This is a genomic window from Flavobacterium sp. GSP6 (assembly GCF_003984855.1).
Lineage (GTDB): Bacteria > Bacteroidota > Bacteroidia > Flavobacteriales > Flavobacteriaceae > Flavobacterium.
In genome coordinates this window covers 346029-403699 of sequence record NZ_RYDO01000002.1, presented here as the reverse complement: position 1 = coordinate 403699, position 57671 = coordinate 346029, and the positions used below count along the sequence as shown (strand labels likewise).

Here is a 57671-nt window from a genome sequence, read left to right as displayed (position 1 = left end):
CTCGTGATAAAAAAGTCGCTGAAATAGAAAAAAGAGTTCGGGACAAAGAATCTCAAATTTCAAATGAATTATCAAAAGCTAAAAAAGTAAATGATGATTTTGAAGCAAAAACGGTAGAATACAACTCTAAAATAGATATTTTAGACAAAAGACAGGCTGAAGTGGACAAACTTCATAAGAGTCAATTGCAACAATTGGAAGTAATCTCCGGCTTATCCGCAGAGGAAGCAAAAAATCAATTGATTGAAGGACTTAAAGCCGAGGCTAAAAGCAAAGCAATGTCTCACATACAAGACACGATTGAAGAGGCGAAACTTACAGCACAACAAGAGGCTAAGAAAATAATCATCAACACCATTCAAAGAGTTGGAACCGAAGAAGCAGTAGAAAATTGCGTTTCAGTATTCAACATTGAATCTGATGATGTAAAAGGACGAATCATAGGCCGTGAAGGTAGAAATATCCGTGCACTGGAAGCAGCTACAGGAGTAGAAATCATTGTAGATGACACCCCGGAGGCGATTATCCTTTCCTGTTTTGATCCGGTTCGAAGAGAAATTGCACGTTTGGCATTACATAAATTAGTGACTGACGGAAGAATTCACCCGGCTCGTATTGAAGAAGTAGTAGCAAAAACTGCCAAACAAATTGACGATGAAATTATAGAAGTGGGTAAACGTACCGTTATAGACTTAGGAATTCACGGATTACACCCTGAATTGATTAAAGTAGTAGGACGCATGAAATACCGTTCTTCTTACGGACAAAATTTATTGCAACACTCCCGGGAAGTTTCTAAACTATGTGGAATCATGGCAGCTGAACTTGGCTTAAACGTAAAACTGGCTAAAAGAGCTGGTTTATTGCACGATATTGGTAAAGTTCCAGATGCTGAAAGTGATTTACCACACGCGTTGTTAGGAATGCAATGGGCTGAAAAATACGGTGAAAAAGAAGAGGTTTGTAATGCGATTGGTGCTCACCACGACGAGATAGAGATGAAATCATTACTATCCCCGATCATTCAGGTTTGTGATGCTATTTCAGGCGCAAGACCAGGAGCAAGAAGACAAGTCTTGGATTCTTATATACAACGTCTAAAAGATCTTGAGGAAGTAGCGTACGGCTTCAGCGGTGTGAAAAATGCTTATGCCATTCAAGCTGGTAGAGAACTTCGGGTTATCGTAGAGAGCGAAAAGGTTTCGGATGAAAATGCGGCTACCTTATCTTTTGATATTTCACAAAAAATTCAAACAGAAATGACATATCCGGGCCAAGTTAAAGTAACCGTAATACGGGAAACAAGAGCTGTGAATATTGCTAAATAATTTATTCAATTATAAGAAACAAAAAAACTTCTCCATACTGAGAAGTTTTTTTTTGCACTGAAAATACGGTTTTTAAAAATTATTTATCTCTTGGTAATTTTCGTTTTAGGGAACATCAAAATCATAATTACTTTTTTATATCATTTAAATGCGATTATAATTTAGATTTTATTTTTATTCAAACATAGAAAAAGTATCAATTTTATAAAATTTCAACTAAACTAACCCATTGGGTACAATTGTTCAAAACGTCAGTTCGAGTGTTTTTGTAGAGTAAAACGGAACAAAACTTCTCGATACGCTTCGCACTCGAAGTGACGTGTATCGAGAATCGTTATTAATACTAATTTTTTAGTTCTCGATATAATCCCGCCTAAAAGCGGGATCACTCGAACTGACGAAAATTTCCATCAAAAACTAATTACACTCAACAGGTTAAACTAATAAAAATATTACTTTCTTGGGTGAAAAGTATTAAGAACCTGAGTAAGAAATGTTCTGTCAAGGTGTACGTATATTTCCGTTGTGGTGATTGATTCATGACCAAGCATCAATTGTATTGCACGCAAATCAGCCCCGTTTTCTAAAAGGTGAGTGGCAAAAGAATGCCGCAGGGTATGTGGACTAATTGTTTTGTGCAACGCTATGACTGACGCCAAATTTTTGATTATCGTAAAAATCATGGCTCTTGTCAATTGGCTTCCCCTTCTATTTAAAAACAAGGTGTCTTCAAAACCTTTTTTTATATTCAGTTGATTTCGTTTTGTATCCCTGTAGATAATGATGAATTTTTGAGTATAATCCCCTACAGGTACAAAGCGCTGTTTGTTTCCTTTTCCGGTAACTTTTATAAAACCCTCTTCAAAAAACAAGTCGGACATTTTTAATGCCACTAATTCCGAAACCCGAAGCCCGCAACCATAAAGGGTTTCCATCATAGCGCGATTGCGTTCCCCTTCATTAGAGGTCAAATCAATGGCTGCAATAAGAGTATCGATCTCATCAACAGATAAAATATCTGGAAGTTTCCTGCCCGTTTTGGGTGTTTCTATAAGTTCTAATGGATTATCTGTTCGATAGTCCTCAAACATTAAATAACCAAAAAAACTTTTAAGACCCGAGATAATTCGGGCTTGTGATCGGGGATTCACTTCTTTTGAAACACTGTAAATAAACTGTTGAAGTATTTCTTCATCAATTTGAATGGGTGAAACTTCCATTTTATTTTCAGTCAAAAAAAGACACAATCGTTGTACATCAAACGAATAATTTTCTATTGTGTTGTGAGACAAACCGCGCTCAATTTTTAAGTACGATTGATACCTTTTTATGTAAGCAGTCCAATTCATAAACACAAAGTAACACTTTTATTCATTAAAAAACCTTCCAAATTGAGAGGCTTTTGAATGTAACTATGCAAACTTTAGAAATGCAATGCAAAACCCATATTAAATTGAAAATTTGAATCATAAAACGATTTGTTAACCGCATTATTGTAGCGAATACCTGGTTCCATACTTACATTTTTGCCAAGAAAAAAAGCGTATCCTGCTTGAAAACCAATGTAGGCAGGATTTGCATCTGTATCGCCAAAGCCTACACCATTATAGGAAATCTCGACCGGAATTTTACTTTTAAAATAATACTTCAATCCTAATTTATACGCAATTGGGTCCGTGAGAGTACTGACACCATCGTCGCCATAGCCTAATCCCACTTTAATTGCTAAGTTATCTTTAATAAAATAACCCCCTTCAAGCCCTATATTATAGGCGGTAACACCATCAGATGTTTTAAAGTACAAAGAAGTATTGCCTACATTTTGCCCAAAACCTGTATTTGCTTCAATCAATCATTTTCCGTTAGAACCTTGATTTCCTTGCATTTGCAATTCATTTTCTTGAGCTTGAGCAACTAAAAAAGCAAAAAAGGCAATACCGGACAGCATAATTTTTTTCATATTGATTTGTTTTTATTGGAACGAAAGTAGATAATGCTAAATATTTTGTACGATTTTTATGAAAAAAAATAACTTTTAAAATTCACAGTATTTTTCTTCATATAAAAAATACAATTATAAATTTATAAACACACAACACACTCAATTGTAATGTTTTAAGCCAAACCAACTAAGAATAATAATTTAAAAAAACAACTATTATTCCTGTTAACAAAATGTGGACTAGTTTTTGATTAGAGAGAAGACAACAATAATAATCAAACAAAACAGTTTGTAATAAATGTACTCATTAAATTAATTTAAAAAAAAAATTATGAAAAAAATAATTCTTGTTACAGTAGTTCTTCTTGCCGCGTCAGTAGACATGCAAGCACAATTGATAAAGTTTGGGTTTAAAGGGGGTTTAAATTACGCCAATCAATCAGGAACTGATATCACCATCAACAGCGGTAATTATGATAAAGAAGCTATAACGAGTTATCATGCGGGTCTAGTAGCTGAACTGAAATTGACAGATGGTTTTTCGATACAACCCGAATTATTGTATTCCACTCAGGGAGCATCATATAAATATGCGGCTACAGAATTCAAAAAAGAGTTAGGATATTTATCTATTCCAGTGATGGCTAAATTTCATTTCAACAAAACAGTCAGTTTAGATCTTGGCCCTCAGGCCTCATTCCTATTGAGTGAAAGAAGAGAATTTGATGTAAAAAATGCAGAAACTTTTGAATTTGGAGTAGCCGGTGGTTTAACTCTAAATGTAACTAAACACATTTTCCTTCAAGGTCGTTATGTGTTAGGATTAACTGAAGCTTCAAAACAAGCAGAAGTTAAGAACTCTGTTCTTCAAATTTCAGCAGGATTTACATTCTAAAAAAATAAAAAATTAAATTTATTAAAACCGTTCTATAAAGTGGAACGGTTTTTTTATTTTTACAGAAGCAGGAATTATAAAATGAGCGTATCGGAAATGTAATGAAAACCAGATAAGCCACATGGGAATTCGATATTCAAATAAAAAACAAATAGCAACTACTTATGAAAATTAGTATCATCAATGGACCGAACCTCAATCTTCTGGGTCAACGCGAGCCTTCAGTTTACGGAAATCAAACTTTTGAAGAATATTTCACTACTTTACAAATTAAATACCCAGCAATAGCATTTACTTATTTCCAAAGTAACATTGAAGGGGAATTAATTGATAAAATTCAGGAATTTGGTTTTTCATTTGATGGCATAATCCTAAATGCCGGAGCGTATACACATACTTCTATAGGAATTGGCGACGCTGTAAAAGCCGTTACCACTCCAGTGGTTGAAGTTCATATTTCGAATACGTTTTCCCGTGAAAGTTTTAGACATCAATCCTATATTTCTGGAAATGCCAAAGGTGTTATTCTGGGTTTTGGTTTAAAGAGTTATGAGCTGGCAATTCAGTCATTTTTGTAGTATCAAAATAAAATAAGCCATTAGATAAATCTTTAACAAATAATTAATACGCTCTTTTGTAACTTCTTCTATTTTTGTGAAAGAAAAAACCTTCATGAAAAAATACTACTTTCTACTGCTTTTATTAGTTTCATTTGTCAGTACTGCTCAAATTAAAGGAACCGTTTCGGACGAAAAAGGAAATCCCTTGCCTTTTGTGACTATTTTTCAGGAGGACACCTATAATGGAACCACTTCAAACGAGCAAGGAAACTATGAATTCAACTTAAAGAAAAAGGAAAAACAAACAGTTGTCTTTCAATTTTTAGGTTTTAAAACCCAGAAAGTAGTTATACAAACAGACAAACTCCCTTATTCGTTGCACATCAAAATGATCGAAGAAAGTTTCTCGCTGAACGAAGTAATCATCAACAAAAAAAACAATCCGGCTTTAGCGATAATAAAAAGTGCCATTGCCAGCAGAAAACAAAACACCAAAAAAACAAATCGATTCAACGCTAACTTTTATTCCCGCGGTATTTTTAAACTAAAAAATGCCCCAAAAAAAATATTAGGCCAAAAAATTGGTGATCTTGATGGCGCACTGGATTCTACCGGAACCGGAATTATTTCCTTATCTGAAACGTTTTCAAAAATAGCATTTGAGAAACCCAATAACTTAAAAGAAGTAGTTACTGCCTCAAAAGTAAGTGGCAGAGACAATGGCTACAGCTACAATACGGCTACATCTTCATTCTACGATTTTTATGACAACACCATCGATTTTAGTGTCCAAATGATTTCTCCAATAGCGAACAACGCGTTCAACTACTATAATTACACCTTAGAAAGCACTTTTTTTGACGAGAATACAAACATGATCAACAAAATAAAAGTGATTGCAAAGCGCGACAGTGAACCCGTTTTTGAAGGGTACATTTATATAGTGGAAGACTCCTGGGCGATTTACGCCGTTGATCTGGATATAAAAGGCTACCGAATAAAAGAAGAATTTCTGGATGTGATGACCTTAAAACAAAATTTCAGTTACAACAACAGCAATAAAATCTGGGCCAAAAATACCCAAAGTCTCGAAATCACAGCAGGTGCTTTTGGGATAAAATTTACCGGAAAATACAATTACGTGTATAGCAATTATGAATTCATAAATGCTTTTGCACCCAAAACATTTACAAATGAAATTACGAGAATCGAAATAAATGCCAATAAAAAAGACAGCTTATTCTGGACTACCAACAGACCCATTCCGTTAACAAATGAAGAAAGCACAGATTATATTAGAAAAGACAGCATTTACAAGGTCCGAAATTCCGAAAAATACCTGGATTCAGTAGACACAAAAGAGAACAAGTTCAAAATCTTGAAGCTACTGAGCGGCTACACCTATAAAAACAGTAGCAAAAAACACAGTTTTAGTTATGAAGGATTATTAAATCTTGGTTCATTGAGTTTCAATACGGTGCAAGGATATAATTTTGACTCGGGATTTAAATACACCAACTGGAAAAATCAGGAAAGTAAAGGAATCTACACTTCCATAAGTACAAAACTCAATTACGGTTTTGCCGAAGATCGTTTGCGTGTCACTGGACAATTTATCCACCGGTTCAACAATCAGAATTATGCCACTTTATATATGACAGGAGGCAGTTCTGTAAAGCAATTTAATCCGAATGAACCCATCAGTAAAGTAATAAACACGATCAGTTCCCTAGCATTCAAGAACAATTTTATGAAGTTGTATAATCTGGAATCAGCGGCAATTGGCTACAGCCAAGATGTTGCAAATGGCGTGAATCTCAATGGAAAGATAGAATACCAGCAACGCAAACCAGTATTCAACAATACGGATTTTTCTTTTTTTAACAAAGACGAATTATACACTTCAAATAATCCGTTGGCACCAAATGATTTCACCACTCCCGGTTTTGAAAAACACCATTTGACGAAAATTAATGTGCTAGCAAAAATCAATTTTGGAAACAAATATTCCTCCCGTCCCGATGGAAAATTTAACATTCGAAATGAAAAATATCCAACTCTTTATTTAGGCTATGAAAAAGCAATTGCAGCTAATGAAAAGAAGTATGAGTTTGACCTTTTCAATAGCCGATTAACGTATGATTTGACATTGAAAAATAAAGGTGTTTTAGGGTTGAATCTAAAAGCGGGGAAGTTTCTGAATGCAGATAACGTTGCTTTTATAGATTACAAGCATTTTAATGGCAATCAAACCCACATTGGGCAGTCAGCGCGCTATTTGAATGTGTTTAATTTACTTCCATATTATTCTAACAGTACGAATGACAGCTATTTTGAAGCCCATTCGGAATACAACGACAAAGGCTATATCATGAATAAAATACCTTTATTGAACAAACTAAAATCAACTTTGACACTGGGTGCTCACGCGCTGTCTACGCCAAACAACAAACCTTATACTGAAATTACAGTTGGGTTAGACAATTTAGGTTTTGGTAAATTTAAAATGCTCCGTATCGATTATGTTCGTTCGTACCAAAATGGATTTCAAGGAGACGGCGTAGTATTTGGGCTCAAATTTATGAATATATTGGAGTAAAAAAGAATCTATTTGTCAGTTGCAGTACAGTCGGAAAATATAACGGCATCTCGACTGCGCTCGATGTGACAAAAACATAACGAATTAAAAAAAGGCACTCGAAAATAGTTTTGGTGCCTTTTTTAGTTTTATCATACCCCACAATATTAATCATTTGGTTCCACATGAATCAACACCTGTCCCAATTCCGGAATTTCCTCTAGCAAAGTATCCTTTAGTTTATGAGCCAGATCGTGTCCTTCTTTCACGGTAATATTTGAATCGACCGTAGCATGTAAATCTACATGATATTGCATGCCGGCTTTTCGAATAAAACATTTCTCGGTATCGATAATTCCGTCAACCTGAATGGAAACCATTCGGATTTGAGCTATTAAATCGTCGTATAAATGTTCGTCCATTATTTCGCCCAAAGCGGGTCTAAAAATAAGGTAACTGTTATAAAGTATGAATCCCGAAGCAAAAAGTGCAGCCCAATCATCCGCAGATTCGTAACCATCCCCTAAAATCAAGGCAATCGAAATTCCAACAAATGCCGCCACAGAAGTTATGGCATCACTGCGATGGTGCCAAGCATCAGCTCGTAGTGAGGAACTATTGGTTTGAATGCTTCTTTTCATCACCAGTCGAAACGAATATTCTTTCCAAATAATAATTGCAGCCAGAACGAGTAATGTCCATGGTTTTGGTAATTGATGTGGCGTTCCAATATTTACAATACTTTCATAGGCAATAATTGTGGCCGAAGTAATCAAAAAACCTACCACCAGAAAAGTAATCAAAGGTTCTGCTCTACCATGTCCGTACGGATGATTTTTATCCGCTGGCCTGTTGGAATATTTAATTCCGAACAAAACCAAAAAAGAAGCAAAAATATCAGTCGTTGATTCAATTGCGTCTGCAATTAGTGCATACGAATTTCCGAAAAAACCGGCCAACCCTTTAATAATAGCCAGGCAAGTATTCCCTATAATGCTAAAATAAGTCGCCTTGATCGCTGTTTGTTCGCTTGACATGCGCTTTGTTTAAAGATGAAATAAAAGTAAAATCGTTTAAGTAAACCGAATTGAATTTTAGATTTAAATTCTTTCTGGCTTACTTAAACGAAAATTTTTATGATTTATGTTATTTATGCACGTACAATATTTGCACCAATAGCTCTCAATCGTTCGTCAATACGTTCGTATCCTCTGTCGATTTGTTCAATGTTTTGAATTGTACTCGTTCCTTTTGCGGAAAGCGCAGCAATCAATAATGAAATTCCCGCACGAATATCCGGTGATGACATTGTGGTGGCTTTGAGCTGCGATTTGAAATCATGCCCCATCACAACTGCTCTATGCGGATCGCACAACATAATTTTTGCTCCCATATCAATCAGTTTATCCACAAAGAACAATCTGCTTTCAAACATTTTTTGGTGAATCAAAACATCACCTCTTGCCTGAGTGGCAACTACAAGCACAATACTCAATAAATCCGGAGTAAATCCAGGCCAAGGTGCATCAGCAATTGTCAAAATAGAACCGTCAATATCTGTTTTTACTTCATATCCATCTACGTGAGCAGGAATGTATATATCATCGCCACGACGTTCCAGCGTAATTCCAAGTTTTCTAAAGGTCGTAGGAATAACACCAAGGTTGTCCCAGCTGACATTTTTTATTGTAATCTCTGATTTTGTCATTGCAGCCAGGCCAATCCAGCTCCCAATTTCAATCATATCTGGAAGAATTCTATGCTCGCAACCACCTAAACTTTCAACTCCTTCAATAGTCAATAAGTTAGACCCAACTCCAGTTATTTTAGCTCCCATAGAGTTCAACATCTTACACAATTGTTGCAAGTAAGGTTCACAAGCTGCATTATACACTGTTGTTTTTCCTTTGGCCAAAACGGCAGCCATAACAATATTTGCGGTTCCGGTTACGGAGGCTTCGTCTAATAACATATCGGCCCCTTTTAATCCTTTTGGTGCTTCAACGCCATAAAAATGATCTTCTCTGTTGTAACGAAATTTAGCGCCCAGATTGATGAATCCTTCAAAATGCGTATCCAATCTTCGACGGCCTATTTTATCACCACCTGGTTTTGGGATATATCCTTTTCCAAATCGTGCCAAAAGTGGTCCAACAATCATGATAGAACCTCTTAAAGAACCGCCTTCTTTCTTGAATGCTTCGGTTTCCAGATACTCTATATTCACTTCATCAGCTTGAAAAGTATACGAGCCTGATCCATTTTTTTGAATTTTTACTCCTAAATTTCCTAGAAGCGTAATTAGTTTATTGATGTCAATAATATCAGGAATATTATTGATAATTACTTTTTCAGGTGTTAAAAGAACGGCACATAAAATTTGCAACGCTTCATTTTTTGCCCCTTGTGGCGTGATTTCTCCTTTTAGACTGATGCCACCTTCTATTTTGAAAATTCCCATTTTTTACAGTTATGAGTTATAAATTATTAGTTATGAGTTAAAAAGTTACGAGCTAAAAGTAATAGAACAAAATTCAAAACTTATAACTCCAATTTATAACTGACTTACAAAGGTTTCCTATTTTGGTTCTTGTGAATCGGATTTGGTTTTCCTGTTTTTGTATTCTTATTGCTAAGAATTTTGGGTTGTCCTACCGGCAATATTTTATTCGAAACCCGCTTATTGGTTCGTAATAAATCAGTGGTATTTAATAATTCCTCTGAACTTTGAATCAAATTCAACTTGCCATCGGAGAGTTCAAATAAATGTTCAAAAATGACATCATCTTTTACTGTGTCTTTGTTCCAACTCAAATATGATTTTTTCATGTGATTGGCAATTACTTTCACCAAGGCACTTTTCATATCGCCATCTTCCCATTTATTGGCCACGTCAATCATGTATTTTATGTTGTTGCCGTAATACCTGTATTTAGGAAAATTCTGAGGATAACTCAACACATCCGGTTTCAGCTGCAAGACTTCGCGAGATGGAGTTGGGTAGGGCGAATCCGCCACTAGTTTAAAATCAGACATTATGAAAATTTGATCCCATAATTTGTGCTGAAAATCAGGAACATCACGCAAATGCGGATTCAAGCTGCCCATGACCTGAATAATGTATTTTGCCGCTTTATTGCGTTCTACATCATCTTCAATTTTAGTTGCCTGATCAATTAATTTTTGCAAATGACGCCCGTACTCCGGAATAATCAAATGCGATCGTTCTGCATTGTATTCCAAATGATGCACTACATCGTTCGCATTTTCTTTACTATATTTTGAATTCATATTTGAATGTATATTTTTTTGATTTACGTGTTTTCTTTTTCGAATAGTGGAATCATTCGAACACCCATCCCAATTTTTTTATATCTAAAGAGAAACAATGCCTTTTATTGTAGAGACTTCTAGGTATTTATCTACTATTTCTTGTGCATCTTTCACAGTCACATCAACAGATATACTGGTAAATTTGCCTGTTTTGGATTTTGTGGTTTTGATAACCGCTCCCATACAATCAAAAGCCAACTCAACGCGTTCTACATTATCACTTTCTGTTGGCACAATAAATTTAAATAAATATTCTGCTGGCCATGTATTGCTCATATCCAACTCTACTTTTAATCTATCGTAAAATTCTTCCGTCTTCTTATCCATTTTTTATTTAAAAATAAAGGCAAATATACGGTTTCAAACGTGAATTATGAATTTTGAAATATGATTTTTTGTCTAATCGCACTTTAACCGCAATGATTTTTTCAAATCCCAATAAGTTTAAGTAAATTTGCCCCTTATTTTTTAAAAGTGCAGAAAGAAATTATAGTTATCATTGGCGGTCCAGGAACCGGTAAAACTACTATCATCGATGGATTGATAGCTCAGGGACATTGTTGTTATCCCGAAATTTCCCGGGAAGTAACATTGGAAGCAAAAAAACAAGGAATCGAGCAATTATTCCTAGAAAAACCACTGTTATTCAGCGAATTGCTTCTTGAAGGAAGAAAAAAACAATTTCAAAATGCTTCTAAAGAAATCCACGATATTGTATTTATAGACAGAGGAATTCCGGATGTTTTGGCCTATATGCATTACATAGGCGATAGTTATCCTGCTACTTTTGATACGGCTTGCCGCGAACACACCTACTCAAAAATATTCATACTCCCACCTTGGGAAGAAATTTATATCAGCGACCACGAACGTTATGAAAACTTCGAACAAGCGAAACTCATCTACAATCATCTCACTGAAACCTATGAAAATTATGGGTACAAACTCATAGAAGTTCCAAAAGATACGATGGATAACCGAATTCTTTTTATCTTAGATGAAATTTCCAGATAGTCTGCAGGTTTAGGATCTATGCTTTGGACTGTTTTTCAATGAAATGAAATCTATACTCTATGCAAGAAGCAGAAGCTATTCTTCAAAAATATTGGAAGCACAACAAATTCAGGTCACTGCAAAAGGAAATCATCGATTCCGTTTTAAGTGGTCAAGATACTTTTGCATTGATGCCAACCGGCGGTGGAAAATCAATTTGTTTCCAGATTCCGGCAATGATGAAAGAAGGCATTTGCCTGGTTATCTCGCCATTGGTAGCGCTCATGAAAGATCAAGTCGCCAATTTGCAACAGCGAAACATCAAAGCCATAGCGCTGACAGGCGGAATTCGATCCGAAGAAATGATTGATTTATTGGACAATTGCCAATTCGGAAATTACAAATTCCTTTATTTATCGCCAGAGCGTCTTCAATCCGATTGGATTTTAGAACGAATAAAAAATCTTCCCATCCATTTAATCACAATCGATGAAGCGCATTGCGTTTCCCAATGGGGACATGATTTTCGACCAGCTTATTTAAAAATTTCAGAACTAAAAAAGCATTTTCCAACAGTACCATTTTTAGCCTTGACCGCTACTGCAACGCCAAGAGTCAAAGAAGATATCATCGCAGAACTGGGACTACATAAACCACAGATTTTTGAAAAATCATTTGCCAGAGAAAATATTGCTTATATGATTTTTGAGGTCGAGGATAAACTGTTCCGAATCGAACAAATCCTGAAGAAAAATCCACAACCTTCCATAATATATGTACGAAACAGGAAATCGTGTCTGGATATTTCCTCTCAATTGAATTCATTAGGATTTAAAGCTACGTATTATCACGGCGGACTTTCGTCCAAAGAAAAAGATAAAAACATGGAGTCCTGGATGAATGAGGATGTACAGGTTATTGTGGCAACCAATGCTTTTGGAATGGGAATTGACAAAGCCAATGTAAAAACGGTCATTCACATTCAGCTTCCGGAAAATATGGAAAATTATTATCAGGAAGCCGGACGTGCGGGTAGAAACGGAGAAAGAGCTTTTGCGGTTTTATTAACCAGTCCCTCTGACATCATTCAGGCTCAAAGCCAATTTATCACTATTCTTCCTGATAAAAAGTTTTTAAATCTCATGTATGTCAAGCTTTGCAACTATTTTCAAATCGCTTACGGAGAAGGAATCAATGAACAGTTTACCTTCAATTTGCATCATTTTTGTTTAAAATATGAATTCCCAACCTTAAAAACGTACCATGCAATGCAATTCCTGGACCGACAAGGAATTATTAGCCTGTCTCAAGAATTTTCAGAAAAAATCACCCTGCAGTTTCTTATTCCCTCCAAAGAAGTGATTCGGTATATGAGTTTAAATCCAAATGACGAGGAAATTATTTTAGCCATTTTGCGCACGTATCCGGGAATTTACGAAATGCAAACGGCATTCAACCTGCAACTGATTGCTAAAAAATTAAACCATAAGGAAACTGAAATTCAGGCTGTTTTACATAAATTAAAAGAAAAGAAAATTATAGAGTACCATTCGAAAAATAATGACGCCACATTAATTTTCAATGAAGTTCGGGAAGATGACAGAACCATCAATCGAGTTTCGAAGCATTTAGAAAATCAAAATCAGTTAAAAAAAGAACAGCTTCAATCCGTAATTCAGTATATAAGTGAGAAAAAAGTATGCAAAAATAAGTTGATTCTAAATTATTTTGGCGAAAAAACAACCGTTGATTGCGGTGTTTGCTCCTTTTGCATTACTAAAAAAATAAAGAAAAAAGAGGTATCGGTACTTTCCAAAGAAATAATTGCGTTATTACAAGCAGAAGATTTAAACTCAAGAGACATTCAAAATAAAACTAAAAATAGTCCAGACGAAGTTATCTTTGTACTTCAGGATTTACTAGAAAACAACACAATTTTGGTTAAACCAAATAATAAATATACTTTACGATCATAATGAAAAAATTACGAATAGTTTTTATGGGTACGCCCGAATTTGCCGTGGGAATATTAGACACGATACTTAAAAACAACTACGAAGTCGTAGGTGTCATTACTGCTGCAGACAAACCTGCAGGTCGCGGACAAAAATTAAAATACTCAGCAGTAAAGGAATACGCACTAGCCAATAATCTAACTTTATTGCAGCCTTTAAACTTAAAAGACGAAACTTTTTTAGCTGAATTAAAAGCGTTGAATGCTAATTTGCAAACTGTAGTTGCGTTTAGAATGCTGCCAAAAGTAGTTTGGGAAATGCCCTCTTCAGGCACTTTTAATCTTCATGCTTCGCTCCTACCGAATTATCGCGGTGCGGCACCCATAAACTGGGCAATCATTAATGGAGAAACTAAAACTGGTGTGACCACTTTTTTTATCGATGATAAAATTGATACGGGCGCAATGATTTTAAGTTCGGAAATTCCAATTGATGAAACCGAAAATGCGGGACATTTGCATGACCGATTAATGGAATTAGGAAGCAAGGCCGTTATTGACACTTTGGCACTGATCGAAAAAGGAAGTGTATCGACAGTGATTCAAAAAGACACCAACGATATCAAAACAGCCTACAAACTCAACAAAGAGAATTGCAAAATAGACTGGACAAAATCAGCGCAGGAAATAAACAATCTGATCCGAGGTTTGAGTCCGTACCCAGCGGCTTGGAGTTACTTTGGCGACAATAATGAAGAGTGGAATGTAAAGCTATACGAAGCCAAAATAATCACTGAGGAACATAATTATGCTGTCGGGAGTTTAATTTGTACCAAAAAAGAAATGAAGGTAGCGGTAAAAAAAGGATTTATCCAAATACTTACTCTACAGTTTCCAGGCAAAAAGAAAATGAATACTTCTGAATTTCTGAACGGGATTGTATTTTCTGTTGACGTAAAAGTCTATTAACACCAACAAAAAGGGCACTTCATACACTTTAACAAGAAACAATCTTTACTTTATCAACAAAAAAAATAAGTTATCAACAAAATACTCTAAATTAACACAAAACGCTTGCAAGGAACGTATTTCCTACTAAATTTGTGTATTAACAATTTTTTTTAACCAACAATTAATAACTAATTATTATGAACAAATCAGAATTAATCGATGCTATCGCTGCTGATGCAGGAATTACAAAAGCTGCAGCAAAATTAGCTTTAGAGTCATTTTTAGGTAACGTAGGCGGAACTTTGAAAAAAGGTGGAAGAGTATCTTTAGTAGGTTTCGGATCATGGTCAGTATCTGCCAGAGCTGCAAGAGACGGTAGAAATCCTCAAACAGGAAAAACTATTCAAATCGCTGCTAAGAATGTAGTGAAATTTAAAGCTGGAGCAGAATTAGAAGGTGCAGTAAACTAATTTTTATCCTTCCTAAATATAATAAAACCTTCCATCTGGAAGGTTTTTTTATACGTTTCACCGATTTTATATGGCGCCCTTAAAATAAAAAACCTAAATTTAATGAAAAATCTAATCCGATGATAACAGATAAGATAAAAAAAGGATATTTGCTTATAGCAGAGCCTAAGATAATTGGGGATTTATCATTCAATAGATCGGTAATTTTATTAGCTGATTATAATGAAGAAGGATCCGTAGGGTTCATAATTAATAAACCTTTAAAGTACACTATCCACGATTTAATTCCGGAGATAGCGGCACGATTTAAGATTTATAATGGTGGTCCAGTAGAACAAGACAACTTGTATTTCATTCATAATATCCCTGAATTAATTCCAAATAGCATTGAAATATCTAATGGAATATATTGGGGTGGTGACTTTGAAGCAACTAAAGAGCTAATCAATAAAGGAGAGATAAGCAAAGACAATATCCGATTCTTTTTAGGATATACCGGCTGGCATGAAAACCAACTAGAGAGCGAAATGGAAAGTCGCTCGTGGATTATAACGGCAAACAGCTATGAAAACAAAATAATTGGAACATCAGCCACTCATTTCTGGAAAGAACAGATTATGGAATTAGGCGGCGAATACCTCATCTGGTCTAATGCTCCGGAAAATCCATACCTAAATTAAGCATTTCGGACTATTTCGTTGAGTTTTTCTAATAATTGAGTCGATACGTGAGTTGTAAATATTTTTTTGCGGTATCGCGTTACGGGTTGAATCCCTTTTATTACGTTTGTTATAAATAATTCATCCGCTTTTTGCAGGTCAAACGGAGAGATCACTTCCTCGACAACCTCTAAAGTTTCTATTTTTTTAGCCAAACTTAAAATCTGTTTTCTCATAACGCCGTTTAAACACCCCTCAGAAACCGGCGGCGTAATCAATTTATCACCCATTAGCATAAAGATATTCCCCTGCAATGCTTCTACTACATTCTTGCTATCATTAAGTACTAAGCAATTGTCCAAGCCATTTTCATTAGCGAAAATACTTCCTGTTATATTGATAATTTTATTAGTCGTTTTGATCGACGATAGCAATTGTTTTGTGATATAGAAGTCTTTGTATAAATCTACTTCATATTCTTTCTTTTCAATTGAATACAAAGTGTTCTCAAGCGCTATTGAATGAATCAAAAAAGAAACCGTATTATTTTGCGGCAAATAATACCCGCCATCGTTTCTATATACTGTAATTCTGGCTCGGGAGGAAAGAGAGAGACCCGTTTTTTTTACTAAAGAGAGAATTTGTTCCTCCAGGTATTCCATGGTGAAATTCATTGGGATTTCCATACGCACCACCCGCATAGAAGACATTAACCTGAAATAATGATCTTCTAGAAAAAGAATTGTATTATTTACTATTTTAACTGTTTCAAAAACACCGTCACCATATAGAAAAGCACGGTTTTGAAACAATACATTGGTGTCCTGTGACACAATAGTTCCATTAAAATTAATCATAAAAAAGCCCTAAATTTTATTCAGGGCAAATATAAGTCATAAAATATGATTTTACTATACAGATCCAATTAGATGTTTAAGATCCGATATTTGATTTTCCCACAGTAATGTGGCCTCGTCTACCTCGTCTTTTTCAGCAAAATCTACTACCATTAAAGAAACATCTTTAGTGAGTTCATCTACTAAAATATGCAATTCAAAAAAGTACTCCGTGTCTTTACTATTCTCGTCGACCCACTTGAATTTTACTTTTTCACCTGCTTTCTTAGAGGCAAGCCTTGCTTTTTCTTCGGAATCCTTCCAAATAAAAGTAAAAAATTCACCACGAGAGTTTACATTATCTGCAAACCATTCAGACAAACCTGATGGAGTAGAGATATACTGATACAATAATTGTGGAGAAGAATTTATGGGAAACTCGATTTCGTAACGTACTTTTTGATCCATGACCTACATTTAATTTTTCGGAAATATATAGAATATAACTACATAAAAAAAGTGTTTTTAAAAATATATTTTTTTATTAAAAATATAGTTGCATCCAATATTTTTATTTTTATATTTGCACCCGCATTCAGGGAAGGTTTTTCCCTAATTATGGCGAGATAGCTCAGTCGGTTAGAGCGCAGGATTCATAACCCTGAGGTCCCGAGTTCAAATCTCGGTCTCGCTACCAAAGCAAAAACCCTAACATCAATATGTTAGGGTTTTTTATTGGAAATAATTCAAAAAACATCGCCCTCTGATTACTCCAGTGAGCACCGAAGTGACGAATTTTATGAATTGAGCTGATAATTCTTTAAGTATGATACAGACACGGCAAACATGCAATGTAGTTTTCATGTGTACCTTTTCTGTTTAGTCAAATATCTTAATTTCCAAAGTCCCTTTTGCGATCACAGATGAAAGGTTTCGCAATATTATTATTCATTGTTATTATGCGTTATTAATATGCCATACGGATATTACAGTTCGTGCGTTTTTGCTGCAATAGTTGGTTTTGCCTATTTAGCTTTTTCTACCAATGAAAAAGCAACAAGAACGAAGTATTAACCTATATCGTATTAGTCTTTTTATTTTATTTCAGTTCTTTTTCAAAATAGCTTTGGGCAGAACAATTTGGAATATTGTGGGTTTTATTGTTACCTTAGGGTTACTAATTTCACAACTATTCAGGTTGATACATAGCAATAGTTAAAAAAACAAGTGAAACATTTTATCAGTTTTTAATAAAAGTATCCATTACCGAACGAATGACTACAAAGTATTGCGCCAAATTTTCATTTTTGAATTGTCCGGATACTTTTGTTTTACTTTCACATTTCGGATAACTCTTTCGTAAGCATTCTTGTCTGGAGGCACTCCTTCATGGAATAAAAAAGTAAGGATGTTTTCCTTGTATTAATGTATTCGCTTATGGAAAGCACAAAGATTTTTCCTGTTTTTGGAAGCAGAAGTTAGTAAGTATTCCAGTGAAACTGTACCACCTATTCCGGTATAAAGTGTACCATTTAAATGAATGCGATGATAAATTTTTAATATTTCCAGCAGTTGAAGCTAGTTTAATTGCATTTTGTATTTCTGAATATTTATAATTGAGTTCGTTTAATCGTTTTCGTTTAAGATGCATCCTTTAACAAGATAATCTTTTAAACGTTGGGTTATCCAAATACGAAATTGGATTCCTTGCAACAATTTCACACGGTAACCAACTGATATGATAATATCAAGGTTGTAATGTTTGACGCTGTTTTCTTGTGTTTTCCTTCAATAGCACCATGTAAAATGGTTAGTCGGAAATTCCGACATACCACTTTTTCGCCTAGTTCCCCTTCTTTAAAAACAAATAAAAAACAAAAACTTTTTTGGACGCTAACCAAAGCAACATCCGGAATTACACGCTATAAACTACTGATTTTTACATTGGAGTACCTGAATTTATAAAACCCGTTCACTTGAATGTTTATAATTATTACCGTTCCAACTGTTATTTTATGTTTCTTTCCAAAAATAAACGGTACTTTAGGGTCACTTTTCTAAGCGTATACACCCAACAATAAAGTCACATCTATAAAGAAAGATATCATTTAGCACTAATAAACATGAATAAAATACAATTAGGATGGATAGGCCTTGGCAACATGGGAAATCCAATGGTTATGAACCTACTCAAAGCCGGTTTTGAAGTATCCGTTTTCAATCGTACCAAAGAGAAAGAAGCACCGTTACTGGCCTCAGGAGCAAAATCAGCAAGCAGTTTGCACGAACTACTGCAAACATGCGACGTAGTTTTGACAATGCTGTCCAACGACGCGGCGGTAAAAGAAGTTTTTGAAGGACCAACAGGTTTATTATCTAAAGCACATCCTGGCAAAACCATCATCAATATGAGTACGGTTGCCCCAGAAACCTCGCGTTATTTGAACACCATTTGCAACCAACATCAGGTACATTTTATAGATGCTCCCGTTTCTGGCAGTGTGAAACCAGCACAAGACGGAACGTTAGTCATTCTTGTTGGGGCTTCGGCTGAAGATTTCGAAATAGCCAAACCCATATTTGAGGTTTTGGGTAAAATTGCGATTCACGTAGGGGAACCTGGCGTAGCAAGTTCTGCTAAATTAGCCATCAATTACCTATTAGGATTAAATCTTCAAGGAGTAGCCGAAACGGTTTTATTTGCCGAGAAAAACGGCGTAAGCAAAGAAGACATGCTCAACATCATCAATCAAGGTGCTTGCGGCAACGGAATTACGAATATTAAAACACCTTCCATTCTGAACGATTCCTATCCTGCTGCATTTGCGTTGAAACATCTGGTCAAAGATTTAAGACTTGCCAAAGAAGCCGGACTCGATTCTCCGTTGATTCATCCTTTGTACGACAGTTATGCCGCCGCAGAGCAAGAAGGATTAGGTGATTTAGATGTGATGGCAATTATCAGTAGTTTAAAAAGTAAATCATTTTAAAACAGTAGTAAACTCAGCGAATAAATCATTGTGTATAATTCGTTTAAATAAAACCAAAAAAAGCTACACCCATAAGATGTAGCTTTTATTATTTAATTGTAAAAATGATATTACTTAATCTTCACCGGAGGCAAGTCGAATGCAGCTGATTCATGTTCAAAACCATTGCGGTGAGAACCATCACAAAAAGGCTTGTTTACCGATAGTCCGCAACGGCAAAGACCCAACGCCGTTCTTCCTTCTAATCCGTATGTTTTTCCTTCGCAGTCTGTTATTTCAAAATCGCCTTCTATTTTTATAGAACCATTGCGATTGATTGTTAATTTTGTCTTGCTCATAATGCAGTTTGATTTTTTTTGAGGCCAAAGATTGCAAAATATATGCTAACGGAGTACAAATTATCTCTCTTTTCTCAACCAAAAGACTAATTTACATTAGTTCTATATTATAAAAATCTAAGGTCCAATACGTGCCAAGTGAAAGGTATGAAAATCGTTTTACTGCTACACAAACAGCATTTGCTTAATATAACCCGCTCTCTGTCCATACCAATTCAATATTGAATTATACCTATCCTGTTATAATTAGCATCATGCCGGGATTTACACTGCTTTCATACATCATACAACAGACTTTAAGGCAACTATAGTGTTGATTTCCTTTTTGTTAACACACTAAAAAACAATACCGTCAAAGCAATTGAGAATAAAATTCCTACTGTGTTAGAAATACTGATATCTAATCCAAAACCTATAGTAGGATCATAACAAAGGTAAGAACCAATGACAGAGCTGATGAAAAAAGCAGGCACTAGAGCTACCATATAGTTAGTTTTTCTTTGGTACAAATACACCGCACCAATCCATAGAGCAATCCCTGCAGTTACTTGATTGGCCCAAGAAAAATACCTCCACAACAATTCAAAATCAATTTTGGTTAAAATAAAGGAGATCACAAAAAGTGGAGTAGCAACCATAAAACGGTTTTTCAACAGCTTTTGATCAATTTTGAAATAATCAGCAATAATCATTCTTGCGGCTCTAAACGATGTATCACCGGAAGTAATTGGTAAAACAATCACCCCTAAAACTGCGATTGTCCCAGCAATAGTCCCTAAGAACGTTACCGAAATTTTATTTACAACAGCAGCTGGACCACCGTTTTCAAGCAACAAACTAAGATCGTTTCCATGAAACAAACTCATTGCAGCTGCTGCCCAAATCATTGCAATAACCGCCTCAACAATCATCATTCCGTAGAAAATTTTTCTACCGTCTTTTTCGTTGTTTATCGTTCTAGAAATTATAGGGGACTGCGTGGCATGAAATCCGGATAAAGCACCACAGGATATAGTCAAAAATATTACCGGATAGTAGGGAATTCCTTTTGGATGCAGATTTTCTAAGGTTAGTTCAGGGATTGGATTCCCAAACATAAACATCCCGATACAAATACCCAAGGCGCTTATCAATAACAAAAAACCTAAAACCGGATATATCTTACCGATCACTTTATCAATAGGCAAAACGGTCGCAATAATATAGTACAGGAAGATTAAGAACACAATAATTAGATAAATGTCTGCATCATTTCCCACTAATTCATTAATCATTTTGGCAGGTGCCGAAACAAATACGGTACCGACTAAAACCAGTAAAAGAAGTGCAAAAAAGTTAACAACGTGACTAAAATACTTGCCCAAAAACCGAGACGCTAATTCCGGTAAATGTGCACCACCGTACCGCATAGAAATCATTCCCGTCAAGTAATCATGCACACCCCCTGCAAAAATGGATCCTAAAACGATCCAGATAAAAGCTGATGGTCCATATAGAGCTCCTAAAATAGGCCCAAAAATAGGCCCCACTCCCGCAATATTTAATATTTGTATGAATGAGTTTTTGTTACTACTCATGGGAACAAAATCGACCCCATCAGTAAGTGCATTTGCCGGCGTCGTTTTGTTCTCGTCGATCTTGAAATTTCTCTCTACAAATTTACCGTAGATGATGTAACCAAAAATCAATAAAAAAATTGCAATAATAAAGGTAATCATAGTTTAAATAGTTTAGATCTTTTAAATATATGACATCAAACTTGGTATCCAAGGTAACGCACCAATAATTTAGATTTTTTTAACTAAAACAAACCTCTTTATATACTTATTCAGCTTTTTTTACGAAAAATGCAATTATAACGGCTCTTATTACGCTTTTTTAAGAATAGCTCAATTATTTTTATTCAAAAGAGAAATAAGGCCTTTCTATATCCTACATATATCCCTACCATTTCACAAAATTAAAATCCACTTGCCCCTCTTTGTACGAATTGATGTGCTGTGCCAATTTATAAAATACCGAGGTGATACTTATTGTTCTATTTTTACAACAATCTTCATTACAACAGAACCCCGACAAAAATCGTGTGTAATATAGTTTAGCTGGCAGACTTTGGCCAATCTGTATTTCTGCTGGAACCCATATATAAAAATACTTTTGAATTCAAAACTCATTTGAGTACCGCTTCACACATACACTTGGCTCATAGCTCATAAATTCACTGAACCAATCTATTATAATAAAGACTAGAAACAGCATTGTTTCGATCTAAATTGTACATTTGTTGCGTACCGAGTACCTTTTGAGGTGTTCCGATTGTTTACATTCCGGAACCGTACTATGCACCACTTGATTCCTTTGATAAATAATAGTAAAGTTCAATTCTAAATTCTATTTTAAACGCATGAGTATCTTAAAAAAAATAAATGTATTCCGAAGAATTGCAACACAAGGCCTAACTAAAAATATTGGTAATTCACAAAAGAATCAAAAAATTGATTGGACTCAAAAAGTAGAGATCAAAAGAGTTTTAATTTCCAGACCCAACCACAGATTGGGAAATCTGTTGCTCATTACCCCACTTGTTGAAGATGTAATAGCTACTTTTCCGGACTGCAAGATTGATTTGTTTGTAAAAGGTGGTTTAGCACCAATTGTATTTGAAAAATATACCAATATCGATACCGTAATTGAACTTCCCAAAAAACCATTCAAAAATCTTGTTGAATATTTTAAGGTTTGGATACGAATTAAAAAACAAAAATATGACATTGTCATCAATGTGGATAAAAACTCCTCTTCTGGACGATTATCCGCTCAATTTGCAGATGCCAAATATAAATTTTTTGGAGCGCTTGATAAAGACATATCGTTAAATCATCCCGATTACAAGCATATTGCAAAATACCCGGTATATGAATTCAGAAACTTTTTGACCACTCTGGGATTCCCGGAAAACAAAAATCCAGTACCACCGCTAGATCTTAAATTGAGTCTTGCTGAGCATGCTGAAGGTCAAAAAATAGTCCAAGAACTAGTCAAAAATGACAAAGAGACGATTTGCATCTTTACCTATGCAACAGATGACAAATGCTATTCAGAAACCTGGTGGGAAGAATGCTATAAAAGGTTAAAAACAGAATACCAAGAGTATAACATCATTGAGGTTTTACCCGTTGAGAATATTTCCCAAATAGGTTTTAAAGCAACTACATTTTACAGTAAACACATTCGAGAAATTGCCTCCGTAATTGCAAATACTAAACTTTTTATTGGAGCTGATAGTGGGATCATGCATTTAGCCAGTTCAGCCCTAACACCAACAATTGGACTTTTTTCACGAGAAAATCAAAACATATATGCGCCTTATGGCACTAACAGTAGTGCAGTAAATACGAATACCAGCAGCACGCAGGAATTAATCAACGTGATAAATAGTATCTTGCTTAAACCAAATTATTCCACAAAATCAAAATTATAAAACAATTGCTTCAAGATACATCAATTGAATATAAAACGGCCTGATTCCCTTTTTTGAAGCCATTGCAGGCAGTAAACTTAGTCTACTTTGTGGACAGTCACCTAAAACTAAAACCGCTTAATTCTATTTAACACTATGAAAACCACATTTTTAGCCACACTATTATTCACTTTTGCCTGTACATCAAGTATTTATGCGCAAAACACTAATTCCTTTTCCCTGAAATTAGATCATATTGCCCTTTCCGTAAAAGACCTAGACCGATCGGTTGATTTCTACAAGAATATTTTACATCTTTCAGAAATCACAAACCTTACAAAAAAAGAAGGCATTCGTTGGGTTTCTTTAGGTGACGGAAAAGAATTACATCTCGTATCTACGATTAAAGAACCTGTAAAAATCAATAAAGCAGTCCACTTAGCCTTTAAATCTGCCAACTTTGACGCATTGATTTCGGCATTAAAAACCCTAAACATTACCTATTCAGATTGGCCGGGCACACTTGATAAAATTACTGTTCGAGCTGATGGTATCAGACAAATCTACATTCAGGATCCTGATGGATATTGGATTGAAATAAATAGTGAAGCACTTCCTAAATAATTAAGCCCTAAAAACACCAAAGCCTTTTCAGTTACCTGAAAAAGCTTTGGTATTTTATAATTTTTTTAAAAAGCGCTTTACTGCAACACTCGATTTATTTGAGTAAAGTTTTTTTCATAATATTTTTCTTTTGTAGAGGAAATGATAACACCACTGCTCACTGAGGCGTGAATGAATTTTATCTCTCCTTCACAAACTTCTACAACCATCCCTACATGATTAATTTGGCGCCTTCCATTTGTCTTAAAGAAAATCAAATCCCCTTTTTTAGCTTCTTCCGTATTAATCTTTGTTCCAAAACTGGATTGAGCTATTGATGTTCTTGGCAACTTAATATCAAATGCCTCAAAAGTAGTACACATCAAGCCAGAACAGTCAAACCCAGATTTTGTGGTTCCGCCCATCCGGTATCTGGTTCCTATATTTTCGGAGGCATGCTCAATCAATTGATCTAGAAAATCATGATTAAAAACAGGCTTGGTAAACGGGTGTAATTCCGGTTTAGTTTGCGCAATAATACCATTACCCTCAGCATTATTATTCTCAAATAGTACACGAGGAGACTGAATCATTAACTTGTACCCTATGGGAAGTTTTCTTTTCACATCTGGATTTTGTTTCTCTAATTCCTTAACCGTAATCCCATACTGTTTTGCAATGGAATACTTAGTCTCTTTAGGCATTACTTCCCGCACAATACGTTGAAAATCTTCCTTCTCTTCGCCCTCCGTTGATAGTACGGGTACATCATTTTTTGACTGTAAAACTACGGTTGTTGTGATTTCCGGCCCAACAGGATCAACAGATAAACTGGCTTTAGGTGCTGCTGTTTGTACCTTAATCTCTTCCTGCAATACTACAGCTGTTTGAGTAACGGGTAACTGAGTCCCGGGAATATTGATTTTTTGTCCTACCCGAAGTGGTTTAACGCCTATTGCAGGATTGGCTTTGTCTAATTCACCAATGGTGATTCCGTACTGTTTTGCAATGGAATATTTGGTTTCTTTTGATAAAACTTCCCGTATCAAAATTTCAGAAATTTGTTTATTAGTTGCTTCAGTGTCTAGGACTATTTCTGGTGTAAAAGTTGCTTTTTTAGATGGAGAAACAACCACTTTTGAGGTTGTAACTGCGGTTCCCGGAATGGTGATTTTTTGTCCTATTTGGAGTCCTTTAGCTTCTAGTTCAGGATTGGATTGGTTTAATTCTGCCAGAGATATTCCGTATTCCTTTGCAATTCCGTACGGAGTCTGTTTAGCGAGTACTTCGTGCTCTTTAGTAGCATATTTTAAGGGAGTATTCGTTTTTGTAGTGGTTTTTTTCAGATCTATAATTGGAATTAACAATACTGAATTAAGCTTTAAAAGATTTTTGGCTTTAGGATTTAGTTTGTAAATGGCGTTTTGTTTCACTTCATAGCGCTCAGCAATACTCGATATTGTTTCCCCTTTTACGATGGTATGTTTTATAATTTTTTCCTGTGAAAAAAGAACTATACTATTAAATAAAAAAAACGCTACAATTACTCTTACACTCATACTCTTCTCTTTCAAATTACTTATCCTATGTATTCCTCAAAAGCGATTTCGGGATATAATTATTAAATTTCGCTTTGGTTTATTTGCTTATATTTTTTCTATTTATAAAAAAAGGGTGGAAAAACACCTTTTTTATAAAAAAAACCTGATTCTGTGTTTGTAAAATTTTGAATGATCTTATTCTAATTCATCGCAAGAACTCAAAAAGGAATCTTACAATACTATGGTACTACTGATCTAAAAAACAAGCCACTTAATGGAGTGCGAATCAGTATTACTAGCCGAAAAAAATCGATGAATTTTATTTTACAAAAAAGCTAATATAAGTCTTATAACTTAAGGACTTCTCTTTTTTTTAACTTTTAACGTCCAAAAAGAACATTTCATACCTTTTTTGTAATTTTTTAATATTTTTTTGAGTAAAATCTATTCTTTATTCAAAATAATAACACTGTTAGTTTGTCATAGCCCTGATGGAAGTGGAAAGCCTTTTGAAGTGAAATTACATTTTTTTTAGATAAAAAGAGCGACCAAAGGAAGCTCCTTTTTATCGTTAAAAAAAAGAAATTTCACGAAAAAGCTTGAAACGGAGAGCAGGAAATAGCTCCAAAAAAAAACTCCCAAGTTTCCTTGAGAGTTTTGAAATAAATTATTTGAATGCTTATGCTTTTCCGGCAGCAGCAATCAAGTTTAAGGCTGAACCTGCAATGAACCAACCAATTTGTCCTGCGTTGTACGTGTGGTTTGCCAAGATAATATCTTTAGTTCCATCAGCGTGAACAAATTCTAATGTTAATGGTTTTCCCGGAGCAAAATCAATTAAGTCTGTGAAGTTGATGGTGTCATCTTCCTGGATTTTATCGTAATCCGCTTCAGTAGCAAATGTCAATCCTAAAAGGCCTTGTTTTTTAAGGTTTGTTTCATGAATACGAGCAAATGATTTTACCAATACAGCTTTCACACCTAAGAAACGCGGCTCCATTGCTGCATGTTCACGAGAAGATCCTTCCCCATAGTTGTGATCGCCCACAACAATCGAAGGAACACCTGCCGCTTTGTAAGCACGCGCTACAGCCGGAACTGCATCGTAAGTACCAGTCAACTGATTTTTAACGGTATTGGGTTTTTGGTTGAATGCATTGATGGCACCAATCAACATATTATTAGAGATGTTATCTAAATGCCCACGGAAACGCAACCATGGCCCAGCCATAGAAATGTGATCTGTAGTACATTTTCCAAAAGCTTTGATCAATAATTTAGCCCCTGTAATATTTTTTCCATCCCAAGGCAAAAACGGAGCTAACAATTGCAAGCGCTCTGAAGTTTCACTAACAGAAACCTGAACTCCTGAACCATCAACAGCTGGCGCTTGAAAACCTGGATCTTCGGCATCAAACCCTTTTGGAGGTAATTCATTTCCTGTTGGCGCATCCAGCATTACTTCTTCCCCATTTTCATTAATTAAGGTATCCGTCAATGGGTTGAAACCCAGATCTCCGGCAATAGCCAATGCGGTTACCAATTCAGGAGAGCCTACAAATGCCAAAGTGTTTGGATTTCCATCGGCACGTTTGGAGAAGTTACGATTGAAAGAGTGAACGATAGTGTTGCGCTCTTCTTTTTCAGCCCCTTCTCTATCCCACATTCCGATACACGGTCCGCAAGCGTTCGCAAAAACTGTTGCTCCCATTTTATCGAAAATATCGATAAATCCGTCACGTTCTATGGTATAACGAACTACTTCAGATCCTGGAGTAATGGTAAATTCAGATTTTATTTTTAAATTTTTATCTGTAACTTGTTTTGCCAATGAAGCAGCACGAGCGATATCTTCGTAGGAAGAGTTGGTACAAGAACCTATCAAACCTACTTCAATTTTCAAAGGCCAGTTATTTTTGATTGCTTCTTCTTTCATTTTAGAAATTGGAGTAGCTAAATCAGGGGTATAAGGACCGTTTAAATGGGGTTCTAATTCGTCTAAGTTGATTTCGATTACTTGGTCAAAATACAATTCTGGATTTGCATAAACTTCAGCATCACCTGTTAAGTACGGTGCAATTTTATCCGCTGCATCTGCTACATCAGCTCTATTAGTAGAACGCAAATAACGCCCCATGGAAGCGTCATAACCAAATGTAGAAGTAGTAGCACCAATTTCGGCACCCATATTACAGATCGTTCCTTTTCCAGTACAAGACATGGAAGTTGCTCCTTCGCCAAAATACTCCACGATAGCACCTGTCCCACCTTTTACAGTAAGAATACCGGCTACTTTAAGGATTACGTCTTTTGGCGCTGTCCAACCGGAAAGTTTTCCAGTTAATTTTACTCCAATTAATTTAGGAAATTTTAATTCCCAAGCCATTCCTGACATCACATCAACCGCATCAGCACCACCAACACCAATTGCTACCATTCCTAAACCTCCTGCATTAACAGTATGAGAATCAGTACCGATCATCATTCCGCCTGGAAATGCATAATTTTCAAGCACTACCTGGTGAATAATTCCGGCTCCTGGTTTCCAGAAACCAATTCCGTATTTATTAGATACTGAAGAAAGGAATTCAAACACTTCATTACTTTGTGTTTTTGCTCTGGCCAAATCAGTTACTGCATCCACTTTTGCCTGGATCAAGTGATCACAATGCACTGTTGTAGGAACCGCTACTTTAGTTTTACCGGCATGCATGAACTGCAATAATGCCATTTGAGCGGTTGCATCCTGACAAGCCACTCTGTCTGGAGCAAAATCAACATAATCAGCTCCTCGGGTAAAAGCTTGTGAAGGCATTCCATCCCAAAGGTGATTGTACAATATTTTCTCCGTTAATGTAAGCGGATGGCCAACTATTTCGCGTGCTTTATCAACACGAGTAGTCATGTTGTCATACACTTTTTTAATCATTTCAATATCAAAAGCCATATCTAATTATTTTCTGTTATTATATTTTAGAACCACAAGGTACAAAAAAAATGAAGACCTATTAAAATAAAAAAAGCCTGAGTCTGTCGAAAGACCCAAGCTTTTTAATAGTATTAACAAAAATTAATTATTACCTAACCAATAACTTATGAGATGGTGCAAACTGCGTTAGATTTATACCTTTTACTGCAGCTTTGTATTCCTCAAGAGTTGGGGTTCTGCCTAAAATTGTAGACAACACAACAACCGGTGTTGATGAAAGTAACGATTCTCCTTTTTTACCTTCCGTATCTTCAACAACTCTTCCTTGGAAAAGGCGAGTAGATGTTGCCATTACAGTATCTCCTTTTGCTGCTTTTTCTTGGTTACCCATACATAAATTACAGCCTGGACGCTCTAGGTATAGAATATTTTCATATCCTGTACGTGCCTCGCCTTTAGGAGCATTATCATCAAATTCAAAACCAGAATACTTTTGTAAAACTTCCCAGTCTCCTTCAGCTTTAAGTTCATCTACAATATTATAAGTAGGAGGCGCAACAACAAGCGGTGCTTTAAACTCTACTTTACCGTGTTGCTCATCTATATTTTTTAGCATTTGAGAAAGAATCTTCAAATCACCTTTGTGTACCATACAAGATCCTACAAAACCAAGATCTACTTTTTTTACACCACCGTAAAAAGAAAGTGGTCTAATGGTATCGTGCGTATAACGCTTAGAAACATCCGCGTTATTTACGTCTGGATCTGCAATCATAGGCTCAGCAACGATATCTAAATCGATTACAACTTCAGCAAAATATTTTGCATTAGCATCCGGTATCAAAGCTGGTTTATCACCTGATCTGATGGCTGCGATTCTATTATTAGCGATAGCAATTAATCCTTTAAGAACTTGGTTCTCGTTATCCATTCCTTTGTCAATCATGATCTGGATTCTGCCTTTGGCAATCTCTAATGATTCGATCAAAGTATCATCCTCAGAAATACAAATAGAAGCTTTCGCCTTCATTTCTGCAGTCCAATCTGTAAAAGTAAAGGCCTGATCAGCAGTGAGTGTTCCTAAATGAACCTCAATAATTCGTCCTTGAAATACATTCTCTCCACCAAATTGCTTCAGCATTTGAGATTGGGTAGCATGAACAACATCACGGAAATCCATATATTCTTTCATATCCCCTTTGAAGGTAACTTTTACTGATTCCGGAATTGGCATTGAAGCTTCACCCGTAGCTAGTGCAAGTGCAACTGTCCCCGAATCAGCCCCAAAGGCAACCCCTTTAGACATTCTGGTATGAGAGTCACCGCCAATAATAATCGCCCACTCATCAACAGTAATATCATTAAGAACTTTGTGAATCACATCAGTCATTGCGTGATAGTTCCCTTTAGGGTCACGAGCTGTAATCAAACCAAAGTCATTCATAAACTTCATCAATCTTGGAATGTTTGCTTTGGATTTATTATCCCAAACTGATGCTGTATGACAACCTGATTGGTATGCACCATCAACAATTGGAGAAATCACAGTAGCAGCCATAGACTCTAATTCCTGAGAAGTCATTAAGCCTGTAGTATCTTGCGAACCTACTATGTTTACTGTAACGCGCACATCAGAACCTGCATGTAAAACTTTACCTGGTGTTGAACCAACTGCATTTTTATTAAATATTTTTTCTACTGCGGTAAGACCTTGTCCTTCAATAGAAATTTCTTTTGACGGAGCAAATACCGATACGATATCAATTCCTAAAGTCTTTGATGCAAAAGTTTGTAGTTTTTTTCCAAATACAATAGCGTAAGATCCACCCGCTTTAATAAATTCCATTTTCTGAGGCGTAAATGCCTTAGAAATATCAATTAATTCTTTATCGCCGTTATAGAGCTTCTTAGTTTTTGTATTTATGGTCAGCACTGTTCCTGTTGCAATAGAATAAACTTCTTCCAGAATAGGCTCACCATTTTCATTGCGGACTACCGTTCCATTTGCATCTGTTTTCTTAACCCAGTTTTGAAGATCCAGACCAATACCACCCGTCACATCAACAGTAGTAAGGAAAATTGGGGAAATACCGTTAGTTCCAGCAACAATTGGAGCTATGTTTATGAATGGGACATAAGGACTTGCTTTTTTACCTGTCCAAAGAGCCACATTATTCACTCCTGACATCCTTGAAGAGCCTACACCCATAGTTCCTTTTTCGGCAATCAACATAACACTTTTGTCTGGGTGTTGCGCTTGAAGCGCTTTAATTTCATCTTGAGCTTCAGGCGAAATCAAACATTTTCCGTGTAGCTCACGATCAGAGCGTGAATGCGCTTGGTTACCCGGAGAAAGTAAATCTGTCGAAATATCTCCTTCACCAGCAACATAGGTAACAACCTGAATTTCCTCAACTACCTCTGGCAGCTTCGTAAAGAATTCCGCCTTAGCGTAACTCACTAAAATTTCCTTTGCAAACGCACTACCGTTTTTAAATGCCGCCTCTAAGCGATCGGTATCAGCCTCATAAAGAAATACTTGTGTCTTTAGAACTTCTGCCGCCACTTTTGCAATTGTGATTTCATTTCCTAAAGCTAAGTCAAGCAAAACTTTGATTGAAGGACCACCTTTCATCTGTGATAATAACTCTAATGCAAAAGCTGGTGTTATTTCATTCACTACTGATTCACCAAGAACAATCTCCTTCAAAAAAGACGCTTTTACGCCAGCTGCAGGTGTTGTCCCAGGAACAGTATTATAAATAAAAAACGAAATTGAATCCTTGCGATTTGCGTTATTTGAATCTTTAATTTGCAAAATGATTTCGCTTACTAAATCAGCGCTATCAATTGGCTTTGGATTAAGTCCCTGAGTTTTTCTGTCTTCGATTTCTTTCAGATAATCGTTATAAATGTTCATAGTAAATTGTTTTCAATGTTAAAAGCTATTTATTTTAATGTACTCAAAATTAAAAGCCATGATGCGTAGTTTTTATTCACGTCGCAAATTTAGCTCTTTAAGATGATATTTAAAAAAAATTAATAGATGTGGTTTTTTCAAATGATATTATTACTAAATACTGATTTTTACCCTTTATAATTAAATAATTTTAAAAAATTTAACTATAAACTGATTAATCCCTAAAGAATTAATTACATTCTAACTAGTATCAGATCATAAAAACCATTATAACTAAGAAAACGTTGTAGTTCCTGTCTAAAAATAAGAACCGAGTACCAAAAAAAAGTCAAACCAACTTAGCAATTATCATTTCTTCGGTAATTCCTTCGGCATCTGCTTTGTAATTTTTAATAATTCGATGGCGTAAAATCCCGGTGGCTACCGCTTTCACATCTTCAATATCCGGCGAAAATTTTCCATTGAAAGCAGCGTTGGCTTTGGCTGCCAAAATCAAATTTTGAGATGCTCGGGGCCCCGCTCCCCAATCGAGATAGTTTTTTACAAACTCATTTGATAATGGATTTTCAGGACGAGTTTTACTCACTAATGTCACGGCATATTCAATTACATTATCAGCCACGGGAATTCTGCGAATCAAATGTTGAAAATCAATAATTTCTTGTGCAGTAAATAATGGATTGATCGTGTTTTTCATGTCTGATGTCGTGCGTTTTACTACTTGAACTTCCTCTGCAAAAGAAGGATATTCCAGCTTTATAGCAAACATAAACCGATCCAATTGAGCTTCAGGCAAAGGATATGTTCCTTCTTGTTCTATTGGGTTTTGCGTGGCCAAAACAAAATAAGGCAAGGCTAACTTGTAATTCTCCCCAGCAATAGTAACAGCGCGCTCCTGCATGGCTTCCAGCAAGGCTGCCTGCGTTTTGGGTGGTGTTCGGTTTATCTCATCTGCCAGAACAATATTAGAAAAAATAGGCCCTTTTATAAATTTAAATTGACGGTTCTCCTCTAATATTTCACTGCCCAAAATATCAGAGGGCATCAAATCCGGTGTAAACTGAATTCTTTTAAAATCAAGACCTAATGCTTGTGCCAGCGTATTTACCATTAATGTTTTAGCTAATCCAGGCACTCCTACTAACAAAGCATGTCCCCCAGAAAAAATACAAAGCAAAATTTGATCTACTACAGCATCCTGTCCCACTATGATTTTTGCGATTTCCTTTTTCAGCTCATTCCTTTTTTGAACTAGGTTGTGTATTGCTGCTACGTCTGACATTTATAAAAATTTAAAATTAAAAAAGAGTTAGCGTTATGAAATCATAAAACTAACTCTTTTTATTTATTTTATTGAAAAAAAATATTTGCGATTCCTCTCACATAAGTAAGTCGAAAGTTTAAAAGTCGTAAAGTCAAAAGAATTAACTTTAAGTAAAACAGCTTTAAATCAGATTTTTACATGATTTTATCCTGATTTTAAAATACGACATTATACCATGGTTATTACTTAATGTGTTCTTGTGGTAAATTATTTCTTTATCCAGTTGTTTGTAAAAGCACAATCTCTGTATTCTCCAATGATTTTGATATACGTTTCTTTAATTTTATCTCCAAACCATTTCCCAATAGCTGTAATTTGCTTGTCTTTCAAAGCTAAATCTTTAATTTTGATGTAATCATTTGCGTAATCAGCAGTATGCTCTTCTATTCTATTGGTCACGGTAATCAATTTGAATTTCTTTTTACCTTCTTCACCTTGGTCTAAAATGGGAAGTGAAATCTCGCCTTCTTTCAAATTTGACACTTGACTGTAAAAAGCGGGGTCCATTTTCGTCAATTCAAAACGGGTATCTTGCGTTTTTGGATTAATCAATGCGCCTCCATTGGCTCTTGTTTCTTTCTCGTCAGATAAAGTTCTTGCTGCTTCCTCAAAAGTAATTTCTTTATCTTCGATTCTTTTTCTGATCAAAGTAATTTTTTCTTTAGCTTCATTCAAAGCTTCCTCTGTTACAGTTGGACTCAATAATATGTGACGCAATTCTACTTCTTGTCCTTTTATCTTTTCTATGTAAATAATGTGAAACCCAAAATCAGTTTCAAAAGGAGCGGATATCTCTCCCTCAGCCAGACTGAAAGCTACTTCTTTAAACTCTTTTACAAAAGGGGTCTTCCTATTCATTTTATAATAGCCTCCATTTGCTCTTGAACCGGGATCTTGAGAATACAATACGGCTTTAGTTGAAAAGCTAGATCCTTCTAATATTTCTTTTTTAAACAAATTCAATCGATCAATTACCTTTTGTTTATCGGCAGCTGAAACTTTGGGAGTAATTATAATTTGTGACACTTCCATTTCTGCTCCAAAAAAAGGAAGATCAGCGGCAGGTATCTTTTTAAAGAAATTACGAACTTCTTCCGGTGTAATTTCTACTGCTTCAATAATTTTCTTCTGCATTTCTGACGTGAGCTTATTCTCTTTTAGAATATCTGAGAAATAGGTTCTGAATTCTTCTTCCGAATCTTTTTTATAATACTCCACCACTTTTTCCAGCGACCCGATTTGCTCTGTCATATAGCTCAATCGTTCTTCCATCATACCTTTTACTTCGGCATCAGTCACTACGATACTATCCTGAATGGCTTGGTGCGCATACAATTTATCTTCTAATAACTTCCCTAACATTTGGCATCTTGTAATGTCTTTTACAGAACCTCCCTGACTAGAAATTTCAAGATATGACTTGTCAATATCCGAATCTAATATAATATAATCTCCTACGGTACCAATAACCCCATCAATTTTTTGCTTCCCAGTAGATTGCGTTTTTTTAATAGGAACGATTACAGTATCCTTAATGATTTCTTGTGCCTGTAAAAGGCCACTGGAAAATAGCAAAAGAAAAAAAGGAAGAACAATTTTATTAATAAATTTCATTTGTATGTGTTTTATTGGCATTTTTCTAGTTTATTTTTATAATGAAGGATTTATATTCCCGACTTTAAAGTATGGCTTGTAAAAGCAATATTAATTTTTGCCAAATATACACTTTTAAGCTTCAGGAAATGAATTGCATTTGCATTCCAAATTACTTCCTTTTTTTTAAATTTAAAAGAGACAAAAATAACAATTCAATTATATAATACAAGTTTCCGTACTACTATTAACAAAAATTTATACACCCAATTATTCCCTGTTTGTTTCCGCTTCTAAATCCTAAAAAAGAGACTTTTAAAGACCTAAATAAAGGACTCCCTATTCCTTACATTTATGCTATCGAAACGGCAATCAATTATTTTCTTCTTTTTCCCAGCTCTTACTAATTATGAAACCTCTTTACTCGCGCATCTGCTGTTCCGTTCAAACAATCTAAAAGATAAAACTTTAACCTTTTTACTTCAAAAACAAAAATCCAGCTTTAAAAACCTCATTATAAGGATCCTTATTTAAAAAGTTCTCAACACTACAACGTTATCGCTACAAATTAAAAGCACTGCTTTACGAGTCCTTTGATAATTTTTATAAATTAGCTAAAAATGATATTTATTTAAAAAATAAACTTAAAAAATATATTATCACTATTATTTAATGCTTTTTGTTTTGATTTAAATAAAATTATGATTTAAATCGCAATCTATTCTTTCATAATGAATCTTATAGACTTAATACGCATCCTAATCGATTTTAATTAAAATGTCCCAAATTTATTAACTACCTTAATTTATCGTTTTATGAAAAAACCAAATTTCAAAATTTATTTATTGACCGCTTTACTTGCTGGCTTGTACTCCTGTAATTCAAATGATGATCTGGCAGACAATCCAACTGAAACGGCAACACAATTCAAAGTGGTTAATGTCACTAATCACGACGGACGGCCATTCAGCACTGGAGCATCAACTAATATACCAACTGGAAGATATGTTGCAAATCCCGGAGGTGGTGTAATGATACAAGCTTTCTACTGGGATGTACCTGCCGGTGGAAACTGGTGGAATACTGTAAATACAAAAATAACAGATTGGTCAAATGCCGGCATTGGCTCTATCTGGCTTCCTCCGGTATCAAAAGCTCAAAACGGACCGTTTTCTATGGGCTACGATCCTACTGACTATTTTGATTTTGGGAATTTCAATCAAAATGGTACGGTAGAAACCAGATTTGGTTCCCGTGCTGAATTAGAAAGCCTGATTACAAAAGTACATTCTGAAAACATGCAGGTTTATGCGGATATGGTACTGAATCACAACAGTGGCGGACAATTAGAAAACAACCCTTTTACAGGAACACAAACCTACACAAACTTTACCGGTGTTGCTTCTGGAAAATTTCCAAGAACCAGTGCTGATTTCTATAAAAATGCGTACGGTAATAATGACGAAGGTTCCTTTGGGGGATTTCCAGATTTAGCCCATGTAGTACCAAATGTACAAGACTGGCTTTGGAAAAGAGCAGACGGAGTAGGGAAATACTATAAAAACACAATGAAATTTGATGGATGGAGATTTGATTACGTAAAAGGTTTTGCTCCGTGGGTCATAAAAGATTGGAATGCAAACGTTGGTGGTTTCTCCGTTGGTGAATTATGGGATTCTAACGTAAACATACTGAATGATTGGGCGAATAATGCCAACAGTTCCGTTTTTGATTTTGCGTGCTATTATAAAATGAACGATGCTTTCGACGGAAACAACCTAAATATTTTGAATGACGACATGATGTGGAAAAGAAACCCGCACAAAGCGGTTACTTTTGTCACCAACCATGACACTGATGAAATTTGGAAAAAAGAGCTAGCGTATGCCTACATCTTAACGCATGAAGGATACCCAACTATTTTTTACCGAGATTACGAAGAATGGCTTAATAAAACGAAAATGAATAACTTAATTTGGATTCATAACAATAAAGCTACTGGCAACACCTCTATTTTATATACTGATACTGATGAATACATCGCCCGTAGAAACGGATATAACGGCAATCCCGGATTAGTGGTTTACATCAATAATTCATCCACTTGGCAAGAACGATGGATTCAGACCAACTGGACTAATGCTCAAATCAAAGATTTTACAGGTAATTCAACTTGGCAGCCGACTACTCAAGCAGACAAATGGGTCAAAATACAGTGTCCCCCAAATGGATATTCCATCTGGTCGACAAACATGTAACCCAAACTATTTTAAAGGCTGTCTATTTTGACAGCCTTTTTTATACCTAATAGCGTCATAAGCTATCTAATAAAATTTAAAAAAATCGACTGAAATCCATTTTCAAAACCCACATCATTAATTAAGAGGATACATTTTTTTAATTGGCATTTATAAATAGTACTTTTGCACACTATTGATATAAATATGGGCTTTTTAGAAGAAATACAACGCAGAAGAACTTTTGGGATTATCTCACATCCTGATGCCGGAAAAACAACACTTACAGAAAAACTCCTCCTTTTTGGTGGTGCGATTCAAGAGGCTGGTGCTGTAAAAAACAATAAAATCAAAAAAGGAGCTACCAGTGACTTTATGGAAATTGAACGCCAGAGAGGAATTTCGGTTTCTACTTCGGTTTTGGCTTTCAATTATAAAGACAAAAAGATAAACATTCTCGATACGCCAGGTCACAAGGATTTTGCGGAGGACACTTTTAGAACCTTAACAGCTGTTGACAGCGTTATTGTTGTAATTGATGTTGCCAAAGGTGTTGAAGAACAAACAGAGAAATTAGTGGCCGTTTGTAGAATGCGAAAAATTCCAATTATCGTATTCATCAATAAATTAGACCGAGAAGGAAAAGACGCTTTTGACTTGATGGATGAAGTGGAACAAAAGCTAGGTTTAACAGTTACGCCATTAAGTTTCCCAATAGGAATGGGCTATGATTTTCAAGGAATCTACAACCTTTGGGAACAAAACATCAACTTATTTAGCGGTGACAGCCGTAAAAATATTGAAGAAACAATTGCTTTTTCCGATGTTAAAAATCCGGAATTAGAGAAAATTATCGGTCAAAAACCAGCTGACAGCTTGCGGGAAGAACTAGAGTTGATTGATGAAGTTTATCCTAAATTTGATCGTCAGGATTATTTAGACGGAAAACTACAACCTGTATTTTTTGGTTCGGCATTGAATAATTTTGGAGTTAGAGAATTATTGGACTGTTTTGTTCAAATTGCCCCATCACCAAGACCAAAAGATTCGGAAACCCGATTAGTAGATCCCAAAGAGGAAAAAATGACAGGATTTGTGTTTAAAATCCATGCCAATATGGATCCAAAACACAGAGATCGTCTGGCCTTTATAAAAATAGTATCCGGAACTTTCGAAAGAAACAAACCGTATTACCACGTGCGTCAGAAGAAAAACTTAAAATTTTCGAGTCCAAATGCTTTTTTTGCCGAAAAGAAAGAAATTGTAGACATTTCCTATCCAGGTGATATTGTTGGCTTACATGATACAGGAAATTTCAAAATTGGAGATACATTGACCGAAGGAGAAATTATGAGTTTCAAAGGAATACCGAGTTTCTCCCCGGAACATTTCCGATATATTAATAATGCTGATCCTATGAAAGCCAAACAACTGGACAAAGGAATCGATCAGTTAATGGATGAAGGTGTGGCGCAGTTATTTACTTTGGAAATGAACAACAGAAAAATCATTGGAACGGTTGGAGCCCTACAATACGAGGTGATCCAATACCGTTTAGAACACGAATATGGAGCAAAATGTACCTATGAAAATTTCCCCGTACACAAAGCATGTTGGGTAAAACCAAACGATCCAAAAAGCGAAGAGTTCAAAGAATTCAGAAGAATCAAACAAAAATTCTTGGCACATGATAAATACGGACAATTAGTATTTCTGGCTGATTCTGATTTCACAATTCAAATGACACAAAATAAATATCCAAATGTTAAGTTATTCTTTACTTCTGAATTTGAGTAATTCTTAATATAAAGTAAACACCTGCCTACTGGAATTAAATGGTGGTCTTGAATAGCACAGACATAAAAAATAAAGGCATAAAAAAACGCTAATTTTAGAAATTAGCGTTTTTTTTATGTTTTAAAATCGCATTATACTCAAGCAATCATGTTTTCTAAATTTACCACTTTTTTCAAGAAAGCCTTGATTAGCAGCCTATTTGGAGCAACTCCTGATGTGATTATTTGTTTTTTAGCGTTTATTCCTTCTATAGAAATTGTGCTATTAGGATCTTGTTTTGAACCCATAAACCACAATATAAAATGCATACTGTTAGAATTTGAAGCAGAAACTGTTGAAACATTCTCTTGTTTTGTAGTTGTACCAACTACTACTGTATTCACATCAACTAAATTTTTCTCAGTTTGTGCAAAAACAGAAATATTTGTTACTAGAATAAAAACAAGTAAAAGGAAACGATTACTTCCTGCATTTTTAGTTGTTTTTAAAGATAAATAGTTCATATCTCTTACAATTTTACAATAGACAGAATGTGTTTTTTCCATCTCGAACACGAAAGTATATCATTTATAAATGAGTCGGAAATATTTTCGATGAAGTGCCATTATACCCGTTCAAAGTACAAATAGGTTCTGTATAACAAAGATTTGATGGTTGGATATACTAATTTATTCATAAAACCTACATACAAAAACAGCTAATTAACACCACGAATCAGAAATGAAATCAATAATTCTAGACTGAGAAAATAGCCTTAAATAAAAAAGGCTCCATTTCTGGAGCCTTTAAAGATATTATGCTTGTCCCGCAGGACCAAAATTAAGCGGAATCGGGGCTTGTTCAGTATCTTTTATTTCGCCATGAGCGACTTCAAAACGATGAATGTTTTCTCCGATTGCTTTCAACAATCTTTTAGCATGCTGTGGTGTCAAGACAATTCTTGCTTTTACCTTAGCCTTAGGTATGCCGGGCATGATGCTTACAAAATCTAAAACAAATTCAGAAGACGAATGATTGATTATAGCCAAATTGGAATAAATTCCTTCGGCAATTTTCTCATCCAACTCAATGTTGATTTGTTCTTGTTGTTGATTTGAATTACTCATACTTAATAAATATATTCTTCTTTATTAGCCATCATATCGTTGTAATCTTCTTTTGAACCTACAATTGTATTGTCATATTCTCTCATACCCGTTCCGGCAGGGATTCTATGTCCAACAATTACATTTTCTTTCAATCCTTCTAAGTAATCGATTTTACCTGCAACAGCAGCTTCGTTCAATACTTTAGTCGTTTCTTGGAAAGAAGCCGCTGATATAAATGATTTGGTTTGAAGAGAGGCTCTTGTAATACCTTGTAAGACTGGTGTTGCAGTTGCAGTAACGACATCACGAGCCACAACAAGATTTTTATCGGTACGTTTCAAAAGAGAATTTTCATCGCGCAACTCACGAGGCGTAATAATTTGTCCTTCTTTCAAAGCGCCAGAATCGCCAGCATCTTCCACGACTTTCATACCATATAATTTATCATTTTGAAAGATAAAGTCTTTTGTATGAATTAATTGATCTTCTAAGAACAACGTGTCACCTGGATCTTGCACTCTTACCTTACGCATCATCTGACGTATTACTACTTCAAAGTGCTTGTCGTTAATTTTCACCCCTTGCAAACGGTATACTTCTTGAATTTCGTTAACCAAATACTGTTGAACAGCGGCTGGCCCTTGGATTCTTAAAATATCATCCGGAGTAATAGCACCATCTGACAACGGTACACCTGCTCTTACAAAGTCATTTTCCTGAACTAGAATTTGGCTTGATAATTTAACCAAGTATTTTCTAATGTCACCAAATTTAGATTCGATAACTACCTCACGGTTTCCTCTTTTGATTTTTCCAAAAGAAACAACACCATCAATTTCAGAAACAACTGCTGGGTTTGAAGGATTACGAGCTTCTAACAACTCAGTAATTCTAGGCAAACCTCCTGTAATATCTCCTGATTTAGAAGAACGACGCGGAATTTTCACCAACACTTTACCGGCTTTAATTTTTTCACCATTTTCAACCATCAAGTGGGCTCCAACAGGTAAGTTATACGAACGAATCAATTCATTGTCTTTACCGTAAACCAATAAAGTAGGAATTAATTTTTTAGCTCTGGATTCAGAAATTACCTTTTCTTGGAAACCAGTTTGCTCATCAATTTCAACCATGAATGATTGACCTTGCTCTAATTCTTCATAAGCAATCTTACCGGTAAACTCAGATACGATAACCCCATTATAAGGATCCCATTTACAGATCACATCTCCTTTAACAACAGACTGGCCGTCTTTAACGAAAATACTTGAACCGTAAGGAATATTATTTGTACTTAATAAAATACCTGTTCTTTCATCGATTAATTTCAATTCAGAAGAACGAGATACTACAATATCCACTGCATTACCTTCACTATCTTCTCCTTTAACAGTTTTTAAATCTTCAATTTCCAGTTTACCGTTAAATTTAGTAACGATACTAGACTCTTCAGAAATACCACCCGCAACCCCTCCAACGTGGAAAGTACGTAATGTTAACTGTGTTCCAGGTTCTCCAATAGATTGTGCTGCAATTACACCAACAGCTTCCCCTCTTTGTGTCATTTTTCCGGTAGCAAGATTTCTACCGTAACATTTGGCACAAATACCTTTTAGTGCTTCACAAGTTAACGGAGAACGCACTTCTACTTTCTCGATAGGAGAAGCATCAATTGCTTTCATGATAACCTCTGTGATTTGCTCCCCAGAATGAACTAAAATCTCACTGGTCAAAGGGTTGATTAAGTCTTGTAAAGCGACACGCCCTAAAATTCTTTCTCCAAGTGATTCTACAATTTCTTCATTTTTCTTCAATGCTGAAACTTCAACACCTCTTAATGTACCACAGTCTTCGATGTTTACAATAACATCTTGGGATACATCATGCAATCTTCTTGTTAAATATCCTGCATCGGCTGTTTTCAAAGCCGTATCCGCAAGACCTTTACGCGCACCGTGAGTAGAAATAAAATACTCAAGGATAGAAAGACCTTCTTTAAAGTTAGAAAGAATAGGGTTTTCAATAATTTCACCACCACCAGCAGTAGATTTTTTTGGCTTAGCCATCAAACCACGCATACCGGTTAACTGACGAATTTGTTCTTTGGAACCCCTTGCTCCAGAATCAAGCATCATATACACCGAGTTGAAACCTTGTTGGTCTTCTCTAATGTTTTTCATTGCAAGCTCTGTCAATTGTGCATTCGCAGAAGTCCATACATCAATAACTTGGTTGTACCGTTCGTTATTAGTAATCAAACCCATATTATAATTAGCAGAAATACCTTGAACTTGTTCTCTGGCATCTGCAATTAATTTAGGTTTTTGATCCGGAATTCTAATATCACCAAGAGAGAATGACAAACCACCTTTGAAGGCAAATTTGTATCCCATGTCTTTCATATTATCTAAGAAGACCGCAGTTGTAGGTACATCGGTAGCGCTTAAAACGTGTCCGATAATATCTCTAAGGTTTTTCTTAGTCAATACATCATTGATATATCCTGCAGCTTCTGGTACTACTTCATTAAATAATACACGGCCTGCAGTAGTTTTAATAATTTGGAAAACTAATTCTCCTGCTTCATTAAAATGTTTTGCTCTAATTTTCACTGAAGCATTCAATTCTAATCTGCCTTCATTCAAAGCAATATTTACTTCTTCCGCAGAATAAAAAGTGATCCCTTCACCTAAAATTTTAAGCTCAGGAGTAGATAAACGTTCTTTGGTCATATAATACAGACCCAAAACCATATCCTGAGAAGGTACCGTAATTGGAGCACCATTTGCAGGATTCAAGATATTGTGAGAACCCAACATTAATAGTTGCGCTTCCAAAATAGCTTCAGGTCCTAATGGCAAGTGAACTGCCATTTGATCCCCATCAAAATCCGCATTAAATGCAGTACATACTAAAGGGTGCAATTGGATTGCTTTTCCTTCAATTAATTTTGGTTGGAATGCTTGGATACCTAAACGGTGCAAAGTAGGAGCACGATTCAGTAATATTGGGTGCCCTTTGATCACATTTTCAAGGATATCCCAAACTACAGGCTCTTTCTTATCTATTATTTTCTTAGCTGATTTAACCGTTTTTACAATTCCTCTTTCTATCAATTTACGGATAACGAAAGGTTTGTATAATTCAGCTGCCATATCTTTAGGGATACCACATTCAGACAATTTCAATTCTGGTCCAACAACAATTACCGAACGAGCAGAATAATCCACACGTTTACCTAGTAAGTTTTGACGGAAACGACCTTGTTTTCCTTTTAGGGAATCCGAAAGTGATTTCAATGGACGGTTTGATTCTGTTTTTACTGCAGATGCTTTACGCGTATTGTCAAAAAGTGAATCTACCGATTCCTGCAACATACGTTTCTCGTTTCTTAAAATAACTTCTGGAGCTTTAATCTCCATTAATCTTTTCAAACGGTTGTTACGTATAATTACACGACGGTATAAATCATTCAAATCTGAAGTTGCAAAACGACCTCCATCAAGTGGCACAAGCGGACGTAATTCTGGTGGAATAACGGGTACCACTTTCATAATCATCCATTCCGGACGGTTCTCACGGTTCAAGTTAGACTCACGGAAAGATTCCACAACTTGTAATCTTTTTAATGCTTCCGTTTTACGTTGTTTAGACGTTTCATTGTTAGCATTGTGTCTTAATTGGTAAGACAATTGATCTAAATCAATTCTTGCCAATAAGTCCATAATACATTCTGCTCCCATTTTGGCAACAAATTTATTAGGATCAAAATCATCAAGATATTGGTTGTCAGCAGGAAGCGTATCTAAAATATTTAAATATTCTTCTTCTGTCAAAAAGTCTAATCTTTGTACTGATTCACCTTCTGCATTTTTAGCGATACCTGCTTGGATTACTACGTATCTTTCGTAGTAAATAATCATATCTAATTTCTTAGATGGAAGTCCAAGGATATAACCAATTTTGTTTGGAAGAGAACGGAAATACCAGATATGAGCAATAGGCACAACCAGATTGATGTGACCTACTCTGTCTCTACGTACTTTTTTCTCCGTTACTTCTACACCACAACGGTCACAGATGATTCCTTTGTAGCGAATTCTTTTATACTTACCACAAGCACATTCAAAATCTTTTACTGGTCCAAAAATACGTTCACAGAAAAGACCATCACGCTCCGGTTTGTGCGTTCTATAATTGATAGTTTCAGGTTTCAATACTTCACCTCTTGATTCTTTCAAGATCGATTCAGGAGAAGCAAGTCCTATGGAGATTTTATTAAACCTTTTTACAGGGTTTTTATCTTTATTGTTATTATTTCTATTATTCATCATAGTTTTTACTATTGATTTATTTGCAATTAAAAAATTAATTTTATTTCAGTCTTAAAGTCAAATGTCATAAAGTTTTTAAAGCCACGGATGACTTTAGACTTTAGACTTTCAAACTTTAGACTTAAACATTACCTCGAATTACTTCTCTAAACTTCAAATAAAAATTTTGAAGTGCTATTTATAAAACCAATTGGGTTTAAATAAAAAATCGGAACGGGTTACGGGTATAAATCCTAAAAACTCTTTTAAAAAAGTGTTCAGTATTCAGAATTTAGCGTTCAGTTTATCACTGATTACTAAATACTGAACACTGAATACTAAACTTCTATTCTTCTAGACGAATGTCAAGTCCAAGACCTTTCAATTCATGCATCAATACATTGAATGATTCCGGTAATCCTGGTTCTGGCATAGATTCACCTTTTACGATTGCTTCATACGTTTTTGCTCTACCGATAACATCATCAGACTTCACAGTCAAGATTTCTCTAAGTGTACTTGATGCTCCATAAGCCTCAAGTGCCCAAACTTCCATCTCTCCAAAACGCTGTCCTCCAAATTGAGCTTTACCTCCAAGTGGTTGTTGCGTAATCAATGAGTACGGACCTATAGAACGTGCGTGCATTTTATCGTCAACCATGTGTCCAAGTTTCAACATGTAGATAACTCCTACTGTTGCAGCTTGATGGAAACGTTCTCCTGTACCACCATCATATAAATATGTATGTCCAAAACGTGGTATTCCAGCTTCATCAGTCAATTCATTGATTTGATCAAGGGTTGCTCCGTCAAAAATTGGTGTAGCAAATTTTCTACCCAAGTTTTGTCCCGCCCAACCAAGAACTGTTTCATAAATTTGACCAATGTTCATACGTGAAGGTACACCAAGTGGGTTCAACACGATATCAACAGGCGTTCCGTCTTCAAGGAAAGGCATATCTTCATGACGAACGATACGAGCAACAATACCTTTGTTACCGTGACGTCCCGCCATTTTATCCCCAACTTTCAACTTACGTTTTTTGGCAATATATACTTTTGCTAGTTTCAAGATTCCTGCTGGCAATTCATCTCCAACAGTGATAGTGAATTTCTCTCTACGCAAAGCCCCTTGTAAATCGTTCAATTTAATTTTATAGTTATGAATTAAATCATTTACCATTTTATTAGTTGCATCATCAGCAACCCATTGACCTTTACTTAAGTGAGCAAAATCTTCAACAGCATAAAGCATTTTTTGAGTGTATTTTTTACCTTTTGGTAAAACTTCTTCACCCAAATCATTCATTACCCCTTGAGATGTTTTTCCGTTTACGATCAAGAAAAGTTTTTCCACTAATTTGTCTTTTAATTCAACAAATTTAACTTCAAACTCCATTTCAAGTGCTCCTAAAGCATCTTTATCTTGCGTACGTTTACGTTTATCTTTTACTGCTCTTGCAAACAGTTTTTTGTCTAAAACAACACCATGTAAAGAAGGAGAGGCTTTTAATGAAGCATCTTTTACATCCCCTGCTTTATCCCCAAAGATTGCACGAAGCAATTTCTCTTCCGGAGTAGGATCTGATTCTCCTTTTGGAGTAATTTTTCCGATAAGAATGTCACCAGGTTTAACCTCGGCTCCAATTCTGATCATACCATTTTCATCTAAATCTTTAGTAGCTTCTTCAGAAACGTTCGGTATATCGTTCGTCAATTCTTCGTTACCTAATTTAGTATCTCTAACTTCTAATGAATAATCATCCACGTGAATAGAGGTAAAAATATCGTCACGAACTACTTTTTCAGAAATTACAATCGCATCCTCAAAGTTGTACCCTTTCCATGGCATAAACGCTACTTTTAGGTTACGACCTAAAGCAAGTTCTCCATTTTGAGTGGCATAACCTTCTGACAATACTTGACCAAGAACAACTCTGTCGCCCCTTCTTACGATAGGTTTCAAGTTGATACTAGTACCTTGATTGGTTTTTCTAAATTTAATTAGATTGTATGTTTTCTCATCTGACTCAAAACTCACCATTCTTTCTTCTTCAGAACGATCGTATTTGATTGTGATAATATTAGCATCCACATATTCAACAGTTCCATCTCCTTCAGCGTTAATTAAAACTCTGGAATCCGAAGCAACCTGACGCTCTAAACCAGTTCCAACAATAGGAGCTTCAGGACGAATTAATGGTACGGCCTGACGCATCATGTTAGATCCCATCAAGGCTCTATTCGCATCATCATGTTCTAAGAAAGGAATCAAAGAGGCTGAAATAGAAGCAATTTGATTTGGAGCAACATCCGTATAATCCACTTTTGAAGGCTCAATTACTGGAAAATCACCTTCCTGACGGGCAATTACATTTTCAGCGATAATCTTACCTACTGCATCCATTTCTATGTTTGCCTGAGCAATCATCATTCCTTCTTCTTCTTCTGCACTCAAGTAAACAGGAGTAGACACTAGATCTACGACTCCGTTAGTTACTTTACGGTATGGAGTCTCAATGAAACCCATTCCGTTTACTTTAGCATAAACACCAAGAGAAGATATCAAACCAATGTTTGGTCCCTCAGGAGTTTCAATTGGACATAAACGTCCGTAATGCGTATAGTGAACATCACGTACCTCAAATCCGGCTCTTTCTCTCGAAAGTCCACCTGGTCCAAGTGCAGATAATCTTCTTTTGTGCGTAATCTCGGCTAATGGATTCGTTTGATCCATAAACTGAGACAACTGGTTTGTACCAAAGAAAGAGTTGATAACAGAGGATAATGTTTTAGCATTAATCAAATCTATCGGTGTAAACACCTCGTTATCCCTAACGTTCATTCGCTCTCTAATGGTTCTGGCCATACGCGCCAAACCAACACCAAACTGTTGTGACATTTGTTCTCCAACTGTTCGTACACGACGGTTTGATAAGTGATCAATATCATCAATCTCTGCTTTAGAGTTAATTAATTCAATCAAATATTTAACAATCGTTATGATATCTTCTTTGGTCAAGACTTGCTTTTCCATTGGAGTATCCAACCCTAATTTTTTATTTATTCTATAACGACCTACTTCACCTAAGTTGTACCGTTGATCAGAAAAGAATAATTTATCGATAATACCACGAGCCGTTTCTTCATCAGGCGGTTCAGCATTACGCAATTGTCTATAGATATGCTCAACAGCCTCTTTTTCAGAGTTTGTTGGATCTTTTTGCAACGTGTTATGAATAATCGCATAATCTCCTTGATTAGCATCTTCTTTGTGAAGCAAAATAGATTTAACGTTAGAATCAATGATTTCTTCCACATTATCTTTGTCGATAATAGTGTCTCTATCAAGAATTATTTCGTTACGTTCGATAGAAACTACTTCACCAGTATCCTCATCTACAAAATCTTCATGCCATGTATTCAATACACGAGCAGCTAATTTTCTGCCGATATATTTTTTAAGTCCTGTTTTAGAAACTTTAATTTCCTCAGCAAGATCGAAAATCTCTAGGATATCCTTATCTCTTTCGAATCCAATTGCACGGAATAAAGTCGTAACAGGTAATTTTTTCTTTCTGTCAATATAAGCATACATTACGCTGTTTATATCTGTAGAAAATTCTATCCAAGAACCCTTAAAAGGAATTACTCTGGCAGAGTACAATTTTGTTCCATTTGCATGAAATGACTGCCCGAAGAAAACACCAGGAGAACGGTGTAATTGAGAAACAACTACACGCTCAGCACCATTAATAACAAAAGTACCGCTTGGCGTCATATATGGAATTGTCCCAAGATAAACATCCTGAACAATAGTCTCAAAATCTTCATGTTCTGGATCTGTACAATATAGTTTTAACCTAGCTTTTAGGGGTACACTATGCGTAAGACCTCTTTCTATACATTCTTGAATTGTGTAACGTGGCGGATCTACAAAATAATCAAGGAATTCTAATACAAAGTTATTTCTTGTATCAGTAATTGGGAAGTTTTCCATGAAGGTATTGTAAAGCCCTTCGTCGCCTCTTTCGTCAGATTTAGTTTCTAATTGAAAAAAATCCTTAAACGATTTAACCTGAACATCTAGAAAATCTGGATAATCAGGAATATTTTTTGTAGAGGCAAAATTCAATCTTTCAGTTTGATTTGTTATCATCAATGGACAAAATTTTGATTAGAAAAGTAATTTTTTTGTATAAATAGTAATTTATTTATACCTTTTTTTTTAAACCATTACATCTTTAAAAACCAATTTAAGATAACTACTTTCTTATTATCTGTTAATTTTTTTTCCTCGTAATGGATAAAATGAATCTATTTTAAAAGACTAGTATGTACTAATACAACGTAGCCTTTTGTTATACGAAAAATGGTTTAGGTCTTTGGATGACTCCAAGACCTAAACCTTATTTTCAAAACTAGAGTGAACTATTTAAGTTCAACCTCAGCTCCAGCTTCTTCCAAAGATTTTTTAAGCGCTTCTGCTTCATCTTTAGTCACACCTTCTTTAACATTGCTTGGTGCGCTGTCTACTACATCTTTAGCTTCTTTCAAACCTAAACCAGTAAGTTCTTTAACTAATTTTACAACTGCTAATTTAGAAGCACCTGCTGCTTTCAAAACCACTGTAAATTCTGTTTGAACATCTTCAGCAGCAGCTTCGCCACCACCTGAAACTACTACAGCTGCAGCAGCTGGTTCGATTCCGTACTCATCTTTTAATATTGTTGCTAATTCGTTAACTTCTTTTACCGTTAGGTTAACCAATTGTTCTGCGAATTGTTTCAAATCTGCCATTTTTTCTATCGTTTTAAAATGATTTGTAAAAAATATAATTTATTTATTGTGCGCGTTTTATGTAATAAAATTAGAGTAAAACTCTTCTTTCATTATGCCTCCACTTCCTCTGTTGCCTCTTCGCTTTTGGCAAATTGGTTTTGAAGAGCAGAAATAACTCTTTGTGCTGGTGACTGCAATAATCCAATAAGTTCGCCGATAAGCTCTTCTTTAGATTTAATAGTTGCTAATGCATCTAATTGATCGTCTCCAATATAAATTTCAGAGTTGATATAAGCTCCCTTTAATACCGGTTTAGCTGATTTTTTTCTGAAATCTTTTATTATCTTACCCGGAGCGTTTGCTATCTCAGAAATGAATATAGCACTATTACCAGTCAAAACTGAAGGTAAATCTCCATAATCATTAGCTGATGCTTCCATTGCTTTTGCAAGCAATGTATTTTTAACTACTTCTAATTTTATACCTGCTTTATAACAAGCTCTTCTTAAGTTCGTAGTTGCTTCTGCATTCATTCCAGAAATATCAGATACATAAATAATATTTGTACCAGCTAACTGTGCAGTTAAAACTTCAATCGCGATTGATTTTTCTTCTCTAGTCATACTAAAAATTTTTAACTACCAATTATACTGCCTTAGGATCCAATGCAATTGCAGGACTCATAGTGCTAGTTAGGTAAATACTTTTGATGTAAGTTCCTTTAGCCGCAGTTGGTTTAAGTTTGATTAATGTTTGAATAATTTCGTGAGCATTGTCAACAATTTGTTCAGCTCCAAAAGAGACTTTACCAATTCCTGCATGCACTATACCAGTTTTGTCAACTTTAAAGTCAATTTTACCAGCTTTTACCTCTTGAACAGCTTTTGCAACATCCATAGTTACAGTACCTGTTTTAGGATTAGGCATTAAACCTCTAGGTCCTAAAATACGACCTAATGGACCTAATTTACCCATAACAGAAGGCATTGTGATAATTACATCAACATCTGTCCAACCGTCTTTTATCTTTTGTAAATAGTCATCAAGACCTACATAGTCAGCACCAGCTGCCAAAGCTTCCGCTTCTTTGTCCGGAGTAACCAATGCTAATACTTTAACATCTTTACCAGTACCATGAGGCAATGTTACTACACCTCTTACCATTTGATTCGCTTTTCTTGGATCTACACCCAAACGAACTGCGATATCAATAGACTCATCAAATTTTGCAGAAGCAACAACTTTTATTAATGCCGCAGCATCTTTAAGAGAATATAATTTGTTCTTTTCAATTTTTGAAGCAGCCTCTTTTTGCTTTTTTGTCAATTTTGCCATGTCTTACCCTTGTTTTAGAGGAGAATCTCCAGTTACAGTTATACCCATAGATCTAGCCGTTCCTGCGATCATGCTCATAGCAGATTCGATAGTAAATGCATTCAAATCCACCATTTTATCTTCGGCGATTGTTCTAATTACGTCCCAAGTAACGTTAGCTACTTTTTTACGATTAGGTTCACCTGAACCAGATTTTAGCTTTGCAGCTTCCAATAATTGGACAGCAGCAGGTGGTGTTTTTACAACAAAATCAAAAGATTTGTCTTTATACACTGTAATTTGCACAGGGCAAACTTTGCCGGCTTTATCTTGAGTTCTTGCATTAAATTGCTTACAGAACTCCATGATATTAACACCAGCAGCACCTAAAGCAGGTCCAACCGGTGGCGATGGATTCGCAGCACCTCCCTTAACTTGTAGTTTAACTACTTTACTAATTTCTTTAGCCATTTTTTAAAAATTTAACACTACAATCTTTGGAAGCGATTGCAATGGATATTATAGATGTAACAAAATTATACTTTTTCAACTTGCATAAAACTCAATTCTAATGGTGTTTTTCTTCCGAAAATTTTCACCATTACTTCCAGTTTACGCTTTTCTTCATTAATTTTCTCCACAGTTCCGTTAAAACCATTAAAAGGACCATCAACAACCTTAATCGTCTCACCAATATTGAAAGGAATAGAACGTGTATCGGTATTAACCGCTAATTCATCTACTTTACCTAACATTCGATTCACTTCGGAAATTCTCAAAGGAACAGGTTCCCCTCCTTTAATCTCTCCTAAAAAACCAATAACACTTGTTATTGATTTAATAATATGAGGTATTTCACCAATCAGATTAGCCTCTATCATGACGTATCCTGGAAAATAAACCTTATCTTTAATTATCTTTTTTCCCTCTTTTACAGTAACTACTTTTTCAGTAGGAACCAAAACCTGTGACACATAATCACCCATCCCAAGTCGTGCGATTTCGGTTTCGATATAAGCTTTCACTTTATTTTCTTGACCACTTACCGCCCTAACGACATACCACTTTTTAATATTATTATCTGCCATAACAAAAAAATTATGCTTTTATCCAGTTAAAAAAACCAGCCAAAGCTTTTGCGAAAATTTCATCTACTCCCCAAGTTGCCAAAGCGAATAATACTGAAAAAACAGCCACAACAATCGTTAGACGCTGAACCTCAGCCCAAACCGGCCAAGTTACATTTGACTTTAATTCCTCAAATGCCTCTGATATGTAATTAACAACTTTTGTCATTATGATTTATTTTTTTGCACGGGCGGAGGGATTCGAACCCCCATCAACGGTTTTGGAGACCGCTATTCTACCCTTGAACTACGCCCGTTCGTTAATAAAAGCCAGTAACAACTTTACGGAGTTACTGGCTTTATACTTTTTTATCCTATTTGGATTATGCTACAATTTCAGTTACCTGACCTGCACCTACAGTTCTACCACCTTCACGGATAGCAAAACGTAAACCAACACTTAATGCAATTGCACTAAGCAACACAACATCAATAGTTAAGTTATCCCCAGGCATAACCATTTCTACACCTGTAGGCAAAGTAATGATCCCTGTTACATCCGTTGTACGTACATAAAACTGTGGACGGTAGTTATTGTGAAATGGTGTGTGACGACCACCTTCTTCTTTTTTCAAGATATAAACCTCAGCTTTAAAAGTAGCATGTGGTTTAACTGAACCTGGCTTACAGATAACCATTCCTCTTTTGATGTCTTCTTTTTGAATACCTCTTAAAAGAATACCTACGTTGTCTCCAGCTTCACCTCTATCAAGGATTTTACGGAACATCTCAACTCCTGTAATAGTAGAAGTCAATTTTTCAGCTCCCATACCAATGATTTCAACTGGATCTCCTGTATTAGCAACACCTGTTTCGATACGACCTGTAGCAACAGTTCCACGACCAGTGATTGAGAACACATCTTCAACAGGCATCAAGAAAGGTTTTGCAACATCTCTTACCGGCTCTTCGATCCAAGAATCTACAGCTGCCATCAATTCAAGAATTTTTGGTACCCAAGCTGGATCATTATTCAATCCACCTAAAGCTGAACCCTGAACAACAGGACCATTATCTCCATCATATTCATAGAAAGATAACAAGTCTCTGATTTCCATCTCAACTAATTCAAGTAATTCCTCATCATCAACCATATCCACTTTATTCATGAATACAACCATTCTAGGAATACCTACCTGGCGACCTAAAAGGATATGCTCACGTGTTTGTGGCATTGGCCCATCAGTAGCAGCTACAACAAGAATAGCACCATCCATTTGAGCAGCACCTGTAACCATGTTCTTTACGTAATCCGCGTGACCTGGACAGTCAACGTGAGCGTAGTGACGATTAGCAGTTTCATACTCAACGTGAGATGTATTAATTGTAATACCTCTTTCTTTTTCTTCTGGAGCATTATCAATTTGATCAAATGATTTTGCTTGACAATACCCTGCATCAGACAATACTTTTGTAATTGCCGCAGTTAATGTCGTTTTTCCGTGATCCACATGCCCAATTGTTCCAATGTTTAAATGGGGCTTGTTACGGTTAAAATTTTCCTTTGCCATTTTACTTAATTTTAAATCTTGTTATATATTAATTTCTATTTCCTACTTACTTGAGCCAATGTCGGGAATTGAACCCGAGACCTCTTCCTTACCAAGGAAGCACTCTACCCCTGAGCTACACCGGCAGAGAATTAATTTTAAATGTTGCATTTTAAATTAATTTAAAACTTTCATCGTGGGGAGAGCAGGATTCGAACCTGCGAAGTTTACACAGCAGATTTACAGTCTGCCCTCGTTGGCCGCTTGAGTATCTCCCCTACTTTTTATATTGCCAGACCTTTACAGTCTTGAGCCGGCGGAGGGACTCGAACCCACGACCTGCTGATTACAAATCAGCTGCTCTAGCCAACTGAGCTACGCTGGCGAATCAATAAAAAAAGTCCGCTATTTCTAACGGACTGCAAATGTATAGATTTTATCTCTCAATCAAAACTTTTTTTAAAAAAAAATCATATTAAATATGCGAACTTATTTTTTCTTTCCTTTTTACCAATAATCGTTCTAAAGATTCAGCAGAAAGTTCTAAGGCTTCTTCAAAAGTTTTACATTGCTTTTTAACTAAAAAATCATCCCCAGGAACATTCATTTTTACCTCAGCAATTTTATTTTCTTTATCACTAGTCTTCTCCACTTTCAAAAAAACATCGGCGGACACCACCTTGTCATAATATTTTTCTAACTTGTCCATTCTTTCTTGAACAAAATCTACTAGCTTTTTGTCAACAGTAAAGTTAACTGCATGAACACTTACCTTCATAATCATTTTTTTTAGTTAAACATTTTACGAATCATTTACGTCCTCGAGGATGCGCCTCTTTATAAATATTTTTAATTTCTGACAAACTGCTATGGGTATAAATTTGAGTTGAAGCCAAACTAGAATGCCCTAACAATTCCTTTACTGAATTTAAATCCGCACCATTATTTAATAGATGTGTTGCAAAAGTATGCCGCAGGATATGTGGACTTTTTTTTACTTTCTCAGACACACCACTAAAGTAAGAATTTATTAGCCGATACACAAAAGAATCATTTAATTTTAATCCTTTTTTTGTGAGAAAAAAATAAGCATTATCAGCGACTATTACCAACAAAGCTCTTTCCTTTAGGTACAAACAAAACTGAGCCGCCAGTACCGGCAAAACAGGAAGGATTCGTTCTTTACTTCGCTTGCCCAATACTTTAATTGTACTATTGGATAAGTCAATATTTGCTATTTGAAGCTGAATCAGCTCTGCGCGTCGCATTCCGGTAGTATACAACAAATCGATTATGAGTTTATTCCTCACTTCTTCAAATCCAATTGTATTTTGCATTTGATCTAAAACATTCAAAACTTCCTTTTCAGAAAAAGGAACCTGCAAAACCCTCGAAGCCTTCAATGCTTTATGCCCTGACAATGGACTAACCCGAATTTGCTTTGTTTTCAACAGGAATTTGTAAAATGCTTTTAAAGACGCTATTTTTCTATTAACAGAACCATTCGAGACCCCATCATCCACAAGTACTATAATCCAACTCCTGATTTGACTATACCCTGCCTGCTCTATGCCTTGCTCCTCAAAGTGAATTTTGTTGAATGATTCAAAAGAAGCAATATCCGCACAATATGCCGTTAAGGTATGAGGAGAATATTTTTTCTCCAACTGTAGATAATCCCGAAAAGCATCTTTATTAGTAGTCATAAAAAAACCGTTAGCATCAAAGTTATACAATTTTGATGACTAACGGTATTTTATTTAATAGATATTGACTAACTCTCTAAGTTATCTCTCATATTTTGGATATAAGCCGCTTTTTGAATTTTGATTCTATTTGTAACTGAAGGCTTAATAAAAGCAGTACGTGCTCTTAGTTGACGAACAGTTCCTGTTTTATCAAATTTTCTTTTGTAGCGTTTTAATGCTCTATCGATATTTTCTCCGTCTTTAATTGGTATAATTAACATAATATAGACACCCCCTTTCTTTAAGTGTGCAAAAGTAAACATTATTTTGAATTGGAAGTCATTAATTGTAAATTTATTTGAGCATGTTTGCAAAATATCAATTCCGTTTCACGAATAGGCTATCATGTGCTGCCAGCTATTCGCTATAATCTTATTCATTGCGAGGTATCGGGGTAAAATTCGCAGTACTATCCTTGACATAAAAAAAAGAGTCAATACACAAATTGACTCTTCTTTTTATAAAATACTTACTTTATTGAATCTAAAGCATCCCGTTAAGCAAAACTTATTCGCTCCAGAAACTACCTAATCAAAGTCTAAACTACTTTACCGCTGGCACATAATTTTGATTATCAATAATTAATTTTCCTAAAATCTCTTTAAGAATTTCTGAAGTTCCTCCGCCTATTGGACCTAAACGACTGTCCCTAAACAAACGTGCCAATGGATACTCCTCCATATACCCATAACCACCTAACATTTGCAAACAACTATAAATAGTATCATCTGCAACTTTTGTAGATTTCAGCTTAGCCATAGTGGACTCTTTTACGACGTATTCCCCTTTGTCTAAACGAGCGACAGCAGCATAGTTAAACACCTTACAGTGTTCTACCTCTGTTGCATACTCAACAAGCGTATGTCTTAGTGCTTGAAACTTACTTATTTTTTTTCCAAATGCCTCTCTATGCGACATATAATCTATTGTATAATCTATTGCATATTCAGCTCTAGCATGTGCATTTATCGCCATGATTAAACGCTCCAAAGCAAAATGCTGCATGATGTAAGGAAATCCTTTCCCCTCTTCACCCATTAAGTTTTCTGCTGGGATCTCTACGTTGTCAAAGGCAATTTCAGCAGTATCAGATGCTCTCCAACCTAATTTATCTAGTTTGACAGCCGATATCCCTTTTAAACCAGTATCCATCAAAAAGATGCTAATCCCTTTGTTTCCAAGTTCAGGATTAGTTTTTGCTGCAACAATATAATAGTCTGCATAAACACCGTTTGTAATAAATGTTTTGGAACCATTAATAATATATTTATCTCCTTTTTTTACGGCATTAGTGCGCATCCCCGCAACATCACTACCCCCAAAAGGCTCTGAAATACATAAAGCTCCTATTTTCTTTCCGGCGATACTTGGCACTAAGTAATCTTGCTTTATCCTTTCGTCACCCTCAGCATTCAAATGGGTCATCGCTAAATACCCATGAGCCCACATGGCAGCAGCAAAACCTGATGACTTAATTTTTTGCAATTCTTCGAGAAAAATAACAGTATAAAATAAATCGAGATTCAGACCGCCATAAGCCTCTGGGTAGGCAATACCAAAGTACCCCATCTCGCCAAATTTTTCCCAAATAAAACGTTCTATTGTACCCGTTTTTTCCCACTTTTCGATATGCGGAACAACTTCTTTCTGCAGAAAATCTTTTAAACTTTCTCTAAATGCATGGTGTTCTTCCGTAAAATAAATTGAATTCATATAGTATATTTTTCTTAACAAATAGTATTAATTGAAGCATAATAAAGCAGTACTATTTCAAATTTCGTTTTTAAACGATTAAAAATAATCCGCTAATAAAAAAGTAACACCTCTATTTTAAAAGGCAATACAATTCTCTTGTCCGGGGCTTAAAATCTGACACTTCTAATTAAAGTCCAAATATAAGTCAATTATTTTTGCTTTATCAACAGGAAATCCCTTAATTTTTATTAAATCCTCAATATTATTAAAATCCCCCTTCATGCTTCTATAAGTTATAATTTCTCTGGCCAGTGCATACCTAAAATAATAAAACTGAGAAAGCTCCTTTAAAGAAGCGGTATTGACCTTGATTTTTTTAAATTGAGGCAGCGCCAAAACTTCAAAATGAGTATTCAAATTCTCAATTACTTCTGGTGACAACCCCCAAATATCCTGCATTTGATCCATAGAAACAAATCCGCCCAACGTTTCTTTTTGTTTTAAAATGCGAATAGAAATGGCCTCACCTATTCCATAAATTTTTACCAAATCTTCTTTTGTTGCCCTATTGATATCAATGACTAGGATTTTTTCTTTTTTGGCGAAAGCTGGATTTGAATATTTTTTATATGTAATAAATTTAGTTTTCTGTTTTTTAGCAAGCACCCAATCCGGGAATTTAAAATAAGGCGCTAGCACATTTAACAATGAGTCTGAAACTTTAGTCACGTTCTGAAACTCCTCAGGAGAATTTACATATTTGTTTTGTTTTCTATAAGCGAGCAAACGATCAATTTCCTGAAGAGACATTCCTAATCTATATCCTTTATAATCTGTGATAAAATTGGGATTAAAAAGATACACATTGGGCTTTTTATTTGCAGCTTCCATAGTAAGGGAATCCATTGCAGTTTGAAGAGAAAGCCATTTTTGTTTTTCAGGATACACTTTAGATACCGCTCTAAAATCAACAAAAAAATAAACCAGCTGCAGGACTACACTAATTACAAACAAAAAGAAAATACCGGTTCGTTGCTCCTTAGTGAACTTAAAATAAGTTAGAATCGTTTTAAAACTCATGGGGGTACGTATCGATTTGCTAGCATTAAAAATAATTCTAAATTTATAAATTAAATCAAGACCGTTCGCTTTCTGTAGATTTTTTTTCAAAAACAAATTAATACCCGCTACAAGCCTATTTGACAAAATAATTTCACCGGGAATCAATATTAAAAAAGACGACAAATCATTTTTTACAACTTAAAATTCAATTATTGTTTTTATTTTTTATAAAAAACAATACATTTGGAGCTTAATAACAAACAAAACCATATAACCCATGTCAATTTGGAAAACTAAACCCCTTTCGGTATTGCTAAATGAAGCATCAGAATCTGAAAAAGGATTAAAAAGAACTTTGTCTTCACGTTCATTAGTAGCGCTAGGAGTTGGAGCAATTATCGGAGCAGGATTATTTTCTTTAACAGGAATCGCAGCCGCAGATAATGCAGGACCCGCAGTAACGCTATCCTTCGTCTTAGCAGGGATAGGCTGTGCCTTTGCTGGATTGTGCTACGCTGAATTTGCCTCTATGATCCCAGTAGCAGGAAGTGCTTACACCTATTCTTATGCCACAATGGGAGAATTTGTTGCTTGGATTATTGGATGGGATTTAGTGCTTGAATATGCTCTTGGAGCCGCAACAGTAGCAGTGAGTTGGTCTCAATACGTAGATAAATTCCTCGCCAATTATGGACTCAATATTCCCCAAGAGATACTCCATGGACCATGGGATGAGAAACCAGGATTCATTAATTTACCCGCCATATTAATTATATGTGCCCTTTCTCTACTATTGATTAGAGGTACAAAAGAATCAGCTT

General features: G+C 35.5%; 48 protein-coding genes, 5 tRNA genes and 1 pseudogene (2 of these 54 cut by a window edge). 18 read left to right on the top strand and 36 right to left on the bottom strand.

Features of this window, described 5'->3' with window-relative positions; all coding sequences use genetic code 11:
- Nucleotides 1-1328, top strand: the 3' portion of a protein-coding gene (gene rny, locus EKM03_RS03745; RefSeq protein ID WP_126463186.1) for a ribonuclease Y. Its footprint begins 238 nt before the window's first position; the window shows 1328 of its 1566 coding nt (coding positions 239-1566); its start codon lies beyond the left edge, outside the window; the stop codon is at nucleotides 1326-1328.
- 452 nt (nucleotides 1329-1780) lie between these two features.
- On the opposite strand, the gene xerD is transcribed toward rny, so the two are convergent.
- Nucleotides 1781-2677, bottom strand: coding sequence for a site-specific tyrosine recombinase XerD (xerD, locus tag EKM03_RS03740; protein WP_126555869.1), 897 nt, complete (start codon nucleotides 2675-2677; stop codon nucleotides 1781-1783).
- A 74-nt stretch (nucleotides 2678-2751) separates the two neighbouring features.
- Nucleotides 2752-3180: a porin family protein gene (locus EKM03_RS03735; RefSeq protein WP_231507397.1), complete on the bottom strand. Its 429-nt coding sequence runs from the start codon at nucleotides 3178-3180 to the stop codon at nucleotides 2752-2754.
- A 421-nt stretch (nucleotides 3181-3601) separates the two neighbouring features.
- Here EKM03_RS03735 and EKM03_RS03730 point away from each other — a divergent pair, with 421 nt between their 5' ends.
- From EKM03_RS03730 to EKM03_RS03720, 3 genes are all read left to right on the top strand, one after another.
- Nucleotides 3602-4165: a porin family protein gene (locus tag EKM03_RS03730; protein ID WP_126463181.1), complete on the top strand. Its 564-nt coding sequence runs from the start codon at nucleotides 3602-3604 to the stop codon at nucleotides 4163-4165.
- A 164-nt stretch (nucleotides 4166-4329) separates the two neighbouring features.
- Nucleotides 4330-4743 (top strand): type II 3-dehydroquinate dehydratase, encoded by a 414-nt coding sequence (aroQ, locus tag EKM03_RS03725; protein WP_126561672.1) that lies wholly within the window; start codon nucleotides 4330-4332, stop codon nucleotides 4741-4743.
- Between the two features lie 94 nt (nucleotides 4744-4837).
- A complete protein-coding gene (locus EKM03_RS03720) occupies nucleotides 4838-7324 on the top strand; it encodes a DUF5686 and carboxypeptidase regulatory-like domain-containing protein (RefSeq protein WP_126739892.1) in 2487 nt (828 codons plus the stop codon).
- A gap of 146 nt (nucleotides 7325-7470) precedes the next feature.
- On the opposite strand, the gene EKM03_RS03715 is transcribed toward EKM03_RS03720, so the two are convergent.
- The 4 genes from EKM03_RS03715 to EKM03_RS03700 all read right to left on the bottom strand — a co-directional run bounded on the left by EKM03_RS03715 (nucleotide 7471) and on the right by EKM03_RS03700 (nucleotide 10963).
- Nucleotides 7471-8340: a cation diffusion facilitator family transporter gene (locus EKM03_RS03715; RefSeq protein ID WP_126555878.1), complete on the bottom strand. Its 870-nt coding sequence runs from the start codon at nucleotides 8338-8340 to the stop codon at nucleotides 7471-7473.
- A gap of 113 nt (nucleotides 8341-8453) precedes the next feature.
- Entirely contained in the window at nucleotides 8454-9764 is a 1311-nt protein-coding gene (gene murA, locus EKM03_RS03710; protein ID WP_126463175.1) for a UDP-N-acetylglucosamine 1-carboxyvinyltransferase, read from the bottom strand.
- A gap of 104 nt (nucleotides 9765-9868) precedes the next feature.
- Nucleotides 9869-10594, bottom strand: a complete 726-nt coding sequence (locus EKM03_RS03705; RefSeq protein WP_126463173.1) for a DUF4290 domain-containing protein — start codon at nucleotides 10592-10594, stop codon at nucleotides 9869-9871.
- Between the two features lie 84 nt (nucleotides 10595-10678).
- Nucleotides 10679-10963 (bottom strand): DUF493 family protein, encoded by a 285-nt coding sequence (locus EKM03_RS03700; RefSeq protein ID WP_126463171.1) that lies wholly within the window; start codon nucleotides 10961-10963, stop codon nucleotides 10679-10681.
- 147 nt (nucleotides 10964-11110) lie between these two features.
- On the opposite strand from EKM03_RS03700, the gene EKM03_RS03695 reads away from it, so the two are divergent.
- The 5 genes from EKM03_RS03695 to EKM03_RS03675 all read left to right on the top strand — a co-directional run bounded on the left by EKM03_RS03695 (nucleotide 11111) and on the right by EKM03_RS03675 (nucleotide 15684).
- A complete protein-coding gene (locus tag EKM03_RS03695) occupies nucleotides 11111-11650 on the top strand; it encodes an AAA family ATPase (protein WP_126463169.1) in 540 nt (179 codons plus the stop codon).
- Nucleotides 11651-11709: 59 nt separating this feature from the next.
- Nucleotides 11710-13605 (top strand): ATP-dependent DNA helicase RecQ, encoded by a 1896-nt coding sequence (locus EKM03_RS03690; protein WP_126739891.1) that lies wholly within the window; start codon nucleotides 11710-11712, stop codon nucleotides 13603-13605.
- On the top strand, nucleotides 13605-14552 hold the full coding sequence (gene fmt, locus EKM03_RS03685; protein WP_126739890.1) for a methionyl-tRNA formyltransferase: 948 nt from the start codon (nucleotides 13605-13607) through the stop codon (nucleotides 14550-14552). Before EKM03_RS03690 ends, fmt begins: the two co-directional genes overlap by 1 nt.
- 179 nt (nucleotides 14553-14731) lie before the next feature.
- The gene (locus EKM03_RS03680) at nucleotides 14732-15004 is read left to right on the top strand and encodes an HU family DNA-binding protein (protein WP_073017033.1); all 273 of its coding nucleotides are present in this window, start codon (nucleotides 14732-14734) and stop codon (nucleotides 15002-15004) included.
- A gap of 119 nt (nucleotides 15005-15123) precedes the next feature.
- Nucleotides 15124-15684 (top strand): YqgE/AlgH family protein, encoded by a 561-nt coding sequence (locus EKM03_RS03675; protein WP_126454436.1) that lies wholly within the window; start codon nucleotides 15124-15126, stop codon nucleotides 15682-15684.
- Here the strand turns inward: EKM03_RS03675 and EKM03_RS03670 are convergent.
- A complete protein-coding gene (locus EKM03_RS03670) occupies nucleotides 15681-16520 on the bottom strand; it encodes an aminotransferase class IV (RefSeq protein ID WP_126463162.1) in 840 nt (279 codons plus the stop codon). The genes EKM03_RS03675 and EKM03_RS03670 overlap by 4 nt on opposite strands.
- 54 nt (nucleotides 16521-16574) lie before the next feature.
- Complete coding sequence (locus tag EKM03_RS03665) at nucleotides 16575-16967, bottom strand: START-like domain-containing protein (RefSeq protein ID WP_126463160.1); 393 nt, start codon at nucleotides 16965-16967, stop codon at nucleotides 16575-16577.
- A gap of 152 nt (nucleotides 16968-17119) precedes the next feature.
- On the opposite strand from EKM03_RS03665, the gene EKM03_RS03660 reads away from it, so the two are divergent.
- The 3 genes from EKM03_RS03660 to EKM03_RS15440 all read left to right on the top strand — a co-directional run bounded on the left by EKM03_RS03660 (nucleotide 17120) and on the right by EKM03_RS15440 (nucleotide 17718).
- Nucleotides 17120-17196: transfer RNA gene (locus EKM03_RS03660), tRNA-Met, on the top strand.
- 275 nt (nucleotides 17197-17471) lie between these two features.
- Nucleotides 17472-17573, top strand: a complete 102-nt coding sequence (locus EKM03_RS15445) for a hypothetical protein (RefSeq protein WP_317125377.1) — start codon at nucleotides 17472-17474, stop codon at nucleotides 17571-17573.
- The gene (locus tag EKM03_RS15440) at nucleotides 17545-17718 is read left to right on the top strand and encodes a DUF6804 family protein (protein WP_317125376.1); all 174 of its coding nucleotides are present in this window, start codon (nucleotides 17545-17547) and stop codon (nucleotides 17716-17718) included. Before EKM03_RS15445 ends, EKM03_RS15440 begins: the two co-directional genes overlap by 29 nt.
- Nucleotides 17719-18134: 416 nt before the next feature.
- On the opposite strand, the pseudogene rhuM reads toward EKM03_RS15440, so the two are convergent.
- Nucleotides 18135-18364: pseudogene (gene rhuM, locus EKM03_RS03650) on the bottom strand (RhuM family protein); the annotation flags it as partial.
- Between the two features lie 258 nt (nucleotides 18365-18622).
- Between rhuM and EKM03_RS03645 the strand changes: the two are divergent.
- Nucleotides 18623-19489, top strand: coding sequence for an NAD(P)-dependent oxidoreductase (locus tag EKM03_RS03645; protein ID WP_126555915.1), 867 nt, complete (start codon nucleotides 18623-18625; stop codon nucleotides 19487-19489).
- Between the two features lie 110 nt (nucleotides 19490-19599).
- On the opposite strand, the gene EKM03_RS03640 is transcribed toward EKM03_RS03645, so the two are convergent.
- Both EKM03_RS03640 and EKM03_RS03635 read right to left on the bottom strand, forming a co-directional pair.
- Entirely contained in the window at nucleotides 19600-19827 is a 228-nt protein-coding gene (locus EKM03_RS03640; RefSeq protein ID WP_126555918.1) for a CDGSH iron-sulfur domain-containing protein, read from the bottom strand.
- A 305-nt stretch (nucleotides 19828-20132) separates the two neighbouring features.
- Nucleotides 20133-21545, bottom strand: a complete 1413-nt coding sequence (locus EKM03_RS03635) for a carbon starvation protein A (RefSeq protein WP_126739889.1) — start codon at nucleotides 21543-21545, stop codon at nucleotides 20133-20135.
- A 686-nt stretch (nucleotides 21546-22231) separates the two neighbouring features.
- Between EKM03_RS03635 and EKM03_RS03630 the strand changes: the two genes are divergently transcribed.
- Together EKM03_RS03630 and EKM03_RS03625 are read left to right on the top strand one after the other, a co-directional pair.
- A complete protein-coding gene (locus EKM03_RS03630) occupies nucleotides 22232-23308 on the top strand; it encodes a glycosyltransferase family 9 protein (RefSeq protein ID WP_126568620.1) in 1077 nt (358 codons plus the stop codon).
- Between the two features lie 135 nt (nucleotides 23309-23443).
- Nucleotides 23444-23911: a VOC family protein gene (locus EKM03_RS03625; protein ID WP_126561668.1), complete on the top strand. Its 468-nt coding sequence runs from the start codon at nucleotides 23444-23446 to the stop codon at nucleotides 23909-23911.
- A 77-nt stretch (nucleotides 23912-23988) separates the two neighbouring features.
- Here the strand turns inward: EKM03_RS03625 and EKM03_RS03620 are convergent, their stop codons facing one another.
- The 5 genes from EKM03_RS03620 to EKM03_RS03600 form a co-directional block, all read right to left on the bottom strand.
- Complete coding sequence (locus EKM03_RS03620; protein ID WP_126739888.1) at nucleotides 23989-25449, bottom strand: peptidoglycan endopeptidase; 1461 nt, start codon at nucleotides 25447-25449, stop codon at nucleotides 23989-23991.
- A gap of 661 nt (nucleotides 25450-26110) precedes the next feature.
- Nucleotides 26111-28378 carry an aconitate hydratase gene (locus tag EKM03_RS03615; protein WP_126561666.1) on the bottom strand — a complete coding sequence of 756 codons (2268 nt, stop codon included), beginning with the start codon at nucleotides 28376-28378 and terminating at the stop codon, nucleotides 26111-26113.
- Between the two features lie 130 nt (nucleotides 28379-28508).
- Nucleotides 28509-31280 carry a bifunctional aconitate hydratase 2/2-methylisocitrate dehydratase gene (locus EKM03_RS03610; RefSeq protein WP_126568619.1) on the bottom strand — a complete coding sequence of 924 codons (2772 nt, stop codon included), beginning with the start codon at nucleotides 31278-31280 and terminating at the stop codon, nucleotides 28509-28511.
- A 328-nt stretch (nucleotides 31281-31608) separates the two neighbouring features.
- A complete protein-coding gene (locus EKM03_RS03605) occupies nucleotides 31609-32562 on the bottom strand; it encodes a MoxR family ATPase (RefSeq protein ID WP_126561665.1) in 954 nt (317 codons plus the stop codon).
- 249 nt (nucleotides 32563-32811) lie between these two features.
- Nucleotides 32812-34218 carry a peptidylprolyl isomerase gene (locus tag EKM03_RS03600; RefSeq protein ID WP_370272947.1) on the bottom strand — a complete coding sequence of 469 codons (1407 nt, stop codon included), beginning with the start codon at nucleotides 34216-34218 and terminating at the stop codon, nucleotides 32812-32814.
- Nucleotides 34219-35012: 794 nt separating this feature from the next.
- On the opposite strand from EKM03_RS03600, the gene EKM03_RS03595 reads away from it, so the two are divergent.
- Entirely contained in the window at nucleotides 35013-36455 is a 1443-nt protein-coding gene (locus EKM03_RS03595; protein WP_126561663.1) for an alpha-amylase, read from the top strand.
- 186 nt (nucleotides 36456-36641) lie between these two features.
- On the top strand, nucleotides 36642-38231 hold the full coding sequence (locus tag EKM03_RS03590) for a peptide chain release factor 3 (RefSeq protein WP_126463130.1): 1590 nt from the start codon (nucleotides 36642-36644) through the stop codon (nucleotides 38229-38231).
- 137 nt (nucleotides 38232-38368) lie between these two features.
- Here the strand turns inward: EKM03_RS03590 and EKM03_RS03585 are convergent, their stop codons facing one another.
- The 20 genes from EKM03_RS03585 to EKM03_RS03490 form a co-directional block, all read right to left on the bottom strand.
- A complete protein-coding gene (locus EKM03_RS03585; protein WP_126739887.1) occupies nucleotides 38369-38734 on the bottom strand; it encodes a hypothetical protein in 366 nt (121 codons plus the stop codon).
- 291 nt (nucleotides 38735-39025) lie between these two features.
- Entirely contained in the window at nucleotides 39026-39337 is a 312-nt protein-coding gene (locus tag EKM03_RS03580) for a DUF3467 domain-containing protein (protein ID WP_126455867.1), read from the bottom strand.
- A 2-nt stretch (nucleotides 39338-39339) separates the two neighbouring features.
- Nucleotides 39340-43653, bottom strand: a complete 4314-nt coding sequence (gene rpoC / locus EKM03_RS03575; RefSeq protein ID WP_126561660.1) for a DNA-directed RNA polymerase subunit beta' — start codon at nucleotides 43651-43653, stop codon at nucleotides 39340-39342.
- A 325-nt stretch (nucleotides 43654-43978) separates the two neighbouring features.
- Entirely contained in the window at nucleotides 43979-47791 is a 3813-nt protein-coding gene (gene rpoB, locus EKM03_RS03570; RefSeq protein WP_126463126.1) for a DNA-directed RNA polymerase subunit beta, read from the bottom strand.
- A 272-nt stretch (nucleotides 47792-48063) separates the two neighbouring features.
- Nucleotides 48064-48432 (bottom strand): 50S ribosomal protein L7/L12, encoded by a 369-nt coding sequence (gene rplL / locus EKM03_RS03565; RefSeq protein ID WP_126455872.1) that lies wholly within the window; start codon nucleotides 48430-48432, stop codon nucleotides 48064-48066.
- Between the two features lie 92 nt (nucleotides 48433-48524).
- Nucleotides 48525-49037, bottom strand: a complete 513-nt coding sequence (rplJ, locus tag EKM03_RS03560) for a 50S ribosomal protein L10 (RefSeq protein WP_126455874.1) — start codon at nucleotides 49035-49037, stop codon at nucleotides 48525-48527.
- Between the two features lie 22 nt (nucleotides 49038-49059).
- Complete coding sequence (gene rplA, locus EKM03_RS03555) at nucleotides 49060-49749, bottom strand: 50S ribosomal protein L1 (RefSeq protein ID WP_126455876.1); 690 nt, start codon at nucleotides 49747-49749, stop codon at nucleotides 49060-49062.
- Nucleotides 49750-49752: 3 nt separating this feature from the next.
- The gene (gene rplK / locus EKM03_RS03550) at nucleotides 49753-50199 is read right to left on the bottom strand and encodes a 50S ribosomal protein L11 (RefSeq protein ID WP_126455877.1); all 447 of its coding nucleotides are present in this window, start codon (nucleotides 50197-50199) and stop codon (nucleotides 49753-49755) included.
- A 65-nt stretch (nucleotides 50200-50264) separates the two neighbouring features.
- Nucleotides 50265-50816 carry a transcription termination/antitermination protein NusG gene (gene nusG, locus EKM03_RS03545; protein WP_126455879.1) on the bottom strand — a complete coding sequence of 184 codons (552 nt, stop codon included), beginning with the start codon at nucleotides 50814-50816 and terminating at the stop codon, nucleotides 50265-50267.
- A 10-nt stretch (nucleotides 50817-50826) separates the two neighbouring features.
- Nucleotides 50827-51024 carry a preprotein translocase subunit SecE gene (gene secE, locus EKM03_RS03540; RefSeq protein ID WP_126455881.1) on the bottom strand — a complete coding sequence of 66 codons (198 nt, stop codon included), beginning with the start codon at nucleotides 51022-51024 and terminating at the stop codon, nucleotides 50827-50829.
- 17 nt (nucleotides 51025-51041) lie between these two features.
- A tRNA-Trp gene (locus EKM03_RS03535) sits at nucleotides 51042-51112 on the bottom strand.
- A 66-nt stretch (nucleotides 51113-51178) separates the two neighbouring features.
- The gene (tuf, locus tag EKM03_RS03530; RefSeq protein WP_126455883.1) at nucleotides 51179-52366 is read right to left on the bottom strand and encodes an elongation factor Tu; all 1188 of its coding nucleotides are present in this window, start codon (nucleotides 52364-52366) and stop codon (nucleotides 51179-51181) included.
- 53 nt (nucleotides 52367-52419) lie between these two features.
- Nucleotides 52420-52491 (bottom strand) — tRNA-Thr (locus tag EKM03_RS03525).
- Nucleotides 52492-52542: 51 nt separating this feature from the next.
- Nucleotides 52543-52623, bottom strand: a tRNA-Tyr gene (locus EKM03_RS03520).
- Between the two features lie 33 nt (nucleotides 52624-52656).
- Nucleotides 52657-52730: transfer RNA gene (locus tag EKM03_RS03515), tRNA-Thr, on the bottom strand.
- A gap of 90 nt (nucleotides 52731-52820) precedes the next feature.
- A complete protein-coding gene (hpf, locus tag EKM03_RS03510; RefSeq protein WP_126455885.1) occupies nucleotides 52821-53123 on the bottom strand; it encodes a ribosome hibernation-promoting factor, HPF/YfiA family in 303 nt (100 codons plus the stop codon).
- Between the two features lie 31 nt (nucleotides 53124-53154).
- The gene (locus EKM03_RS03505; protein WP_126568618.1) at nucleotides 53155-54051 is read right to left on the bottom strand and encodes a tyrosine-type recombinase/integrase; all 897 of its coding nucleotides are present in this window, start codon (nucleotides 54049-54051) and stop codon (nucleotides 53155-53157) included.
- 68 nt (nucleotides 54052-54119) lie between these two features.
- A complete protein-coding gene (gene rpsU / locus EKM03_RS03500) occupies nucleotides 54120-54314 on the bottom strand; it encodes a 30S ribosomal protein S21 (RefSeq protein WP_035670421.1) in 195 nt (64 codons plus the stop codon).
- Nucleotides 54315-54636: 322 nt separating this feature from the next.
- Nucleotides 54637-55806, bottom strand: a complete 1170-nt coding sequence (locus EKM03_RS03495; RefSeq protein WP_126739886.1) for an acyl-CoA dehydrogenase family protein — start codon at nucleotides 55804-55806, stop codon at nucleotides 54637-54639.
- 165 nt (nucleotides 55807-55971) lie between these two features.
- Nucleotides 55972-56868 (bottom strand): helix-hairpin-helix domain-containing protein, encoded by an 897-nt coding sequence (locus EKM03_RS03490; protein ID WP_126739885.1) that lies wholly within the window; start codon nucleotides 56866-56868, stop codon nucleotides 55972-55974.
- A 259-nt stretch (nucleotides 56869-57127) separates the two neighbouring features.
- Here EKM03_RS03490 and EKM03_RS03485 point away from each other — a divergent pair, with 259 nt between their 5' ends.
- Nucleotides 57128-57671, top strand: partial view of an amino acid permease gene (locus EKM03_RS03485; protein ID WP_126554471.1) — the beginning only. 935 nt of this gene lie beyond the right edge of the window; only the first 544 of its 1479 coding nucleotides appear in the window; the start codon lies at nucleotides 57128-57130; the stop codon falls past the right edge of the window.

What these genes read in the sequence shown, in the direction of transcription:
- xerD (WP_126555869.1), bottom strand. Translation starts at nt 2,677, where the DNA reads ATGAATTGGACTGCTTACATAAAAAGGTATCAATCGTACTTAAAAATT.
- EKM03_RS03730 (WP_126463181.1), top strand. Translation starts at nt 3,602, where the DNA reads ATGAAAAAAATAATTCTTGTTACAGTAGTTCTTCTTGCCGCGTCAGTA.
- aroQ (WP_126561672.1), top strand. Translation starts at nt 4,330, where the DNA reads ATGAAAATTAGTATCATCAATGGACCGAACCTCAATCTTCTGGGTCAA.
- EKM03_RS03720 (WP_126739892.1), top strand. Translation starts at nt 4,838, where the DNA reads ATGAAAAAATACTACTTTCTACTGCTTTTATTAGTTTCATTTGTCAGT.
- EKM03_RS03715 (WP_126555878.1), bottom strand. Translation starts at nt 8,340, where the DNA reads ATGTCAAGCGAACAAACAGCGATCAAGGCGACTTATTTTAGCATTATA.
- murA (WP_126463175.1), bottom strand. Translation starts at nt 9,764, where the DNA reads ATGGGAATTTTCAAAATAGAAGGTGGCATCAGTCTAAAAGGAGAAATC.
- EKM03_RS03705 (WP_126463173.1), bottom strand. Translation starts at nt 10,594, where the DNA reads ATGAATTCAAAATATAGTAAAGAAAATGCGAACGATGTAGTGCATCAT.
- EKM03_RS03700 (WP_126463171.1), bottom strand. Translation starts at nt 10,963, where the DNA reads ATGGATAAGAAGACGGAAGAATTTTACGATAGATTAAAAGTAGAGTTG.
- EKM03_RS03690 (WP_126739891.1), top strand. Translation starts at nt 11,710, where the DNA reads ATGCAAGAAGCAGAAGCTATTCTTCAAAAATATTGGAAGCACAACAAA.
- fmt (WP_126739890.1), top strand. Translation starts at nt 13,605, where the DNA reads ATGAAAAAATTACGAATAGTTTTTATGGGTACGCCCGAATTTGCCGTG.
- EKM03_RS03680 (WP_073017033.1), top strand. Translation starts at nt 14,732, where the DNA reads ATGAACAAATCAGAATTAATCGATGCTATCGCTGCTGATGCAGGAATT.
- EKM03_RS03675 (WP_126454436.1), top strand. Translation starts at nt 15,124, where the DNA reads ATGATAACAGATAAGATAAAAAAAGGATATTTGCTTATAGCAGAGCCT.
- EKM03_RS03670 (WP_126463162.1), bottom strand. Translation starts at nt 16,520, where the DNA reads ATGATTAATTTTAATGGAACTATTGTGTCACAGGACACCAATGTATTG.
- EKM03_RS03665 (WP_126463160.1), bottom strand. Translation starts at nt 16,967, where the DNA reads ATGGATCAAAAAGTACGTTACGAAATCGAGTTTCCCATAAATTCTTCT.
- EKM03_RS15445 (WP_317125377.1), top strand. Translation starts at nt 17,472, where the DNA reads ATGCCATACGGATATTACAGTTCGTGCGTTTTTGCTGCAATAGTTGGT.
- EKM03_RS15440 (WP_317125376.1), top strand. Translation starts at nt 17,545, where the DNA reads ATGAAAAAGCAACAAGAACGAAGTATTAACCTATATCGTATTAGTCTT.
- EKM03_RS03645 (WP_126555915.1), top strand. Translation starts at nt 18,623, where the DNA reads ATGAATAAAATACAATTAGGATGGATAGGCCTTGGCAACATGGGAAAT.
- EKM03_RS03640 (WP_126555918.1), bottom strand. Translation starts at nt 19,827, where the DNA reads ATGAGCAAGACAAAATTAACAATCAATCGCAATGGTTCTATAAAAATA.
- EKM03_RS03635 (WP_126739889.1), bottom strand. Translation starts at nt 21,545, where the DNA reads ATGATTACCTTTATTATTGCAATTTTTTTATTGATTTTTGGTTACATC.
- EKM03_RS03630 (WP_126568620.1), top strand. Translation starts at nt 22,232, where the DNA reads ATGAGTATCTTAAAAAAAATAAATGTATTCCGAAGAATTGCAACACAA.
- EKM03_RS03625 (WP_126561668.1), top strand. Translation starts at nt 23,444, where the DNA reads ATGAAAACCACATTTTTAGCCACACTATTATTCACTTTTGCCTGTACA.
- EKM03_RS03620 (WP_126739888.1), bottom strand. Translation starts at nt 25,449, where the DNA reads ATGAGTGTAAGAGTAATTGTAGCGTTTTTTTTATTTAATAGTATAGTT.
- EKM03_RS03615 (WP_126561666.1), bottom strand. Translation starts at nt 28,378, where the DNA reads ATGGCTTTTGATATTGAAATGATTAAAAAAGTGTATGACAACATGACT.
- EKM03_RS03610 (WP_126568619.1), bottom strand. Translation starts at nt 31,280, where the DNA reads ATGAACATTTATAACGATTATCTGAAAGAAATCGAAGACAGAAAAACT.
- EKM03_RS03605 (WP_126561665.1), bottom strand. Translation starts at nt 32,562, where the DNA reads ATGTCAGACGTAGCAGCAATACACAACCTAGTTCAAAAAAGGAATGAG.
- EKM03_RS03600 (WP_370272947.1), bottom strand. Translation starts at nt 34,218, where the DNA reads ATGAAATTTATTAATAAAATTGTTCTTCCTTTTTTTCTTTTGCTATTT.
- EKM03_RS03595 (WP_126561663.1), top strand. Translation starts at nt 35,013, where the DNA reads ATGAAAAAACCAAATTTCAAAATTTATTTATTGACCGCTTTACTTGCT.
- EKM03_RS03590 (WP_126463130.1), top strand. Translation starts at nt 36,642, where the DNA reads ATGGGCTTTTTAGAAGAAATACAACGCAGAAGAACTTTTGGGATTATC.
- EKM03_RS03585 (WP_126739887.1), bottom strand. Translation starts at nt 38,734, where the DNA reads ATGAACTATTTATCTTTAAAAACAACTAAAAATGCAGGAAGTAATCGT.
- EKM03_RS03580 (WP_126455867.1), bottom strand. Translation starts at nt 39,337, where the DNA reads ATGAGTAATTCAAATCAACAACAAGAACAAATCAACATTGAGTTGGAT.
- rpoC (WP_126561660.1), bottom strand. Translation starts at nt 43,653, where the DNA reads ATGATGAATAATAGAAATAATAACAATAAAGATAAAAACCCTGTAAAA.
- rpoB (WP_126463126.1), bottom strand. Translation starts at nt 47,791, where the DNA reads ATGATAACAAATCAAACTGAAAGATTGAATTTTGCCTCTACAAAAAAT.
- rplL (WP_126455872.1), bottom strand. Translation starts at nt 48,432, where the DNA reads ATGGCAGATTTGAAACAATTCGCAGAACAATTGGTTAACCTAACGGTA.
- rplJ (WP_126455874.1), bottom strand. Translation starts at nt 49,037, where the DNA reads ATGACTAGAGAAGAAAAATCAATCGCGATTGAAGTTTTAACTGCACAG.
- rplA (WP_126455876.1), bottom strand. Translation starts at nt 49,749, where the DNA reads ATGGCAAAATTGACAAAAAAGCAAAAAGAGGCTGCTTCAAAAATTGAA.
- rplK (WP_126455877.1), bottom strand. Translation starts at nt 50,199, where the DNA reads ATGGCTAAAGAAATTAGTAAAGTAGTTAAACTACAAGTTAAGGGAGGT.
- nusG (WP_126455879.1), bottom strand. Translation starts at nt 50,816, where the DNA reads ATGGCAGATAATAATATTAAAAAGTGGTATGTCGTTAGGGCGGTAAGT.
- secE (WP_126455881.1), bottom strand. Translation starts at nt 51,024, where the DNA reads ATGACAAAAGTTGTTAATTACATATCAGAGGCATTTGAGGAATTAAAG.
- tuf (WP_126455883.1), bottom strand. Translation starts at nt 52,366, where the DNA reads ATGGCAAAGGAAAATTTTAACCGTAACAAGCCCCATTTAAACATTGGA.
- hpf (WP_126455885.1), bottom strand. Translation starts at nt 53,123, where the DNA reads ATGAAGGTAAGTGTTCATGCAGTTAACTTTACTGTTGACAAAAAGCTA.
- EKM03_RS03505 (WP_126568618.1), bottom strand. Translation starts at nt 54,051, where the DNA reads ATGACTACTAATAAAGATGCTTTTCGGGATTATCTACAGTTGGAGAAA.
- rpsU (WP_035670421.1), bottom strand. Translation starts at nt 54,314, where the DNA reads ATGTTAATTATACCAATTAAAGACGGAGAAAATATCGATAGAGCATTA.
- EKM03_RS03495 (WP_126739886.1), bottom strand. Translation starts at nt 55,806, where the DNA reads ATGAATTCAATTTATTTTACGGAAGAACACCATGCATTTAGAGAAAGT.
- EKM03_RS03490 (WP_126739885.1), bottom strand. Translation starts at nt 56,868, where the DNA reads ATGAGTTTTAAAACGATTCTAACTTATTTTAAGTTCACTAAGGAGCAA.